The 57,671-nt window shown below is 55.8% G+C and carries 51 protein-coding genes and 1 tRNA gene (1 of these 52 running past the window's edge); 32 read left to right on the forward strand and 20 right to left on the reverse strand.

The annotated features are described in order from the left end of the window. Positions 1-232: 232 nt before the first annotated feature. The gene (locus ACR0MQ_RS15390; RefSeq protein ID WP_170775030.1) at positions 233-2,020 is read right to left on the reverse strand and encodes an adenylate/guanylate cyclase domain-containing protein; all 1,788 of its coding nucleotides are present in this window, start codon (positions 2,018-2,020) and stop codon (positions 233-235) included. Between the two features lie 514 nt (positions 2,021-2,534). Between ACR0MQ_RS15390 and ACR0MQ_RS15395 the strand changes: the two genes are divergently transcribed. From ACR0MQ_RS15395 to ACR0MQ_RS15415, 5 genes are all read left to right on the forward strand, one after another. Then, a complete protein-coding gene (locus ACR0MQ_RS15395) occupies positions 2,535-3,701 on the forward strand; it encodes a reductive dehalogenase (protein WP_480609188.1) in 1,167 nt (388 codons plus the stop codon). A gap of 273 nt (positions 3,702-3,974) precedes the next feature. Next, positions 3,975-5,897, forward strand: coding sequence for a DUF3604 domain-containing protein (locus ACR0MQ_RS15400; protein ID WP_480609190.1), 1,923 nt, complete (start codon positions 3,975-3,977; stop codon positions 5,895-5,897). Between the two features lie 159 nt (positions 5,898-6,056). Next, positions 6,057-6,887, forward strand: coding sequence for a peptidyl-prolyl cis-trans isomerase (locus tag ACR0MQ_RS15405; protein WP_480609192.1), 831 nt, complete (start codon positions 6,057-6,059; stop codon positions 6,885-6,887). Then, the gene (locus ACR0MQ_RS15410) at positions 6,884-7,873 is read left to right on the forward strand and encodes a HupE/UreJ family protein (RefSeq protein WP_480609194.1); all 990 of its coding nucleotides are present in this window, start codon (positions 6,884-6,886) and stop codon (positions 7,871-7,873) included. The genes ACR0MQ_RS15405 and ACR0MQ_RS15410 overlap by 4 nt, the downstream gene beginning before the upstream one ends. Before the next feature lie 390 nt (positions 7,874-8,263). Then, a complete protein-coding gene (locus ACR0MQ_RS15415) occupies positions 8,264-8,452 on the forward strand; it encodes a hypothetical protein (RefSeq protein WP_170780926.1) in 189 nt (62 codons plus the stop codon). 264 nt (positions 8,453-8,716) lie between these two features. On the opposite strand, the gene ACR0MQ_RS15420 is transcribed toward ACR0MQ_RS15415, so the two are convergent. Next, positions 8,717-9,781: a hypothetical protein gene (locus ACR0MQ_RS15420; RefSeq protein ID WP_480609196.1), complete on the reverse strand. Its 1,065-nt coding sequence runs from the start codon at positions 9,779-9,781 to the stop codon at positions 8,717-8,719. Between the two features lie 611 nt (positions 9,782-10,392). Between ACR0MQ_RS15420 and ACR0MQ_RS15425 the strand changes: the two genes are divergently transcribed. The 4 genes from ACR0MQ_RS15425 (at position 10,393) to rpe (ending at position 13,536) form a co-directional block, all read left to right on the forward strand. After that, positions 10,393-10,617: a hypothetical protein gene (locus ACR0MQ_RS15425; RefSeq protein ID WP_480609198.1), complete on the forward strand. Its 225-nt coding sequence runs from the start codon at positions 10,393-10,395 to the stop codon at positions 10,615-10,617. Between the two features lie 31 nt (positions 10,618-10,648). After that, the gene (locus tag ACR0MQ_RS15430; RefSeq protein WP_170477735.1) at positions 10,649-11,308 is read left to right on the forward strand and encodes a response regulator transcription factor; all 660 of its coding nucleotides are present in this window, start codon (positions 10,649-10,651) and stop codon (positions 11,306-11,308) included. Further along, a complete protein-coding gene (locus ACR0MQ_RS15435) occupies positions 11,308-12,666 on the forward strand; it encodes a sensor histidine kinase (protein ID WP_480609200.1) in 1,359 nt (452 codons plus the stop codon). Before ACR0MQ_RS15430 ends, ACR0MQ_RS15435 begins: the two co-directional genes overlap by 1 nt. A 180-nt stretch (positions 12,667-12,846) precedes the next feature. After that, positions 12,847-13,536 (forward strand): ribulose-phosphate 3-epimerase, encoded by a 690-nt coding sequence (rpe, locus tag ACR0MQ_RS15440; protein WP_480609202.1) that lies wholly within the window; start codon positions 12,847-12,849, stop codon positions 13,534-13,536. A 108-nt stretch (positions 13,537-13,644) separates the two neighbouring features. Here the strand turns inward: rpe and ACR0MQ_RS15445 are convergent, their stop codons facing one another. After that, positions 13,645-15,738 carry a 3-hydroxyacyl-CoA dehydrogenase NAD-binding domain-containing protein gene (locus tag ACR0MQ_RS15445; protein WP_480609204.1) on the reverse strand — a complete coding sequence of 698 codons (2,094 nt, stop codon included), beginning with the start codon at positions 15,736-15,738 and terminating at the stop codon, positions 13,645-13,647. 266 nt (positions 15,739-16,004) lie between these two features. Here ACR0MQ_RS15445 and ACR0MQ_RS15450 point away from each other — a divergent pair, with 266 nt between their 5' ends. The 8 genes from ACR0MQ_RS15450 (at position 16,005) to ACR0MQ_RS15485 (ending at position 22,616) form a co-directional block, all read left to right on the forward strand. Beyond that, a complete protein-coding gene (locus ACR0MQ_RS15450) occupies positions 16,005-16,823 on the forward strand; it encodes a cyclase family protein (RefSeq protein ID WP_480609206.1) in 819 nt (272 codons plus the stop codon). Between the two features lie 197 nt (positions 16,824-17,020). After that, on the forward strand, positions 17,021-18,223 hold the full coding sequence (pcaF, locus tag ACR0MQ_RS15455) for a 3-oxoadipyl-CoA thiolase (protein WP_480609208.1): 1,203 nt from the start codon (positions 17,021-17,023) through the stop codon (positions 18,221-18,223). 15 nt (positions 18,224-18,238) lie between these two features. After that, positions 18,239-19,231 (forward strand): 1,2-phenylacetyl-CoA epoxidase subunit PaaA, encoded by a 993-nt coding sequence (gene paaA / locus ACR0MQ_RS15460; protein WP_170545809.1) that lies wholly within the window; start codon positions 18,239-18,241, stop codon positions 19,229-19,231. 18 nt (positions 19,232-19,249) lie between these two features. After that, on the forward strand, positions 19,250-19,534 hold the full coding sequence (paaB, locus tag ACR0MQ_RS15465) for a 1,2-phenylacetyl-CoA epoxidase subunit PaaB (RefSeq protein WP_010437865.1): 285 nt from the start codon (positions 19,250-19,252) through the stop codon (positions 19,532-19,534). After that, positions 19,534-20,292 carry a 1,2-phenylacetyl-CoA epoxidase subunit PaaC gene (gene paaC, locus ACR0MQ_RS15470; RefSeq protein ID WP_480609211.1) on the forward strand — a complete coding sequence of 253 codons (759 nt, stop codon included), beginning with the start codon at positions 19,534-19,536 and terminating at the stop codon, positions 20,290-20,292. The genes paaB and paaC overlap by 1 nt, the downstream gene beginning before the upstream one ends. A 6-nt stretch (positions 20,293-20,298) precedes the next feature. Next, a complete protein-coding gene (gene paaD / locus ACR0MQ_RS15475) occupies positions 20,299-20,757 on the forward strand; it encodes a 1,2-phenylacetyl-CoA epoxidase subunit PaaD (RefSeq protein WP_480609213.1) in 459 nt (152 codons plus the stop codon). A gap of 14 nt (positions 20,758-20,771) precedes the next feature. Then, positions 20,772-21,845 carry a 1,2-phenylacetyl-CoA epoxidase subunit PaaE gene (gene paaE / locus ACR0MQ_RS15480; protein WP_170775005.1) on the forward strand — a complete coding sequence of 358 codons (1,074 nt, stop codon included), beginning with the start codon at positions 20,772-20,774 and terminating at the stop codon, positions 21,843-21,845. A 12-nt stretch (positions 21,846-21,857) separates the two neighbouring features. Further along, positions 21,858-22,616 carry a Phenylacetic acid catabolic protein gene (locus tag ACR0MQ_RS15485; protein WP_480609215.1) on the forward strand — a complete coding sequence of 253 codons (759 nt, stop codon included), beginning with the start codon at positions 21,858-21,860 and terminating at the stop codon, positions 22,614-22,616. 3 nt (positions 22,617-22,619) lie between these two features. Here ACR0MQ_RS15485 and ACR0MQ_RS15490 read toward each other — a convergent pair whose 3' ends face one another. The 5 genes from ACR0MQ_RS15490 to paaG all read right to left on the reverse strand — a co-directional run bounded on the left by ACR0MQ_RS15490 (position 22,620) and on the right by paaG (position 26,059). Beyond that, positions 22,620-22,832 carry a hypothetical protein gene (locus tag ACR0MQ_RS15490; RefSeq protein ID WP_480609217.1) on the reverse strand — a complete coding sequence of 71 codons (213 nt, stop codon included), beginning with the start codon at positions 22,830-22,832 and terminating at the stop codon, positions 22,620-22,622. A 69-nt stretch (positions 22,833-22,901) separates the two neighbouring features. Next, positions 22,902-23,498 (reverse strand): TetR/AcrR family transcriptional regulator, encoded by a 597-nt coding sequence (locus ACR0MQ_RS15495; RefSeq protein WP_480609219.1) that lies wholly within the window; start codon positions 23,496-23,498, stop codon positions 22,902-22,904. Between the two features lie 22 nt (positions 23,499-23,520). Next, positions 23,521-24,828 (reverse strand): phenylacetate--CoA ligase PaaK, encoded by a 1,308-nt coding sequence (paaK, locus tag ACR0MQ_RS15500; RefSeq protein WP_480609221.1) that lies wholly within the window; start codon positions 24,826-24,828, stop codon positions 23,521-23,523. A 15-nt stretch (positions 24,829-24,843) separates the two neighbouring features. Further along, positions 24,844-25,272, reverse strand: coding sequence for a hydroxyphenylacetyl-CoA thioesterase PaaI (gene paaI / locus ACR0MQ_RS15505; protein WP_170477690.1), 429 nt, complete (start codon positions 25,270-25,272; stop codon positions 24,844-24,846). A gap of 1 nt (position 25,273) precedes the next feature. After that, positions 25,274-26,059 carry a 2-(1,2-epoxy-1,2-dihydrophenyl)acetyl-CoA isomerase PaaG gene (gene paaG / locus ACR0MQ_RS15510; RefSeq protein WP_480609223.1) on the reverse strand — a complete coding sequence of 262 codons (786 nt, stop codon included), beginning with the start codon at positions 26,057-26,059 and terminating at the stop codon, positions 25,274-25,276. 200 nt (positions 26,060-26,259) lie between these two features. Between paaG and ACR0MQ_RS15515 the strand changes: the two genes are divergently transcribed. The 8 genes from ACR0MQ_RS15515 to ACR0MQ_RS15550 all read left to right on the forward strand — a co-directional run bounded on the left by ACR0MQ_RS15515 (position 26,260) and on the right by ACR0MQ_RS15550 (position 34,785). Continuing rightward, complete coding sequence (locus ACR0MQ_RS15515) at positions 26,260-27,279, forward strand: TRAP transporter substrate-binding protein (RefSeq protein ID WP_170774996.1); 1,020 nt, start codon at positions 26,260-26,262, stop codon at positions 27,277-27,279. Positions 27,280-27,333: 54 nt separating this feature from the next. After that, positions 27,334-27,837, forward strand: a complete 504-nt coding sequence (locus tag ACR0MQ_RS15520; protein ID WP_010437886.1) for a TRAP transporter small permease — start codon at positions 27,334-27,336, stop codon at positions 27,835-27,837. Continuing rightward, entirely contained in the window at positions 27,837-29,189 is a 1,353-nt protein-coding gene (locus ACR0MQ_RS15525) for a TRAP transporter large permease (RefSeq protein ID WP_480609226.1), read from the forward strand. The genes ACR0MQ_RS15520 and ACR0MQ_RS15525 overlap by 1 nt, the downstream gene beginning before the upstream one ends. Positions 29,190-29,217: 28 nt before the next feature. Then, positions 29,218-31,242, forward strand: a complete 2,025-nt coding sequence (gene paaZ / locus ACR0MQ_RS15530; RefSeq protein ID WP_170774992.1) for a phenylacetic acid degradation bifunctional protein PaaZ — start codon at positions 29,218-29,220, stop codon at positions 31,240-31,242. 53 nt (positions 31,243-31,295) lie between these two features. Next, positions 31,296-32,099 (forward strand): PaaX family transcriptional regulator C-terminal domain-containing protein, encoded by an 804-nt coding sequence (locus ACR0MQ_RS15535; RefSeq protein WP_480609228.1) that lies wholly within the window; start codon positions 31,296-31,298, stop codon positions 32,097-32,099. Positions 32,100-32,182: 83 nt separating this feature from the next. Next, positions 32,183-33,655: a flavin-containing monooxygenase gene (locus ACR0MQ_RS15540; protein WP_480609230.1), complete on the forward strand. Its 1,473-nt coding sequence runs from the start codon at positions 32,183-32,185 to the stop codon at positions 33,653-33,655. Further along, positions 33,655-34,626: an alpha/beta fold hydrolase gene (locus tag ACR0MQ_RS15545; protein ID WP_170774987.1), complete on the forward strand. Its 972-nt coding sequence runs from the start codon at positions 33,655-33,657 to the stop codon at positions 34,624-34,626. Before ACR0MQ_RS15540 ends, ACR0MQ_RS15545 begins: the two co-directional genes overlap by 1 nt. Positions 34,627-34,708: 82 nt before the next feature. Beyond that, positions 34,709-34,785: transfer RNA gene (locus tag ACR0MQ_RS15550), tRNA-Met, on the forward strand. An 81-nt stretch (positions 34,786-34,866) separates the two neighbouring features. Here ACR0MQ_RS15550 and ACR0MQ_RS15555 read toward each other — a convergent pair. From ACR0MQ_RS15555 to ACR0MQ_RS15585, 7 genes are read right to left on the reverse strand one after another with little or no spacing between them, the layout of a single operon-like run. After that, a complete protein-coding gene (locus tag ACR0MQ_RS15555) occupies positions 34,867-35,343 on the reverse strand; it encodes a class I SAM-dependent methyltransferase (protein WP_170774985.1) in 477 nt (158 codons plus the stop codon). Beyond that, the gene (locus ACR0MQ_RS15560) at positions 35,340-36,113 is read right to left on the reverse strand and encodes a polysaccharide deacetylase family protein (protein ID WP_480609232.1); all 774 of its coding nucleotides are present in this window, start codon (positions 36,111-36,113) and stop codon (positions 35,340-35,342) included. Before ACR0MQ_RS15560 ends, ACR0MQ_RS15555 begins: the two co-directional genes overlap by 4 nt. After that, the gene (locus ACR0MQ_RS15565; RefSeq protein ID WP_170774981.1) at positions 36,110-37,252 is read right to left on the reverse strand and encodes a glycosyltransferase; all 1,143 of its coding nucleotides are present in this window, start codon (positions 37,250-37,252) and stop codon (positions 36,110-36,112) included. The genes ACR0MQ_RS15560 and ACR0MQ_RS15565 overlap by 4 nt, the downstream gene beginning before the upstream one ends. A 2-nt stretch (positions 37,253-37,254) precedes the next feature. After that, on the reverse strand, positions 37,255-37,833 hold the full coding sequence (locus ACR0MQ_RS15570) for a histidine phosphatase family protein (protein ID WP_170774979.1): 579 nt from the start codon (positions 37,831-37,833) through the stop codon (positions 37,255-37,257). Next, positions 37,830-38,906, reverse strand: a complete 1,077-nt coding sequence (locus tag ACR0MQ_RS15575; protein WP_170774977.1) for a glycosyltransferase family 4 protein — start codon at positions 38,904-38,906, stop codon at positions 37,830-37,832. The genes ACR0MQ_RS15570 and ACR0MQ_RS15575 overlap by 4 nt, the downstream gene beginning before the upstream one ends. After that, positions 38,906-40,153, reverse strand: a complete 1,248-nt coding sequence (locus ACR0MQ_RS15580; protein WP_170777076.1) for a glycosyltransferase family 4 protein — start codon at positions 40,151-40,153, stop codon at positions 38,906-38,908. The genes ACR0MQ_RS15575 and ACR0MQ_RS15580 overlap by 1 nt, the downstream gene beginning before the upstream one ends. After that, entirely contained in the window at positions 40,150-41,364 is a 1,215-nt protein-coding gene (locus tag ACR0MQ_RS15585) for a hypothetical protein (protein ID WP_170774975.1), read from the reverse strand. The genes ACR0MQ_RS15580 and ACR0MQ_RS15585 overlap by 4 nt, the downstream gene beginning before the upstream one ends. Positions 41,365-41,746: 382 nt before the next feature. On the opposite strand from ACR0MQ_RS15585, the gene ACR0MQ_RS15590 reads away from it, so the two are divergent. Continuing rightward, the gene (locus ACR0MQ_RS15590) at positions 41,747-44,134 is read left to right on the forward strand and encodes a mechanosensitive ion channel domain-containing protein (RefSeq protein ID WP_480609235.1); all 2,388 of its coding nucleotides are present in this window, start codon (positions 41,747-41,749) and stop codon (positions 44,132-44,134) included. A gap of 85 nt (positions 44,135-44,219) precedes the next feature. On the opposite strand, the gene ACR0MQ_RS15595 is transcribed toward ACR0MQ_RS15590, so the two are convergent. From ACR0MQ_RS15595 to ACR0MQ_RS15615, 5 genes are read right to left on the reverse strand one after another with little or no spacing between them, the layout of a single operon-like run. Further along, entirely contained in the window at positions 44,220-45,575 is a 1,356-nt protein-coding gene (locus tag ACR0MQ_RS15595; RefSeq protein ID WP_480609237.1) for a CoA transferase, read from the reverse strand. Then, the gene (locus ACR0MQ_RS15600; protein ID WP_170774972.1) at positions 45,572-46,726 is read right to left on the reverse strand and encodes an ABC transporter permease; all 1,155 of its coding nucleotides are present in this window, start codon (positions 46,724-46,726) and stop codon (positions 45,572-45,574) included. The genes ACR0MQ_RS15595 and ACR0MQ_RS15600 overlap by 4 nt, the downstream gene beginning before the upstream one ends. Continuing rightward, the gene (locus tag ACR0MQ_RS15605; protein WP_010437945.1) at positions 46,723-47,751 is read right to left on the reverse strand and encodes an ABC transporter permease; all 1,029 of its coding nucleotides are present in this window, start codon (positions 47,749-47,751) and stop codon (positions 46,723-46,725) included. The genes ACR0MQ_RS15600 and ACR0MQ_RS15605 overlap by 4 nt, the downstream gene beginning before the upstream one ends. 14 nt (positions 47,752-47,765) lie before the next feature. After that, positions 47,766-49,679 carry an ABC transporter substrate-binding protein gene (locus ACR0MQ_RS15610; protein ID WP_480609240.1) on the reverse strand — a complete coding sequence of 638 codons (1,914 nt, stop codon included), beginning with the start codon at positions 49,677-49,679 and terminating at the stop codon, positions 47,766-47,768. Then, entirely contained in the window at positions 49,672-51,444 is a 1,773-nt protein-coding gene (locus ACR0MQ_RS15615; protein ID WP_480609242.1) for an ABC transporter ATP-binding protein, read from the reverse strand. The genes ACR0MQ_RS15610 and ACR0MQ_RS15615 overlap by 8 nt, the downstream gene beginning before the upstream one ends. 229 nt (positions 51,445-51,673) lie before the next feature. On the opposite strand from ACR0MQ_RS15615, the gene ACR0MQ_RS15620 reads away from it, so the two are divergent. The 6 genes from ACR0MQ_RS15620 to ACR0MQ_RS15645 form a co-directional block, all read left to right on the forward strand. Beyond that, positions 51,674-52,171 (forward strand): class I SAM-dependent methyltransferase, encoded by a 498-nt coding sequence (locus ACR0MQ_RS15620; RefSeq protein WP_029621662.1) that lies wholly within the window; start codon positions 51,674-51,676, stop codon positions 52,169-52,171. A 91-nt stretch (positions 52,172-52,262) separates the two neighbouring features. Further along, the gene (locus tag ACR0MQ_RS15625; RefSeq protein WP_480609244.1) at positions 52,263-52,892 is read left to right on the forward strand and encodes a glutathione S-transferase family protein; all 630 of its coding nucleotides are present in this window, start codon (positions 52,263-52,265) and stop codon (positions 52,890-52,892) included. Between the two features lie 98 nt (positions 52,893-52,990). Next, a complete protein-coding gene (locus ACR0MQ_RS15630) occupies positions 52,991-55,393 on the forward strand; it encodes a GcvT family protein (RefSeq protein ID WP_480609246.1) in 2,403 nt (800 codons plus the stop codon). 2 nt (positions 55,394-55,395) lie between these two features. Further along, positions 55,396-56,940 carry a trimethylamine methyltransferase family protein gene (locus ACR0MQ_RS15635; RefSeq protein ID WP_480609248.1) on the forward strand — a complete coding sequence of 515 codons (1,545 nt, stop codon included), beginning with the start codon at positions 55,396-55,398 and terminating at the stop codon, positions 56,938-56,940. Next, positions 56,941-57,624 (forward strand): TetR/AcrR family transcriptional regulator, encoded by a 684-nt coding sequence (locus ACR0MQ_RS15640; RefSeq protein WP_170545690.1) that lies wholly within the window; start codon positions 56,941-56,943, stop codon positions 57,622-57,624. Further along, on the forward strand, positions 57,611-57,671 hold the 5' end (the start) of the coding sequence (locus ACR0MQ_RS15645) for an NAD(P)/FAD-dependent oxidoreductase (RefSeq protein WP_480609250.1). Its footprint extends 1,244 nt past the window's final position; only the first 61 of its 1,305 coding nucleotides appear in the window; the start codon lies at positions 57,611-57,613; the stop codon falls past the right edge of the window. The genes ACR0MQ_RS15640 and ACR0MQ_RS15645 overlap by 14 nt, the downstream gene beginning before the upstream one ends.

The raw sequence follows: 57,671 nt of genomic DNA on the forward strand, positions 1-57,671 counted from the left end.
CATGCCCATGCCCATGCCGTTACCCATGCCCATGCCCATGCCGTTACCCATGCCCATGCCCATGCCGTTACCCATGCCCATGCCCATGCCGTTACCCATGCCCATGCCCATGCCGCGACCCATGCCCATGCCCATGCCACTACCCATGCCGTTGGCTGTGTCCTTTCTAGAAGTCATTGGAAATCCCCCTATCGAATAATATGGACTTGAGATTTCGTCGGCTCAAAGTCCTCTAACGCGGCAAACCCGCAATAAATAACCCACTTTTTAGGGCCAATTTGTCTTCTCTACGTACAAATGGATACCACGAAACAAACCGATCCACCGAGAAATCTTTGTCGAGCCTTAGAAGCTCGGCTCCAACGGCCCGTGCCTTTTCCTCTTGACCGTTCATTGCAAGACTGGCCGCCAGAATTCTCAAGGTCGCAATAAAGCGAGAGTTGACCTGACGCGCCTTCTGCAACCAGGAAATCGCTTCAGCATAATTTCCCGAGGAAAACTCGGCGATTCCAACCCCGGTCCACCAAGTAAAGTTCAAGGTGTCAAACGGGCTTAGTTTAAATGCATTCTGAAACCGGGGTATCGCCTCGTCTCTTCGGCCTAAATACGACAATGTTACTCCACTGGTTGCCCAGCCGAGTGCATTATTTTGATCGAGGGACAGGGCCAGATCAAACATCGACATCGCTTGATGCGGATCACCCTCAATGAGGCTTGTCAGATGCCCAGCGACCACTTGGCAGAAAGGATCATCAGGATCCAATGCGATGGAATGTCGGGCATGCTCGACAGCCAGCAGTTTGTCGCGCTCAGGATTGTCGGAGCGTTCCTCGCCAACGAGGTAATTCAATCGCCAAGCGGAGTAAGCATAGGCTCTGGCATAGGTAGGATCCAGTTCCATAGCCCTTTGCAGCGCTATTCCGGATTGATGATACCCCTCATCTGTGAACCGATACAGTTCTGATGCCGCCTTGAGAACGCAATCATACGCATCAAGGCTATGGGTGGAGCGATTTCGAACGCGTTCAATTCCGTGCGCGTTCAGGCGGGGCTCGAATGAGCCGACAACTGCGGCAACTATTGTGTCTTGAAAATCGAACAGATCTTCGGCGGTCCCGTCGAACGACTCGGACCAGATTGATCGGTTCAAGGCAACATCAACCAATTCCGCTGTAATCCGAAGCCGATTACCCTGTCGGCGCACGCTTCCATCCATTACGTAGTTGACACCCAACTGCGACGCGATTTCCTGAAGATCAATCGAGCGTTTGGCAAAACGTAATGTCGACGCGCGAGCGATTACGTGAAATGCATGACTACGGGATAGACCGCTGATTATATCTTCGGTGATCCCTGATCCAAAATACTCTTCCATTTCATGGCCAGAAGACGCGCGAAATGGCAAGACGGCCACTGTAGGTCGCGATGTCCATTCAATAAAAGGTTGGTGCAGACTCGCGCTTTCTGAGGAAGAGGATTCCAATGGCACGACCTGAAACAAGTGGATAATTCGATTGATGTTTTTTAGCCGCGGCGTCCCAATATCTCTGAAGCGGACGTTGATCTTACTTCCTGCCAGCTCTCGAACCAGCCCTGTCGCAACGATTTGACCCGGCGCTGCAGCGTCATGAATACGCGAGGCAATGTTGACGCCGTCACCCAATATGTTTCCGTGGCTCACCAAAACATCTTCGACATTTACTGCAATCCTTAGTTGCAGACTTTCACGTGTGCCCCTTTGCGCCTCTGGATGTGGTTTCTTCTGAGCGTCGACAGCCCATTTCAAGGCAGCCACCACGCTGCTGAATTCAACGAGGATCGCGTCTCCGATAGTTTCGACCAATCGGCCATCATATTGCTTAAGCAGTGGCAACAGCAACTCTTCTCTGAGCGATTTCCACTGGTTGCTTGTCCAAACATCGTCTTCTGCCATTAGGCGGGAAAAACCGGCAACATCTGCGAACGCGACAACTGCAAGCCTGCGCGTTTCAGAAATTGGAGGTTCGTTTTCACCCGCCATTGAAAGTCTTTCTGAAGAATCCTGTTCGTTGTTTATGAATGCTAACTTGAAGGCAGAGTAACGATAGGATTGTCTTCAGTCTATTGCCCCATCTAATGAATGGCGTCTTCTAACGGCTCTGACATAATCGATATGCTTCTTTTGCCGAACGTTTCGGCTTCTTTGACTTCCTGTTTGGTCATAGGGCGGATCATCTTGGAATAGAATCTAATTCTAAAAAATCGTGCTGAGGCGGCGCGAGTACCTTCGACTAGCAGACCGATGCTTGAAGAAGTGGTCGGGGGCTTTTTGATTTGAGGCTTCAAGCCAGACATTGCAACCGTATTCGACAACGGCAGTTGCACCCTCCCGCAACCAAATTCCGAACAACCCGTTCGATCTACAAACAGTCCACCAAACTGCTTGCTTCACGATCAATCCTCCTCAGCACCATAATCGGAAACTCAGACGGGCAAATGTAAGCGTTGCCTCTGCCCCCTTTGACAACTGACCTATCTCGCGGCATCGTCTCGCAATGGGCTATCCCTCCAACCACCCCCAACGACCCGACGACGCCGCCGCAGGTATTGATGTCACGAATGACTTTGAACGCTTCAACCAGCGTAATGATATATTTACCCGCGCTTTCTGGGATGAGCGTATCCGCTGCAAACAAACCGACGCCTTCTTTGCCTCGTACCGCATGGAAGCCATTCCGCGTCGTGGGGATGGTTTCACCCAACGCGACTTTGCGCTTAGAAACGCGGCTTGGTTGATTTCAGACTTGATCTCCGAAAGAGGAGGCGAGACCGGCAGGCGCGAGGGCTTCCAAGCCCCCATCAACAATGACACACCTGTGGCCCCGACACAGCACCCGATAGACGACCCTGTCGCGATGGCAAGGGAGGTCAAACGAATTGCGAAATTCTTTGGGGCCGATCTCTGTGGCATCACCGATATGGATGACCGTTGGCTTTACGCGGCCCGAGTTGACACTCGCGACTTCTCTGATGCGCCCAACGACCTGCCGGAAGGCATGACATCCGTCATCGTGATGGGCCATCAGATGGATGAAGACCTTGTGGCTACCTATCCGTCTGCTCTCGCGGGGGCTGCCACTGGACGCGAATACTCCCATGAGGCCAGTATCGTGATGCAGCTTGCAGCCTACATCCGTAATCTGGGCTATGAGGCCACAGCCTCTATGAATGACACCGGTCTCGTGATCCCTTATGCGATCAAGGCGGGCTTGGGAGAATATGCCCGCAACCAGATGGTGATAACACCTGAATATGGTCCGCGATTGCGGTTCTCCAAGATATTCACCAATCTTCCACTGGCACATGATCCCCCCAGGCCTTTGGGTGTACGTGCTTTCTGTAGCATTTGCACCAAATGCGCAGATGCCTGCCCGGTCAAAGCGCTCCCTTACGGAGCGCCGGAGACAACGGAGGATCCCTCGGCCATAAAGGGTGTGCGCAAGTGGACTTCCGACGCGGCTAGGTGCTTTGGGTTCTGGGCCAAACTGTCTTCCGACTGCGCAATTTGCATGCGCGTCTGTCCGTTCAACCGCGATTTTACGCTATGGCGTCATCGTTTCTGGTTGGCACTGGCGCTTTCACCCTTGCGTAGATTTGCCCTTTGGCTTGACCGTAACCGCGGCAAACGCGCCAAGCCGACCGATTGGTGGGAAAACCCCTGAGTTCAACATGAAATTTGGCCGATCACTGAAGCAATCGTTTAGCGGTCCGCTCCGGTGCTCCCCCGGACTGTTGGACACGTATTCAAGCGCGAAAGACAGCATTTTTGATCCGGGAACAAGGAGCCGACCGCCTCGAATACAATTAGCTCAAAGACTTAGCGGCAAAATTTTTTCCACGAGCCCCTCAGATATGATATCATAAAAATCGAATATATTGGAGTCACAAAAGACTCTGGGAACTCGCTGAGTATTTTTTGCTTTTTGGGAGGCACTATGTATCGAATTTCTGCTTGTTTTCTATCTCTTATTCTTGCGCCGACCGTTGTGCTTTCTGACGCGGTTCCAAGCGAACAGGCAGTCGAAGGGCTGTTTTCCAATCAACCATATTCGCCGTACGCACAGCGTTCTTTCCCCGAACGCCCGCTTTGGGGTGATACACATCTACATACCGGGCTGTCATTAGATGCGGGAGCATTTGGAAATACCCTGCTACCCGATGAAGCTTGGCGTTTTGCAAAGGGAGAGCAGGTCATTTCCTCCACAGGGCAGCCCGTAAGGCTGGCCAGACCATTGGATTGGATGGTTCTGACAGATCATACGGACCTCATGGGCTTTGCTCCGGATTTGCAGGCTGGGAAACCCGGTGTTCTGGCTGATCCAAAAGGGCTGGAATGGTACGAAGGCTACAAAGCAGGTGGCGAAGAGGCCGGGAAAACAGCCTTCGACATAATTACCAATTTCTCGCAAATGACACTGCCAGAAGTTCTGTTGGAGTCTTACAGCCCCGGTGCCGACGCTTTTTCCTTTACCTGGGAACATATTGTCCTTGCGGCCGAGCGGCACAACGACCCGGGTAATTTTACTGCATTCATCGGGTTCGAATGGACTTCGGTGCCTAAGGGTTTCAACCTGCACCGGAACGTTATGCTGCGCGATGGGCCGATCCGTGCCTTGCAGATGGTGCCACCGGTCACACAACCACCCTACGGCGATACCGATCCAAAAGCGCTATATGCTTGGCTTGAAGAATATCAGGAGAAAACCGGAGGACGCGCAGTTGCGTTTGCACATAACGGCAACCTTTCAAACGGGTGGATGTTCCCAACCGAAGATACCTATCACGGTGGCAAGGTCGACGCGGATTACGTAGCCGCCCGCGCAAAATGGGAGCCTCATTATGAAGTCACCCAAATCAAAGGTGACGGCGAAGCGCATCCGTTCCTGAGCCCAGACGACGAATTTGCGGATTACGAGAACTGGGACGTCGGCAATCTCGACATAACCGAGCTGAAGACCGATGACATGCTAGCAGGGGAGTACGCCCGAGAAGCTCTGAAACGAGGATTGCTGCTGGAAGAAAAGTTTGGCGTGAATCCCTATAAATTTGGCATGGGAGGCGCGACGGACAGCCATACGTCTTTGGCCACTGCCGAAGAAGACAACTTCTTTGGCAAGTCGGTCAGCGTTGAACCCTCGGCCTCGCGGATCAAGCACCCTTTCATTGCGAATGATCTCGGTGAAATACCCGGCGACCTTTTGGTGGCATCCGGATACACGGCAGTTTGGGCCACCGACAATACGCGTGCTGCGATTTTCGACGCGTTTAAACGACGTGAGACATACGCGACAACAGGTCCTCGGATCGGCCTGAGGTTTTTTGGTGGTTGGGATTTCAGTGAAGCTGATGTTGAGACCCGTTTTCTTGCTAATGTTGGTTATACCAAAGGCGTTCCAATGGGTTCGGACCTGCGCCCACGCGAGGGAGATGGTGCACCTTCATTCCTGATCGCTGCGCTGCGCGACCCGGTGGGAGCTAACTTGGATCGTGTGCAGGTGATCAAAGGCTGGCTTGATTCTGAAGGCGCCCTGCAGGAAAAGGTCTACGACGTTGCGTGGTCGGATGATCGTGTTGCCGATGATAGCGGAAAGGTTCCCGCTGTGGGGAATACTGTAGATGTTGAAGCCGCCAGTTGGGCCAACACAATCGGTGCCTCCGAGCTTGTGACCGTTTGGTCCGACCCTGAATTCGACCCAAATGCACGGGCATTTTATTATGTACGCGCATTGGAAATTCCGACTCCGCGTTGGATACTGTATGACAAGCTAAGATATGGCATCGACTTGCCCGAGGATGCGGTGCTGACGCATCAGGAACGCGCGTATTCATCACCGATTTGGTACACGCCGGCAGAGTGATCAGCATTAATCACATTAGTATAAGTCGAGGTGGCGATTGTTGCCTCGGCAGAAGCCTATAATTCTGCAGCGCGACAAGAGCCTACTTTATTGCAAAAATTAACTCGCTGATGTCAGCATTGGTACTTAGAACCTGATGCATTTCACGCAGGAGCCTGTATGCGCCTATTGAAAGAACCTTTGTTTCATTTCTTCCTGATTGGGGCGGCTATATTCATTTGGTTCCATATAGTCGCGCCGGAAAATGAGACCACCGAAAATCTCGTGACAATATCAATCGACAAAGATGATGTCGCGCTTCTGGTTACTCAATTTGAGGCCAGGTGGAAACGCCAACCAAACGAAGCTGAACTGCAAGCTTTGATCGATGCATCAATTCGTGAAGAAGTTTTGGTCAGAGAAGCAAGAAAGCTTGGGCTGGATCGCGGAGATAGCGTGATCAGATCGCGGCTAAGCCAAAAGATGGATTTTCTTACTGAAGCGATTGCTGCATCAGTTACCCCTGAAGACGAAGATTTGGAGGCCTATCTTCAGAAGAACCGTGAAAGATACGCGACGTCCAAAAAGGTAGCCTTCAATCAGATCTTTCTTGGCGAAGCGCCAGGTGACGCAGCGATCGCAAACGCGTTGAGCGCGGTGCGTGAGGAACAAGAGCTTCCTGAATTTGGGCGTTCAACATTACTGCCTGCCTCAATGCCTTTGACCGCTACTCGGGTTGTCGACTCGGTGTTTGGCGCCGGGTTTTCGAACGGCCTAACTGAACTCGAACCAGGTCAATGGGGAGGGCCGATCCAATCAGGTTACGGTGTTCATCTTGTTCAAGTGGTCGCTATCGAGCCTGCTAAAACACCGCCGTTATCAGAGATACGGAATGCGGTTCTACAGGATTGGCGTCGCACCATGAGTGCAGATCTGGCGCAAGCGCAATATGAGGCGCTTGCTGATGCCTATGAGATTGTGGTGCCGGATATCTCGGGACCAACCAAATGAGACATTTGGTCAGTATGTTAATTGCGTTGTTGTTCGTGTGGCCCGAAGGCGACGCCAACGCGCATGCGCTTGATCCGGGATATTTGGAAATCCGTCAAATCGCATCAAACACATGGAGCGTTCATTGGCGAAAGCCCGATGTGAATGGTCAGCCAATGGCGATTGATGCAGTGCTGCCAAATGGTTGCGCTCCGTCACGTGGTCCGGAAGCAACACGTGACAGTCGGGCCTGGGTTTCATCATGGGTCATGGAGTGTCGTGAAGATATTGCGGGGAAATCCATTGCGATTGAAGGCTTGGAGGCACAAAGAAACGATGTTTTGGTGCGCTTGCACCCCTTAGAGGCCGCACCGACGACCCTTCGTCTCACCTCAGATACAGCAATCCAAACCATACCTCCTGAACAGACGACATGGTCAGTTTTCATATCCTATTTTCAATTGGGATTTGAACACATACTGGAGGGCTGGGATCACCTTTTGTTCGTGTTCGCGCTGTTTATTCTGGTCCGAGATGTCTGGAGACTTGTAGGAGCCGTAACAGCTTTTACACTAGCTCATTCAATAACTCTGGCGCTGGCGACCTTTGGTATTTTGAATGTTCCTGGGCCACCGGTCGAGGCAGTAATAGCGCTTTCAATCGTGTTTCTGGCGATGGAGATTGTCAAAGGTGGCGAAGGTCGCTTCCGACTTTCCAAGCAAAAACCGTGGATTGTTTGCTTTGGGTTTGGCCTTTTGCACGGCCTTGGTTTTGCAGGTGCCCTGGCAGAAATTGGACTACCACCAAACGATATTCCGGCAGCGTTGCTGGCATTTAATCTCGGTGTTGAGGCCGGTCAGTTGAGTTTCATCGCTGCGCTGGCCGTCTTCACTGCGATTTGGCGCTTGGTTGCCTCGCCGACTGGTCGAGGACCGGTCGTACTCACCGCCTATGGCATCGGATCGGTTTCAATGTACTGGCTTATCGAGCGCTTAAGCGGTTTCTAGTGTCCACGACCCCAATCAAGAGGTCCCCCTAGAAGTGCGGGCCAATAAGTAACACTGTAGGCTTTAACAAAGGACCACTCTCAGGGCGCTGAACACAACTAGACGATTCCGGAGGCCGACAATTCGAGAGAGCTGAGGCAAACGAGGGTCAAACAAGCAATTTAGCATAGCCTAATAAGACCATTGACAGATCGCAGTGAAGCAAAGGCATGCCCTGATCTGCGCAACAAACCCCGGCAAATGGCCGTACTATCCCATTGTTTTCGTTTTGGGGACAACATTAACTGAACATGAACAATGTATTTTCGCGACGTTCAACCGAGATGAGGCATAGTGCTCTATAGAGTTGAACGAGCGAGTTATTGTTCAATTGCAAATGAGGGGAAACGCATGATCAAGTCTGCCTTTAAGACCGAAGAGTCCGACACTGTTACTGTGATGCAAACCTCTGGCGGTATCGCTGCGGACAAGTTGCCAACCAAACGCCCTACAATCAGCGGTCGCTTCCCTCCTATCGAAAATGCACTAACAGAAATTGTAAAAAACAAGCGACTTTCTGAGGCGCTAACCAACGTCTGAAGGTAGTTCAGTCGACCCTTGTTCAATTCCTGATACTCGTCCTAAACAACGGAATTGACAACAGAATCCCGCCTAACTTAGGCGGGATTCTTTCGTTTGGTGCTAATGAAATCGTGGCTTGTAGCTCACAAAGCATAGTTCAATGCCAGTAAACCAAGGGGCGGCCATTCCGCTTCTGATGAAGTAAATGACCGCCCCGGCTTATGGTGCTTCCGTGAGTTGTCTGCACCGTTAGGAAGTTATACCTGAGATTTGAGGTTTCGATTACAGACCCAGAAGCGACTTGACCTCTTCTTCCACGGCATCGGTAACAGGTTTGTTGGCCGCCGCTTCCAAGGCTTCGCGCTCGGCTAATTCTTGTTCTTCAACAAGTTCAACCAGTTCCCGAACCTCTTCTGTCGCTTCTTCATATTCTAATGCTGCCTGACGTTCCTCATTGAGGTCCCGCGCCTCTTCAATTGAACCTTCCAAATTCATCTGCGCTTGATTGAGCTGCTCTTCGATCACAGGGTCCGTTCCACCGGCATCCTCCAAAGCCTGTTCAAGTTCGTCAACAAGCTCTTGATTGGTTTGAACATCATCCAATGCGACTTCTAAATCTTCTTCGATCTCCGCGACAGTGCGCTCTGGTGGCTCCAGCCCGGTAAGCTCTTCCAACTGTTCTGCAAGATCCTCCCGCAAGGGTTCTCCGGCCAGCACCGTGTCACGATATGTCGCTATTCTTCCGACACGTGAATTAGGTGAAGCATTGGCCAAGGCTGTCGCACTTGCGTTCGCAGCATTAAGCGCACCCAGTTCAGAAGGGTGGGCACCAAGAAGCGCCGCCACCCTGTTACCCGTGGGCCGAACTGCGGGGCGAACAGGTTCGTCGACAATCAAATTTTCTGTAGTCTGCTTGTTGGTCTTGGATAATTGCTTTCCACCGCTGGTGGTCGTGCGCGTCCTGGAATTTGCAGCGCCTTTTGCTTTGCCGCCTCCATTAAAAAGATCTTTTAGTGAAAATCGACCGCGGTTCTCTGAAGTGGAACGCGAAGACTTGCTTTTTGAACCGCCGAAAATGGATTTCCCGGATTTTCCAACTTTGCGGTTTCCGTCAGACCCTTTCTTATTGTTACTGGCCGAATCGCGATCGCCTTTGTCGGCACCACCATTGTTCCCGCTGTTCCCGTTTCCACCGGAATTGCCGCCGCCTTTACCCCCGCCGTTGCCTTTTCCTTCTTTGGCAATTGCAACATCTGGCATTGCGACTGTAACAATAACGGCGGTCGATCCCAGCAAAGCAATAGCCACCGCAGAAGCTTTAATAGGGCTGAGGATAGAGGTTTTCATATCGGTCTCCTTGATGGAACAGCAGTGGTGCTTTCTACTATGATCTGGCGTGCTGTATTCGAATGCTGCAATCCACGTACGAATCGTCTGATCTCTCAATCATTTAACTTGAGTGCGCTTGAACGCAGGGCTAACTTCTTGTTCATCACCGGTTCACGTCGATTCACGTATCTTTTGACCTGCAAGTGTGAGGAAGTAGATGCGTGCAGCGGTTATATTGACGGTAGTAAGTTTGCTTGTTGCTTTACCTGTTAGGGAAGCAACGGCCGACGTCCGTGAGCTTAAACAGAGCGAACTGCGCAAAGCGACCCTATCGGGTAATACGATTCGGCTTGCACGGGTCATCAAAGGCGTCGCAAAAACTTACGGAGGCACCCCTGTTGATGCCCGCGCGTTTCAAGCGGGTGAGATCTATTATCGTATTCTTGTAAAAAAGCCGGATGGAAAAATCTTTAGTGTGATTGTGAATGCCCAGACGGGCACCGTTGTGTCCAACCGGTCTGGGGTCGGCAATCAGATTTCGAAAGCAGCGCGTTCCAATTCGACCAAAGCCAATAGCAATCGTGGTAACCGCAACGGGCCCGGATCAGCTGCAAACCGTGATAATGGGAATGCTGGTGGCAATGGAAATGATACCGGAGGCGGCGGTGGAAATGCCGGTGGAAACAGCGGCGTTAACAGCGGTGGAAATTCTGGCGGGAACGGCGGAGGTAATGCTGGCGGAAACGGCGGAGGTAATGCTGGCGGAAACGGCGGAGGTAATGCTGGCGGGAACGGCGGGGGTAATGGCGGCGGCAATTCCGGTGGGAACGGGAATGGCAGAAATTAGGGCTTAAACCAACGCGAATGTGCCTGTAGTTTTAAGATATGAGAATACTTCTGGCTGAAGACGAACCCCAACTCTGCGAACAGATTAAAAAACTTCTGGGGGTCGAGGGTCGCGTGGTGGATGTGGCCCATAATGGAACGGACGCTCTTCATATGGGCGCGACCGAACCATATGACATGATCATACTCGACATTGGGTTGCCTGAACGGGATGGAATTTCCGTTTTGCGCGAATGGCGCAGCTCAGGTGTTAAGACACCGGTATTGATACTGACGGCCCGTGACGGTTGGAGCGAGCGTGTCGATGGTCTTGATGCGGGCGCAGATGACTACATGACCAAACCGTTTCACATGCCGGAACTGGCCGCGCGTGTACGGGCAATTCTGCGCAGGCAGAGTGGTCAGCTGAATCCGGTTATCGAAATGGGCGACGTCTCGCTGGATACCAGGAACGGGCGGGTCAGTGTTGCGGGGATTCCGGTCGATCTAACCGCGCAGGAGATCGCGGTTCTCACCTACCTTGCGCACAACTTGGGGCGCATGGTTTCCAGAACTGAATTATCGGAACATATATACGAATACGACGGTGACCGAGATTCAAACACTATCGCAGTATTCATTACCCGGCTACGCAAGAAATTGGGGCCTGATCTCATCACTACGGTCAGAGGACGCGGCTATATGATCGATACCGCCTGATGCTATCGCTGCGCCATCGCGCCCTACTTAGTGGGCTGGCGTCTGCCACAGTGTCGGTAGGTGTCGGAACGTTGGTCGTTTTCTCCTACATCAATACGAGGGTGCTCCAGCAGTTTGATGAAACGTTACGTGACCGTCACACTCAGTTAGTTGTCGGACTAAGTGTCACCACCGACACTCCGGATGTCCTGAGAGAGCTGATATTCGACCCCGCATATGGTACGCCTTATTCAGGCAGATATTGGCAGGTGACGAATAACAAAGGCGACATCTATACATCGGCCTCATTGTTCGACGAAACGATCGCAGAGCCCACGCGTACTGGCAACGAAGCAACCATTTGGAACACGCTGGGACCAGACGATGAAGCTGTTCGCAGCATTTATCAGAAAATCACCTTTGAAGACGGAACGGAATGGGGCGTGAGCGTTGCGGAAAGCAGGCTTGAACTGTTAAGCGAACGCCGGGCTGCACAATCAAACCTGCTTCCAGTCTTTGGGCTGGTTGGGCTGATTGGTGTTGCGGGCTCTCTTTTGTTGATGTCTGCGGTCATTGGTCCGCTGAGGAAATTGCGTGCTGACGTTGCCCATCGCTGGGATAACGGAGACGACCTGAAGCCGGATGATTATCCTGAAGAAGTATCGCCGCTTGTGGAAGACCTCAATCAGCTGTTGCACCGAAATCGCGAGATCGTTTCGAGTTCTCGACGTCAGGCCGCAGATCTGGCCCATGCACTTAAGACGCCAACATCGATTCTCCGAAACGAGTTGTTGAACTTGTCGGAATCCGGATCCGATACCGGGCCCGCGGAAGAGGCGCTGGCACGTATAGATTCCCAACTTGGTCGAGCACTTGCACGCATGCGTGCGTCAAATACCGCCGAATTGACCCATTCGCGAACGGATATCTCGAATTCGGTCGAAAGGCTGTCTAAATTTTTTTCAATTATGGCAGAGCGCGAAGGCAAATCTCTAACTTCACGCTACCAAGCCGGTCTTTGGGTCAGCACCGACACTCAGGACATTGAAGAGGTGTTGGGTAACCTTCTCGACAATGCCCTTAAGTGGTGCCGAACGACAATTCATATTTCGGCACATCGTAATGGGCGCAACATAAAAATCTGTATTGAGGATGATGGACCCGGCATTCCAGAAGAGGCGCAATCAGCCGTGCTACGATCTGGCGAGCGCCTGGATACCTCTGTCAGCGGGACTGGTTTGGGATTGGCTATTACTGTCGATCTGCTGAAGGCTTATGGTGGTACGCTTAAACTTGGCGTTTCGGAACGCCTCGGCGGTCTTGGTTGCGAAATACTGATACCTGAACGGAAGGACGACCGACATTTGAGTCGCATATAGCTTTCACTTTCAGGTATGAAATCCCACTCGCGCTCTCGATAAATAAGATACTTGTACCGAGGCTTGGATGAGCGGCGGCAGGTTAGGGGAGACTGGTAAGATTTTCGTATCTCGGGTCTACCGCTCCTTGCCCATCACAGATATATCCCCTCGCAACTGCATATCCACATGAGGCCCGCCATGAACTTTGACCGTTCCATCAAGATCGCACCGTCGATCCTGTCGGCAGATTTCGCAAACTTCGGACAAGAGATTCAGGCCATTGAAACGCAAGGCGCCGATTGGGTTCATGTGGATGTTATGGATGGGCATTTTGTGCCCAACCTCACATTTGGCCCCCCGGCGGTCAAAGCGTTCCGACCACATGTGAAGACGGTTATGGATGTGCATCTGATGATCTCACCGGTCGATCCATACATTCAGGCTTATGCCGATGCTGGGGCTGATGTGCTCACAGCTCATGTTGAGGCCGGGCCGCACTCGCATCGCACGTTACAGGCCATTCGCGCCGCCGGGATGAAAGCAGGTATTGCCTTGAACCCGGGAACACCAGCTGAGGCGGTAGAGCATCTGCTGGATCTGACCGATCTGGTTTGTGTTATGTCCGTTAACCCCGGTTTTGGCGGGCAAAAGTTTATTGATATGACCGCCAAGGTGCGTCGTTTGCGTCAGCTGATTGGTGACCGCCCGGTGCATATCGAAATAGATGGTGGTGTCGATCCCAGCACCGCGCCTCTGGTTGCAGCCGCCGGTGCAGATGTGCTGGTCGCTGGCTCGGCTGTTTTCAAGGGCGGGTCAGTTTCAAATCCGTCTGTTTACGGCGACAATATTCGTGCAGTTCGCGCAGCTGCTGAAGGTGTACTGAACTAATCCCAAACGCACCTGTCAGGTATTGGCGTTTCTTTGGAAACGCCTTCTCTTGCTTCGCCCGGCAACATTGGCAGTTTCATTGTCGGGCGGGCAAGGAGGCCCTAGATCTCAACTTGCTTTGTTGAGATCATCAAAACAACGACCTTCGGTTGCCAGTTGTTCAAGCAAAGGCGCGGGCTGCCAATAATATGGATCTTCTCCTGACCACCGGCGAATGTCATCCAACACGTTTGACAGTCCCTGCAAGTCGGCCCATTTCAATGGTCCGCCCCAGTATCGTGGAAATCCATAGCCATAAAGCAGCGTGATATCCACATCCAGTGGTCTGCGGGCGATCCCCTCACCAACTACCTTTGCCGCCTCATTCACCATCGCAATCATATAACGACGCACGATCTCTTCGTCGGTGAACTCTCGTGGAGAGATACCTTTGGCGGCGCGCTCGGCTTCGATCAAAGGCATGACTTCAGGGTTGGGTTTTCGGCTTCGATTCCCCTGCTCGTAGACATAATAACCTTTGCCGGTCTTCTGACCAAAATGCCCTGCTTCGCATAGTTTATCGGCATAGAAGCTGTCGCGCACACGCGGATCCAGGCCCGCAGCCCGTTTGCGTTTGCGCGCTGCCCACCCGATGTCTAGCCCGGCAAGGTCGGACACCGCAAATGGCCCCATTGCAAATCCAAATCCGGTCAACGCGGCATCTATCTGAAAAGGGCTTGCCCCATCCAGAACCATGTGATCTGCACAGGTTCGATAGGCGTTGAGAATACGGTTGCCGATGAAACCATCGCATACGCCGGCCCTGACGGACACTTTCCCTAACCGTTTTCCTAAAGCAAATCCTGTCGCAATAACTTCGGGCGCAGTGTGATCCGCAACAACGATCTCAAGCAGTTTCATCACATGTGCAGGTGAGAAAAAGTGCAGACCGATCACGTCACTGGGCCTGCCTGTGGATGCTGCAATTTCGTTCAGGTCGAGATATGAGGTATTTGTTGCCAGCACGGCACCGGATTTACAGGTCGCATCCAGTCTTGCAAAAACCTGTTTCTTGACCTCCATATCCTCAAAAACGGCTTCGATCACCAAATCAACGCCACTCAGCGCATCATAGCCCGTCGACAGGGATAGCCTGTTCTCCAGAATTTCCACTTGCGCGTCCGGGCTCAACTTCCCCCGTTTCACCGCACCTGTCAGATTTTCTGCGATCCGGTCTTTTGCAGCCTTGGCTGCGTCCACCGACATTTCAAGCAATACAACCGAAAGCCCCGCCAGCAGAGCGGATGTGGCGATGCCTGCGCCCATCGTACCTCCTCCGACAACACCTATCAGATGAAGCTCGCGGGGGTTGACCCCTTGCAGTTCCGGGAGTTTGGAGACAGCGCGCTCAGCAAAGAAGGCATGGATCAGTCCTTTACGCTGATCTGACGCCATCAGCTCGGTGAACAGTTCCCGTTCGCGAGCCTGTCCTGCTGCAAAATCATGGGCTTCACAGCTGGCTTGCACAGCACGCACGGCAATCGCAGGCGACAGCTGCCCCCGTCCTTTCTTCAATACGGCATCATAGGTCGCGTCAAAGTCGATCGGCGTTGGTTTAGCCATTTCGCAGACAGGTCGGCGCGGTGCGCCCGTATCAAGTAGATCTCGTACGAAGGCCAACCCAATCTCGCGCGGATCTCCGTCCTGAACCTTGTCCAGCACGCCCATCTGTAACGCTTCAGAGGCCTGCACATGGCGGCCCGTCGTTATCATTTCCAATGCGGCCTCGACGCCAGCGACCCGTGGCAATCGTTGGGTTCCACCCGCGCCGGGGATGATGCCAAGGTTGACCTCGGGCAGCCCGATTTTTGTCAAAGGGGTCGCAATACGGTAGTGACAGGACAGGGCAACCTCAAGCCCGCCGCCAAGGGCTGTTCCGTGTAAAGATGAAACCACCAGAAGCGGTGATGCTTCAATGCGATCGCAGAGCGCGGGTAACCAAGGATCCTGTGGCGGCTTGCCGAATTCGCGAATATCAGCGCCGGCAAAATAGGTTCGCCCCCTACCGTAAATCAAAACGGCCCGTACGCCATCAGCTTCAGCACGCTCAATCCCTGCTAGGAGGCCTTGGCGTACTTCTGCACCCAGAGCATTTACCGGCGGGTTATTCGCCGACAAAACCGCGATGTCGCCCACTTTTTCATAACCAATAACCTGGGACATTTGTTCCTGCCTCCTGAAAAGATATGCGTTGTGGTCCATTCAACCCGATTTGCCACGCAGTCAGAGACTGAACCGTACTGAGACAGTATTCAACCCTATAATCGACCAACCGTTCGGTTTTTGAGCTACGGTCGCAGCGTTACGAACATGTGAAACGCACATCATCAGCGTCGGGCTAAACTGAACTCAAGGGGGCTGAATTGGACTCAGTCAAGCATGTCGGGCAGTATTCCGCTATCGGTGTCATTTAATAAGGGAGCTACAAGATGTGTGATGTATGCGTAATGAATGCGGTAAAAGATCGGATGCTATCTCGGCGTTCTTTCTTTAAAGCCGGGGCCGCAATGGTGGCTGGAACCGCACTAAGCTCGGCTGCGACGACACCTGCAATGGCGATGGGCCATGGCGAAGTCGTAGACATGACACATATATATGATGCTGATTTTCCGACCTATTTTGGCGAACCCGGAATTGAGGCAACTCAAGCTTTCAACTTCAAGGACCACGGTTTCAATCTATTCAATCTCGCTGTAAACGAACACACAGGCACGCATATCGATGCGCCGCTACATTTCTCGGCCGATGGTCAGTCGGTTGATGAAATTCCTGTATCCAATCTGGTATGCCCACTTTGCGTAATTGATATCGCTGCGAGGGCAGCAGAGGATGCGGATGCTCAGGTTACGCCTGACGATCTTGAGGCCTGGATCTCTGCAAACGGTCCGATCCCAGACGGCGCTTGCGTCGCGATGCATTCGGGGTGGGGAGCTAAATCCGCAACGCCAGACTTCCGCAACGCAGACGAAGAGGGCAAAATGCACTTTCCGGGTTTCCATGTCGAAGCCGCACAGATGCTGATGGATGGCACAGGCGCGGTTGCCTTGGCGGTGGATTCCCTATCCCTCGATCACGGACCATCAGCCGATTTTGCGACTCACTACGCGTGGCTGCCTACGAACAGGTATGGCATTGAAAATCTTGCAAACCTGGACAAAGTGCCAGCCAGTGGAGCGACATTGATTGTGGGTGCGCCAGCTCATCGCGGGGGGTCTGGCGGTCCGGCCCGCATATTTGCGATGGTCTGAATTTCGTCGTCATTCATGCCAAGTATTAAAGCCCGCAAATCTGCGGGCTTTTTTGATTTAGCTGCCTTAATATGTTACCATTATCTTAAAAAAATTAAAATCATGTTACATTTTTCTTGCTGCGAATCGCGGCGTTGCTTATTAACCGACCTATCGGTCACTTAATCACGCGACATAATTCTCGGAGCCCTCGCCCAATGGACGCCTTTATCTGCGACGCGCAGCGCACACCAATCGGACGGTATGGCGGCAGCCTCAGCCAGGTTCGCACGGATGATTTGGCAGCGATCCCAATTGCTGCGCTGATAGCGCGAAACCTTCAGGTTGATTGGACAGGCATAGACGACGTGATCTACGGCGACGCCAATCAGGCTGGGGAAAGCAACCGCAACGTGGCGCGGATGGCGGCGTTGCTGGCGGGGCTGCCGGTGGATGTGCCTGGAACGACCATCAACCGACTTTGTGCTTCTGGTATGGATGCGGTAGGTATGGCGGCCCGCGCGATCCGCGCCGGGGACTATGACATGGCCATCGCCGGGGGTGTCGAAAGCATGTCGCGCGCACCATTTGTGATGCCCAAAGCGACGTCCGCCTTCTCGCGCGCTAATTCAGTCTACGACACAACGATCGGCTGGCGTTTTGTGAATCCCAAGATGAAGCAGGAATTCGGTATCGACTCGATGCCCGAAACAGCAGATAACGTAGCGGAAGCTTACGGTATCAACCGCTCCGATCAGGATGCGTTTGCCGAACGCAGCCAGGCCCGCTGGGCCGCGGCGCACCAGACCGGGGTGTTTCAGGAGGAGATCACCCCGGTCACAATCCCGCAACGTAAGGGCGATCCTGTGATGGTCGATACGGATGAACATCCGCGTCCTGGAACCACAGCCGAGAAACTGTCGGGCCTGAAGGGCATTAACGGGTCTGAAAAGACTGTCACGGCTGGTAACGCTTCGGGCGTAAACGACGGCGCGGCGGCGATCTTGATGGCGAATGAATCCGCAGCGGCAAAGAACGATCTGACCCCAATCGCCCGCGTTGTCGGAATGTCCGTTGCCGGGGTCGAACCGCGCGTGATGGGCATCGGTCCTGTTCCAGCCAGCCGCAAGGTACTGGCCCGCGCGGGTCTCAGCATCGATCAGATGGATGTGATAGAATTGAATGAGGCATTTGCCTCGCAAGGCCTTGCCACGCTTCGCGAACTGGGGGTGCCCGATGATGCGCCCCATGTAAATCCGAACGGAGGCGCCATTGCGATCGGGCATCCGCTTGGGATGAGTGGCGCAAGGTTGGTTATGACCGCTGCTTATCAACTGCGCCGCACGGGCGGGCGCTATGCGCTCTGCACCATGTGCGTCGGGGTAGGGCAGGGCGCAGCACTTATTCTCGAACGCGTGTAAGGGAGGAGACCTCACATGTATGCTCAGATGATCAAGACAGCCGGAACAGGCGTAAAATCCCGCGAGGAGATGACCGAGCAGGAGCGCGCCTTTCAGGACAAGATTGACGCCGATATCAAAATCGAGCCCAAAGACTGGATGCCCGATGACTATCGCGCGACTCTTATCCGTCAGATTGGCCAGCACGCGCATTCCGAGATTGTCGGCCAGTTACCCGAAGGCAACTGGATCACGCGCGCTCCAACACTGGAGCGTAAGGCGATCCTATTGGCCAAGGTGCAGGATGAGGCCGGGCATGGGCTGTATCTCTATTGTGCGGCCGAAACGCTGGGCGTCAGCCGGGACGAGATCACCGAGATGCTGTTGGATGGCCGCATGAAGTATTCGTCGATTTTCAACTACCCGACATTGAACTGGGCCGATATCGGCGCGGTCGGATGGCTGGTCGATGGTGCCGCGATCATGAACCAGGTTCCGCTGCAGCGGACGTCCTTTGGCCCCTATTCGCGCGCTATGATCCGCATCTGCAAGGAAGAGAGTTTTCACCAGCGTCAGGGCTATGATGCGATCCGCAAGATGGCAGAAGGCACGCCAGAACAGCGCAAGATGGCGCAGGATGCATTGAACCGGCTCTGGTATCCGTCGCTGATGATGTTTGGACCTTCCGACAAGGAAAGCGTGCATTCAGCGCAATCTATGGCTTGGAAGATCAAGATCAATACCAATGACGAGCTGCGCCAGAAATTCGTGGATCAGACCGTGCCGCAGGCCGAGTATCTCGGCCTGAGCATTCCCGACCCCGACCTGAAGTGGAACGAAGAGCGGGGCCACTACGACTACACCGACCCGGACTGGTCCGAATTCTTCGATGTGATCAAAGGCAACGGCCCCTGCAATGTCGATCGTTTGGCCGCGCGTAACAAGGCGTGGGACGATGGAAAATGGGTGCGCGACGGGTTGTTGGCCCATGCCCGCAAGAAACGAACACGAAATCTGGCCGCAGAGTAAACCCAAGGAGGATACCAAATGAACAATGAATGGCCCCTGTGGGAAATCTTCATCCGTGGTCAGCATGGGATGAGCCACCGTCACGTCGGCTCGCTGCATGCGCCTGACGCGGAGATGGCAATCAAGAATGCGCGCGACGTCTATACCCGCCGCAACGAAGGCGTGTCGATCTGGGTGGTCGAGGCCAACAACATTTCGGCCTCTTCGCCTAGCGACAAAGGCCCGCTTTACGAGCCCAGTGAGAGCAAAGTGTACCGTCACCCGACCTTTTTCGACATTCCCGATGAAGTGGGGGCAATGTGATGACCCGGGACGAAGCATTCCTGCAGTTTCTGCTGCGGATGGGGGATAATACCCTGATCCTCGGCCATCGCGTTAGCGAATGGTGCGGCCACGCGCCGGTGCTGGAGGAGGATATCGCTCTGGCCAACACTGCGTTGGACCTGATCGGTCAGACCCAGATGTGGTTGGGCCTCGCCGGTGAGATCGACGGCGGCAAAAGCGCCGATGACCTGGCCTTTTTGCGCGACGCATGGGACTTTCGTAATGTGCTGCTGGTCGAGGTCCCGAATGGCGATTTCGGGCGCACGCTGATGCGTCAGTTCCTGTTCGATGCGTGGCATTCGATCATGTTGGGTCGTCTGATGAAATCGTCCGACGAAAGGGTCGCGGCGATCGCTGCCAAGGCCAGCAAAGAAGTCACCTATCACCTCGAACGCTCGGGTGACACGGTTGTCGGGCTTGGCGACGGAACCGAAGAAAGCAACGCGCGGATGCAGAACGCTCTGGATTATCTCTGGCCTTACGTGGGCGAGATGTTTGCCAGCGATGATGTTGATGCTGAGATGGTTGCGGCGGGAATCGCCCCGGGCCCTGCTGATCTGCGCGCAGAATATGACGCTCTGATCGGGCGGGTTCTGAGCGAGGCAACGCTGACCATTCCCGAAAGCCGCTTTGCCCATAAAGGTGGGCGTGACGGGCGGATGCATACCGAACATCTGGGCCATTTACTGACACAGATGCAGTGGATTCAACGCGCCTATCCCGGCGCCTCTTGGTAAGGTCGCATGAGGGCTTCGACTGATCAGGTATGGGAGTGGCTGGACGCTGTTCCCGACCCCGAGATCCCAGTGATCTCGGTCGTCGACCTGGGCATTGTGCGTGATGTGCAGTGGGACGATGACACGCTGTTGGTCACAGTCACCCCGACTTATTCGGGCTGCCCGGCGACCTCGGTGATCAGCATGGATATCGAAACCGTGTTGCGTGATCACGGGATTGACGATTTGCGGATCGAAACAAGTATTGCGCCCGCGTGGACCACCGATTGGCTCAGTGACAAAGGCCGCGCCCGGCTGGAGGAATACGGAATCGCACCGCCCCAGCCCGCAGGCGGCCCCGAACGTTGCCCACATTGCGGCAGCAAAGCGGTCGAGAAGGTCAGCCAATTCGGCTCGACCCCGTGTAAGGCCCATTGGCGCTGCACCGACTGTTTGGAACCTTTTGACTATTTCAAGTGCATCTGAGGGAGGATCACCGGATGGCACGCTTTCACGATCTGGAAGTCACCGACATTCACAAAACCATCCGCGACGCGGTGGTGGTGACGTTGAAACCGGTGAACGGCTCGGCTGAGGAATTCGATTTCACCCAAGGCCAATACCTGACCTTCCGTCGCGATTTCGACGGGGAAGAGTTGCGCCGATCATACTCTATCTGCGCTGGTAAGGATGAAGGCATTCTGCAGGTCGGCATCAAGCGCGTCGATGGCGGCGCGTTCTCAACCTGGGCCAACACTGACCTGAAGGTGGGCGACACGGTTCAGGCGATGCCGCCGATGGGTAGCTTCCACACGGCAATCGATCCAACCGCCGAAAAGCAGTATCTGGGCTTTGCCGGTGGGTCGGGTATCACCCCGGTCTTGTCGATCCTGAAAACCACGCTCGCCCGCGAGCCGCATTCACGCTTCACGCTGGTTTATGCCAACAAGGGTGTGAACACGATCATGTTCCGGGAAGAGCTTGAGGATCTCAAGAACCTCTATATGGGGCGCTTGAATGTGATCCACATTCTGGAATCGGATGCGCAGGAGATCGAGTTGTTTACCGGTTTGGTCACGCAAGAGAAATGCGCCGACCTGTTCGAACACTGGATCGACATCAAGAATGTCGACGCAGCCTTTATTTGCGGCCCCGAGCCCATGATGCTGGGCATCGCTTCTGCCCTGCGTGCACATGGGCTGGATGATGGACAAATCAAATTCGAGCTTTTCGCCAGCGCCCAACCCGGTCGGGCCAAGCGCAAGGTAAGTGGTGCGGACACGGCGTCTCAGGCCAACCAGACCAAGGCCTCGATCACAATGGACGGGGCAACGCAGTCAATCACCATGCCCAAGGATCAATCGATTCTTGATGCCGCGTTAGAGAATGCGATGGACGCGCCTTACGCCTGCAAAGCTGGGGTGTGCTCGACCTGTCGTTGCCGTGTGCTCGAGGGCGATGTTGAGATGGTCGCCAATCACGCATTGGAAGATTACGAGGTCGAAAAAGGATACGTCCTGAGCTGTCAGGCTTATCCGCTGACCGACACCGTGGTCGTGGACTACGATCAGTAGACGGAGGGAATGATGGCTGAAGACATGACAATCGAGAGCTATCTGGCCGCCGGTGGCGTCCTGAGCAATCCAACCAATGTTCCTCCGCGCTACCGCGCAGAACTCATGAAGCTGATGGCGACCTTCGTGGATAGTGAGCTGGCAGGTGCTGCGGGTTTTGCCGACATCATCAATCAGGGCCCTGGCATCAAGGAACGCATAGCGGCGGCAAAGATTGTGTTGGAAAAGACCGACAATGCGGATCGTGTGCTGAAAATCATGGGCGAGTTCGGGGCCAACACTGATCGCTATGCAAACCATCACCCTTGGACCAAGCGTCTGGATCGCGATGCGGATATTGGGGCGACCCGGTCCGAGCATGATATGCGTCTTGCGGTCTTTAACTATCCGATCGAAGGGTGGGGCGATGCTGTGGTGATGAACCTGCTGATGAGCCAGGCGGTTGCGGTTCAACTCGCTCAATTCTCTCAGATATCTTATCAACCTTTGGCCGAAGCCTTCCGGGATATCGCTCCGATCGAGGCGCGCCATGGAGAACTGGCCCTTGAAGGCGCGCTAAAGCTGATCGAACAGGGGAAGGCTGCCGAGATGCAGGCGTCAATTGACTATTGGTGGCCCCGCGTGGCGGCCAGTTTTGGGGCCGGGGGTGCGGAGAAAATCGAGACGCTGCGCAAGCTGGGGCTACGGCAACTGACCGGAGCCGAGATGAGAGATCAGTGGGTGGCGAAGGCGACTGAGCAGGTCGCGAATCTGGGGCTGAAAGCGCCCTGACTTTCAGGGCTGACGCTTGCGGCTAAGCAATCCGTATTTCACGGCCAACCCACGCAGAGATCGCCGTTTGCCTCGGTCTTTCTTCGCTGATTGTGTCTGAGCGCCAGCCTTCCGGTTGAATTCGAACACATCAATCACGCGTTCGGCGCAGCCACAGGCTTCGCCCAAACCCACTTTGGCGAAATAGAATTTATCGAAACGATCAGGGCTTTGCATGGGCGACCTCTGCCCTCATTCAGACCCATTTGAGTGGCTGACCCAAATCAACTCTGTGCCAGCCGAGCGTCAGAGACCGTCAACGCCCGACAGGGTCAGATTGCTTACCAGCGCAGCGTAGTCACTACGCGCCTCGGCATCTGCGCCTGCATTCCACATATAGAACCAGTTCAACATCCCGAAGACGGACATCGTGGTCGCCCGAAGCTTGGCGGCGTCGTTCGTGAAAGTTTGGGGCGCAACGCTGGCGATGATGTCGCTGACAAACTCCACCAGATCCCGCTGATAGCCACGCAGCAGTTTCTGCTGCTCCTCGGGCAAAGCGGACATGCCGCTGGTTTGCACGCGATGTTCATCATCCACACCCTGATAGGCCAGCAGGATTTCCTGCAGCACCCGCCTTAGGCGGTCCGCAGGGGCCAGCCCCTCAAGATCAAGGCCGCAAATTTGGTCGCGTAACTGTCGTAGATAGCTGTCGAGTATGTCAAACAGGATCGCGTCCTTGCTGTCATAGTAGTGATAGATATTGGCCTTGGATATTCCACACTCGCGCGCCAGCTGAGACATTGACGCCCGGTCAAACCCTTCTTGCGCGAAGACGCGGGCGGCGGATTTCAGAATACGAGCCCGCTTGTCGTCATGGTCTTTTGCTATCGTGCGCGCCAAATCCTGACCCTCCGATTCTGTCTTAACTGTCGCGATTGTCGACTACGCGCCGGGCTTTGCCCTGCGAGCGTTCGACCTCGCCCGGCTCGCCTATATCGATCTCGGTCGAGATTCCAACCACCTCTTTGATCCGCCGCGACAGCATCCGGGCTGCAGCGGTTTTGCTCAGCTCATCTGCCGCGTCTGGGGTCGCCTCGACATGTACGCGCATCGCGTCCATTCGTCCGGCTTTGTAAAGTTCGATCTGGTAATAGGGTGCTAGACCGCCGGTTGCCAAAACCTGCTCTTCGATCTGGCTGGGGAAGACGTTTACGCCGCGCAGGATGATCATATCGTCCGAGCGACCGGTGATCTTTTCCATCCGCCGCATCGACCGCGCTGTACCGGGCAACAGCCGCGTCAGGTCGCGGGTGCGATAGCGGATCATCGGAAGGCCCTCTTTGGTCAACGTGGTGAAGACCAGTTCACCGATCTCACCGTCGGGCATGACCTCACCGGTTTGGGGGTCGATGATTTCTGGATAGAAGTGATCTTCCCAGATCACCGGTCCGTCTTTGGTTTCGACGCACTCATTGGCGACGCCAGGTCCCATGATCTCGGACAAGCCGTAGATATCGACGGCATGCATGTCGAAGGCCTGTTCAACCTCAGCACGCATGGAATCCGTCCAGGGTTCAGCGCCAAAGACGCCCACAGCCAGAGAACATTCGCGCGGATCTAGGCCAACCTTATGATACTGTTCAAGAATATTTAGCATATAGGATGGCGTAACCATGATCCCGTCTGGTTTGAAATCGGTGATCAGATCGACCTGTTTGGCGGTTTGCCCGCCGCTCATCGGGACGACCGTGGCCCCCAGACGCTCGATCCCGTAATGTGCGCCCAAACCACCGGTGAATAGGCCATAGCCATACGCGTTGTGTACCATGTCACCCCGGCGCAACCCGCTGGCACGTAGTGACCTGGCCACCAGATCGGCCCAATTATCGATATCGCCTTGCGTATAGCCCACCACGGTTGGCTTGCCCGTGGTTCCTGACGAGGCGTGAACACGGATGATCTGCTCACGCGGTACGGCAAACAGACCGAAAGGATAGTTTTCCCTCAGATCGTTTTTGTAGGTAAACGGAAAACGCGCGAGATCACTGAGGGATTGCAGATCGTCAGGATGCACCCCAGCCTCATCGAACCGCTGTCGGTACATGGGAACATTGTCATAGGCATGACGCAGCGACCATTTAAGCCGATCCAGTTGCAGCGCGCGAATTTCATCAATCGAGGCGATCTCGATCGGATCAAGATCCGCCTTATTCGGAGTAAGATCCTTCATGCCATCCCCCTCATCTCAGGTCTCGTCAAACACTGGGCCTTTGACCGCGCGGGAAAATCCCCGAAACTCTGCGATCTTTTGGCCGGTCTGGTTGGTTACTGTTACGTCATAGATGCCGCTGCGCCCGGTCAGGCTAAGTTCCGTTGCACAGGCCGTCAGCAGGTCACCGGATCGCGCGGGCGCGACGTAGCTGATCACATTGTGCTGCGCGACTGTTGATTGGTTGCGGCTGTTGCAGGCAAAGGCAAAGGCACTGTCGGCCAGCATGAAGGTCACGCCGCCATGGCAAATACCGTGCCCGTTGCAGTGATGGTCCTGAACGGCGAGCGTCAGGATCGCGGTCCCTTCGTCAACTTCGCCCAATTCCATGCCCGCCCATTTCGAGGCATTGTCTCGCCCCCACATTGCGGCCGCGGCTTTTTGGGCGCGCTCCTTTGGCGTCATCTTATTCTCCCCGAAAGACCGGCGCGCGTTTTTCCAGAAACGCTGTGACACCTTCAGAATAGTCCGCGCTTTCACCGCAGGTTTTCATCGCGTCTGCTTCAACCTCCAGATGGTCGGTCAGGGAATTCGTGGCAGCCGCCTGAATCGTCTGTTTCGTCAAGCCAAGTCCCAGCGTTGGACCATTGGCCAACTGTTCCGTCATCGCTCGCGCCTCAGTCATCAGGTCAGCGTCGGGAAGCGCTTTCCAGATCAGCCCCCAATCTGCCGCCTGCCGCGCCGGCAACGGTTGCCCGATTAAGGCCAGACCCTTGGCCCGCGCCTCACCCAGCAGGTGCGGCAAATGCCAACTGCCGCCCGTATCGGGGATCAAGCCGACCTTGGAAAACGACTGGATAAACTTGGCAGAATCAGCGGCCAGAACCACATCGCAGGCCAACGCAATATTGGCACCCGCGCCTGCCGCAACACCATTGACGGCGCAGACGACGGGGAAATTCAGCGACCGGATTAGGCGCACCAGAGGTGCATAAAACGTGCGCACCGTGTTGCCCAGGTCTGGCGGGCCCTCCATCTTTGCAGGGTTTCGATCCCCCAAATCCTGCCCGGCACAGAACCCGCGTCCCGCCCCAGTCAGCAACACAGCGCGGGTTCCACCATCGCGCGCGGCCTCAAGCGCGGCGCGCAAGGCATAGTGCATCTCATCCGTGAAACTGTTCAGGCGATCTGGGCGATTGAGTGTGATTTCAACCCATTGCCCCATATTCTGCGAAATAATCGTATCAGACATGCCCGGTTCGCTTTTCATAAGTTACAACAAACTTCTTGCATAAACCGAACGGTTGGTCAATAAATTCTATAGCCGTTTGTGACTCGGCGATCAGAAATGCCCTCTGGCCTACGCGCTGAACTGCTTTTCTCGTCGTTGATAGTTACAAAACGTACCATTAACACATTCACGACTTGCGCTTTTGAGGAGGAGACCCGGTCATGAAATTCACCAAGCTCACCACGCTGCTGGCTTCGGCAACATTGGCGGTGTCAGGCACCATTGCTTTTGCAGCCGACTACACCCTGACAATTTCCAGCTGGGCTCCACCCACCCACGGCATCAACGCGAAGATGTGGCCCAAATTCGTCGAGATGGTCGAAGAGGCCACTGACGGGCAGGTTACTGCAGAGCTCAAGCTGGGCATCGCTCCGCCACCGGCACAGATGGACCTGATCATGGACGGCGCCGCCGATGCCTCGATTATTTTCCACGGGTATCAGCCCGGGCGTTTTGTCACCACCAAGCTGATCGAACTGCCAGGCTATGAAGGCTCGGCCGAGGACGCTTCGGTTGCTTACTGGCGCACCTACGATCAGCATCTGAAAGCTGCTGACGAGCATCGTGGTGTAAAAGTCATCGCCCTGCACACACACGGTCCTGCGCAGCTGCATTCCAGCGCGCCGGTCACCACTCTGGATGAGGTTTCGGGCCTGAAAGTCCGCATCCCAGGCGGCGTTGGCGGAGACGTCGGTGCGGCGCTGGGCGCGACCGGCATTCAGGTGCCCGCCCCAAAAGTCTATGAAACACTGGCGTCCAAGGCCGCTGACGGCGTCGTTATGCCTTTGGAATCGCGCAAGGGTTTCAAGCTGACCGAAGTTGCACAGAACGTCTATGAGATGCCCGGTGGCCTTTATCGTGGCTCGTTTGCCTTCATCATGAACGAAGACACCTTCGCAGATCTGCCGCCCGAGCTGCAGACGGCGTTGGAAGAAAACGTATTCGGTGAACCGCTGAGCCGTGAGATCGGCAAGATCTGGGATGAGATTGATGCCACAGGTCGCGAGGCAACCGAGGCGGCAGAAGGTAATGCCATCAACGCTGCCACGGACGCGGATATGGAGAAGTTCTCGGCCATCGCCGAAGACATCCGCGGCAAGGTCATCGCCGAGGTTGACGCAACAGGTGTCGACGCTCAGGCCGCCTATGACATGATCAAATCGGAAATGTCCACGAACTGATCCAACTTCAGGGCGGCCTTTGCGCCGCCCTGACTTACCCTGCGCGAGTTTCCCATGACCCCGATAATCCAGCTTGTGCGACGCGCCAGCGCCCTTCCCGTGATCGTGGCGTGCATCGCCCTGTTCATCCTGATGGCAATGACATTTTGCGACGTGATCCTGCGTTCAGTCTTCAATGCGCCCATTGAGGCCGCAACCGAACTGACGCGGATATTGATGGCCATTCTGGTGTTTTCAGTCCTCCCGATTGTCTCAACCACCAACGGCCATATCGCGGTCGATCTGACGGACGGGTTCTTCCACCGTCTGCACCTGTCACGTGCGCGGGACGTGGTGATCTATGTGGTCAGCGGCATCATGCTGTTCTGGCCGGTCCAACGCGTCTGGGTCCTGGCCGAGCGGGCGCGGGATTATGGGGACGTGACTGAGTATCTTTCAATCCCCACCTACCTGATCGGCTGGTTCATTACCCTGTCCGTTGCCATAACCGCACTGGTGATGATCGCCACTGGGCTGCTAAAGGCCTTCGCCCCAAATACTCTGTCGGAGCCTATGTAATGACCGCAGCGCTGATCGGATTTGCGATTGTATTGATCCTGGTGCTGGTGCGCCTGCCCATCGTCTTTGCCATGGGACTGGTCGGCACATTGGGCTTCGCCTACGAACGTGGCGGCTCGATCTTTGATGAACGCGGGTTGAAGGCTGCCATGTCTATGGTGGGCCGCCAGATTACTGACACTGCTCAGGATTATGGTCTGTCGGTGGTGCCGCTGTTCATCCTGATGGGCCTGTTCGTGAACAAAGGCGGTATGGCGCGCGAGCTTTATGCGGTGTCCAACGCTTTCTTGGGCCACATGCGCGGCGGAATCGCTATGGCCACGGTCGCAGCCTGCGGCGGGTTCTCGGCCATTTGCGGCTCGTCTCTGGCCACCGCCGCGACCATGTCAAAGGTCGCGATGCCGCAGATGCGCCGCTATGGCTACTCCGATGAACTCTCGACCGCGTCGATTGCCGCCGGTGGTACGTTGGGCATTCTGATCCCCCCATCGGTCATTCTGGTCATTTACGGACTACTGACCGAAACCTCGATCGGGAAACTGTTCATGGCGGGAATCATTCCCGGCATTCTCGGTATCCTCTTCTACCTTTTCGCGGTGCGCTGGACCGTTTGGCGCAACCCTGAGGCTGGGCCAGCCGGGGAACGCGCCACCTGGTCGGAGCGTATCCGTGCGCTGGGTTCTGTCTGGGCCGTGCTGCTGCTGTTCTTTCTGGTGATCGGCGGGCTCTACGGCGCCTTCGACTTCGAGCCGCTTAACCTGACTTTCTCACCGACCGAGGCCGCAGGCATGGGCGCCGCCGGGGCCTTCCTGATCGCCCTGTTTCGCGGTGGCTTGACTGTCGGCTCAACCTTCGAGGTGCTGAAAGAGACCTGCTTTACGGCGTCTGCATTGTTCGCAGTTCTGATCGGCGCGCAGATATTCTCGAATTTCATCAATCTAGCCGGCTTGCCCGAAGCCCTGATTGCAATGGTCACGGCCTATGATGTGGCACCGTTTGTCGTGATTCTTATGATCCTCGGCATCTACATCATTCTGGGCTGCGTCTTCGAATCCCTCTCGATGCTGTTGCTGACGGTCCCAATCTTCTTCCCGCTGGTCACGTCGCTGGGATATGACCCGATCTGGTTCGGCATCGTTGTGGTGGTTGTCACCGAAATCTCGCTGATCACCCCGCCCGTGGGCCTGAACGTCTTCATCCTGAAAGGCGTGGTGGGCGACGTCTCGACCGGCACCATCTTCCGCGGCGTTACACCATTCTGGGTTGCCGATATCTTCCGCCTTGCGCTGATCGTGCTGGTGCCCATCGTGGTTCTGTACCTGCCGCAGCAAATGGGCGCGCTGGGGCACTGAGCCCCGCCTCATCAAACAGGAGAACATCATGTCCCTGCATCAGATTTCCAGCTTTGCCGCTGGCACTTGGGTCGCGCCCGGAGAAGGCGCACGCACCATCGCATCCGCCATCACCGGCGCACCGTTTGCCAGTGCTGGCAACGCAGCGCTCGACGTGCAGGCGATGCGTGATTATGCACGTAACACCGGTGGCCCAGCCCTACGTAAATTGACGTTCCACGACCGTGCCCGGATGCTCAAAGCGCTGGCGCAAGAGCTGTCAGCGCATAAACAGGCGCTCTACGATCTGAGCTTTGAAACGGGTGCCACGCAGAAGGACCACCTGATCGATATCGACGGTGGCATCGGCACGATGTTCGTCTTTGCCTCTAAGGGTAGGCGCGAGATGCCCGACGCGCAGGTCTACCTGGATGGAGATATCGAGCAACTGTCGCGCAACGGCACGTTTCTGGGGCAACATATCTGCACCCCTCTGCAGGGTGTGGCGGTCCACATCAACGCGTTCAATTTCCCGGTATGGGGCATGTTGGAGAAACTCGCTCCAACACTTTTGGCGGGCGTTCCTGCTATCGTGAAACCAGCCACCAATAGTTGTTATGTCACCGAACTGGCCGTGCGGATAATTCTGGACAGTGGCATCCTGCCCGCCGGTGCGCTGCAATTAGTGTCAGGCGGGTTGGGAGATATGCTCGATCACTTAAGCTGTCAGGATGTGGTCAGCTTCACCGGTTCGGCGAACACCGCGTTGAAGCTACGGCAGACACCTGCGATCTTGCAGAACTCGGTCCGGTTCGTTGCTGAGCAGGATAGTTTGAATGCTTCAATCCTCGGCCCGGATGCAGAGCCCGGCACGCCGGAATTCGATCTGTTCGTTAAGGAAGTCTCTCTTGAAATGACCACCAAGGCGGGCCAGAAATGCACCGCCATCCGTCGTATCATCGCGCCCGATAGTCAGCTCGACGCCGTGATTTCCGCGCTCTCGGAACGGTTGGCGAAGATCACCATCGGCGATCCGCGGGCCGAGACCACGCGCATGGGCGCGCTTGTGTCGAACGGGCAGAAGGCTGACGTGCTGGAAAAGGCCGCTTTGATTGGGCAAGAGGCTGAACGGGTTTATGGAAACCCCGACGCGTTCGACCTGAACGGCCCCGAAACTGGTGCCTTCGTTCCCCCGATGCTGTTTCACTGCGCTGATCCTGACAAAGCGCTGCGCGTGCACGATACCGAGGCGTTCGGCCCGGTCTCAACCCTGATGGGTTACCGCGATCTGGATCATGCGGTGGCACTGGCCAATCGCGGGCAGGGGTCTCTGGTCACCTCACTGATCACCCATGACACTGAGGTGGCGCGGGATGTGGTGATGGGGGCTGCGGCCTATAACGGGCGGATTTACATTAACGACCGCGACTCGATGGCAGAATCGACCGGCCACGGTTCTCCGCTGCCGCATATGGTGCATGGTGGGCCGGGTCGAGCGGGCGGCGGTGAGGAAATGGGCGGCGTGCGCGGTGTGAAACACTATATGCAACGCACCGCCATTCAGGGCTCGCCGCGCATGCTCAGTGGTATCAGCACCAAATGGGTGCCTGGGGCGCCTGAAATCCAAGGTCCGGCACATCCGTTCACCCGTAAATTCGGTGAGTTGCAGGTCGGAGAGACGCTGCACACAGCCTCGCGCGTAATCACGCTGGAGGATATCGAACACTTCGCCAATTTCACCGGCGATACGTTCTACGCTCATATGGACGAGGACGCGGCGGCACGAAATCCGTTCTTCCCCGGTCGCGTAGCGCATGGCTATCTGTTGCTCAGCTTCGCGGCTGGCTTGTTTGTTGAACCGAACGAGGGGCCGGTGTTGGCCAATACCGGGCTGGACGGGTTGCGGTTCATGAAGCCGGTCGTCGCCGGGGACAGCATCAAAGTGCGTTTGACGGTCAAGCAGAAAACCCCACGCAATGACGATTATGGCGAGGTTCGCTGGCACGTGTCCCTGACCAATCAGGATGACGAGCCGGTCGCAGAATACGAACTTTTGACAATGAATGCCCGCTAACTCGTTAGCGTAACCTGTTTTTCTTATTCGGCCTAATGGGTTAAACTGGTCCCATGACCAATCAAAGCTCGTGGTTCGAAACGGCCGTAGCCGATCTAGTGGATCCGCAAGACCAGCGGGTCTGGTCGATTATTGTCTCTTTGTTCGGAGATATGGCACAGGAACCGGGCGCGCAGATTTCAGGCGGTGCACTGACCCAGATTATTGAACCGATGGGCATAAAACCCGAAGCGATCCGGGTGGCGCTCCACCGATTGCGCAAGGACGGTTGGATCGAGAGTGACCGGATCGGTCGCGTCTCGCGCCATGTCCTCTCGGAATTTGGCAGAACCCAATCAGCGGCCGTCACACCGCGCATCTACGCGCGTGACTCGGCGACTGTTGAACATTGGCATCTGCTGATTGCCGAGGACGGGACGGGTACGCAGGTGCTTGACGATGTAATGCTCAGCGATGACTACATTCCAATCGGACGCAACATAGCAATGAGGGCAGGTGCGGCTCCGCTTCAGGCGGAAGGATTACTCGCGCTGGATATCTCGCCGCAAACGGCCCCGAAGTGGATTCAGGATCGGTTATGCCCACCCGAGCTGCGCGCTTCGTGCCGGGCATTGCTAACTTCAGTCCAGAACGCAGCAAAAACTCAGCCCGAGGAATGGACACCAACTCCATTGCAGAGCGCCACATTACGGACTCTGCTGGTGCATCGATGGCGGCGTGTGGTGCTGCGCCAACCGGACCTGCCCGCAGCCTTTTACCCACCGGATTGGGTCGGCGCCGCCTGTCGAAAGAGCATTATTCGCATGCTTGATCTGCTTCCACGGCCCTCAGCTGCCATTCTAAGCGGGAGTGGTTGACCAAACTGCACTCTGTTCAAAACGCGTTTGCGACCTTTATCATCTGATCAGCCGAGTGGAGCGCCAACGGAGGAGGTCGAAGGATGACGAAGCAAACAGATATGCTTATCATCGGCGCAGGTTTTTCCGGGTTAATTTTGGCAATTGAGGCGCGAAAGCGCGGCATCGCAGATATTGTCATATTGGAGAAAGCAGCCGACATCGGCGGTACATGGCGAGAAAATACTTATCCTGGCGTCGCCTGCGATATCCCCTCGCATCTCTACTCGATGGCGACACATCTAAACCCGGATTGGAGCCGCGCCTATGCAGGTGGCGCCGAAATCCAGTCCTATTTGCAGAAAATCGCGCGGGATGAGGGGCTGTACCAACTCTGTCACTTTCATCGGAAACTCAAATCTGCGCGGTGGGATGGTACGCGATGGCATGTCGAGACAGAGGACGGCAACCATTGGTCAGCGCGGTTTCTGGTCTCGGCTATCGGCGCGCTGCACGTGCCGCGCATCCCGCATATCCCCGGCGCTGACAGCTTTGCTGGCCCTAGCTTCCATTCCGCAGAATGGGATCACGATGTTTCGCTTTCTGGTAAAAGAGTCGCTGTCATCGGCACTGGAGCTTCAGCCGTTCAGTTCGTCCCCGAGATCGCTAAAACTGCGGCGCAGGTCACCATCTTCCAACGCAGCGCGCCCTATGTTCTGCCTCGCCCGGACGGCCCGATTGCGCCATGGGTGCGCCGCTTGTATCGGTACTTCCCAGTGCTGCCTCGCATCCGGCGCCAACTGATCTATATGCAGTTTGAGTTTCGTCATCGCGTGTTTCGGGGTGAACCGCGGGCTGTCGAATTTGCAATGAAAATGTGGCGCCAGGCCTTGGAAGGTGCGATCACCGATCCAGACCTGAAAGCCACGCTGACGCCTGACTACACAATCGGATGTAAACGCATCCTCAGCTCAAATGACTGGTATCCGGCATTGGCACGAAACAACGTGGATGTGGTGCCGCATGCCGTCTCCAGGGTCGAAGGTGGTCACATCATCGCAGGTGACGGCCGCGAGTTCATCGCTGATGTTCTGGTCTGGAGAACCGGATTCCATGTCACTGATGTGGTCGATAATCTCGACATAACTGGAACCAATGATCTGACACTGAAACAGGCCTGGTCAGGGGGTATGCAGGCCAACCTTGGCACCGCAATTGCCGGGTTTCCTAATTTCTTCATGTTACTCGGCCCGCATACCGGGCTGGGGCACAACTCTGTCGTGCTTATGATCGAAGCACAGGTGGCTCATATCGGTCGTGTTCTAACAGAAATGCAGGAGGGTGGTCTTCGCACCATCACCCCGAAAACCGACAAACAGGTGGCGTTTACAAAAGAGATGCAGGACCGTCACCTCGAAAGCGTCTGGCAATCTGGTGGCTGCACCTCATGGTATCAGGACGCTGAGGGGCGCAATACAACGCTGTGGCCGGGCACTGTGTCCGAGTTCAGAAAACGCATGGCGCGATCCGGGCTCGAACAATATCATCCTGTGAGAGAAACGATCGGAGACCCATGATGTCGATCCTGCTGACGATTGTCCTGCTGCTGGTGGCTTTCCTGCTGTGCATGAACTTCTGGACGCGCCGCCTGACCCGTCAAGGGATCGAGATGGTGCCACAATTGGGACAAATCGTGCCCGTTCAGGGAGGCAGCATCCACTATGTCGAAAAGGGCGACCCCGTTAATCCGACCATCGTCCTGATCCACGGCCTCTCGGGCCAGTTGCAGCATTTTACATACGCATTGATGGATGATCTGGCAGAGGACTATCACGTTCTCGCGGTCGACCGACCGGGTTGCGGTTACTCAACCCGTGATACCGCTGCGCTGGCCGCCCTGCCTGAACAGGCCCGGATGATCCACGCGTTTCTGGAAACCAAGAACGTCGACCAGACCATACTGGTTGGCCATTCGCTTGGCGGCGCGGTATCGCTGGCAATGGCATTGGACTATCCCGACACTATCTCGGCGCTGGCACTTCTGGCCCCTCTCACGCAGCAGATGCCCGAACCGCCTGCCGTCTTCAAACCACTGGAAATCCGCTCCGATTGGTTGCGCAGCCTAATCGGAAACACCATCGCCGTGCCGATGGCCCGTAAAACAGCACCGCTGGTTCTGAAAGATGTCTTCGCCCCTGAACCCGCGCCAACCGATTTTCTGAACCGCGCCGGGGGCGCTCTCGGCCTGCGACCTTCGGCCTTCATCACTGCGTCGCAAGACGTCATCGGCGTAGAAAGCAGCATGGGTGAATTAACCCAACGATACAGTGATCTGAAAACGCCCGGAGGCATCCTGTTCGGCACCGAAGATCCGATCCTGTCGGCTGAGACACACGGTGCATCAATGACGAAATTCGGCCTCACCTTCGAAAAACTGGAACATCGAGGTCACATGATCCTGATCACTGAACCTGATATCTGCGCACGTTTCATCCGCCAAATCGCCGGCATGACCCACGCCGACATGAAAAAACAAAACCCTCACTGAAAGCGCACACAAAGAATCCCATCAGACCCTCAATTCCCTCTTGACCCTCTCCGGTCCGTCGCTTACATCGCCTCTCACTCGTGGCGGAGTAGCTCAGTTGGTTAGAGCAGCGGAATCATAATCCGCGTGTCGGGGGTTCAAGTCCCTCCTCCGCTACCAGCATCCCCAAAGTAAGGTACACTTGCTCATTTTGGTGACCAAATTGCTTGTTGATCGCTTAGAGCAGCATATGAAGTTGCATCAGGCGCGATAAAACAGATAGCGATCAGGTGCGATGGTTTCAGGGCCCTGTATCGGGGTGAAACCTACCAGGGGTTGTCCTGATATCAGCAAGCCGCCGGGGCACATCACCTGTTTGACCAAAGGGCTCAGGCGGGCTGCTTCGGCAACGTCGTCTGACTTGATCCCGCGACCAAAATCATAGTGCGCTAGTGCGATAGTATGGCCAGCTTCCGCCAATTTCAGTAACATCGGTTCCGCTTCGCCTTGCAGAAAATCTTCTGCAGGAGGCTTGCTGTCAGGATGGCATTGCAATACGCGATCCATTACCCAAATTCGGCGTAAGGGCAGGATCTCGCGTAAATGGTCATAGGTACGTCCATTGCCCAGCCCCAAGTCTAGAACATCTCCGTCCATGGCGTCGATCTGTGCTGCGGCCCAATTCAACCCGTCACGTTGCGCGGTCAGGCGTCGTAGCATGGAATCCAGTCGACTCATTCGGGTTCTCCCAGCGTTTTGTTGCATGGCGCAATCCAAGGAATACCAGGCCCATCAAGCAGCCTTTGCAACAGGTCTTTCGTAAACGTCCAGATGTCCTGATCATGGACCAGATGATGCGTCAACACCCCAAATGCTTCAGCATTGTCTGCCCGTCCTGCGCGTCGATCTTGTAGCAGTGTGACCACTTGCGAAATCAGCTCTTCCGGGTCAGCCAAGCCGCGAGTTCCGCGCCAGTCGATAGGATCGAGATGCGTATTTACCTGCTCGAGACCAGGAGCGGCGAGTGGTGTTTTCCGAGGTGTTGAGGTCGATATTATCCGAAAACCCAGCCCTCGGAGATGAGCTGTAACTTCAGGATCAATCCGGTTCCAAGGTGGCACAAACATCGGGCGTAACTGATCACCGAACAGATTCTGTAGCCGAGTCAGTCCGGCCATTGCGTCAGAAACAATGGCTTCGATTGGTCGGTGCAAACGGAACTCAGCTTTCTTTTCACCTATGGGTGCGTGGTTCTGATGCGCCCAGCCATGCACAACCGGGATTAAGGCGGTCTGATCACGCACATAGTCCGCCAATGACACCTCAGCTGGGCGCGGGATCACCGCCAGATGGACCGGCAGGCCCAGCTCAACGGATATCAATGTGAGTTTTTCGAGCTGTGGCGTCACCGTGATCGCGTCGTCATCGCGCCACCACAAGGGTAGCGTCAAATCCGCTTCTTCCCAGCGCTGCAACTCAGTCATTAAGGGTTGCCAATCAAGGCTCATCGGCGGGCCTCATACAAGTCTGTCGCAATTTCCACCGATCGACGGGCGCCATCAAAACCTTCAGTCATTGGAAGACGAACAAGACCCGACATGACACGATCCAGTGCGTTCAGCAGTGAGGATCCGGATAGTTCAGAACTGTTCAGTACCTCAACCCCTTCCAATTGCGAAAGCGCACGCGCACGCAATCCCTGCTCAACCTCTTTGCCGTCGTCGAATGGGATCAACACAGCAGGGGCACCGCATTGCAGCAGGTCCATGGCAGTATTGTAGCCGCACATACTAACCGAGGCCGCAACAAGCGGAAGCATTTGGCGAAAATCGGGGCGAACGGGTTCCAGAATAACCGTTGCCCCCTCGGCCAACTGCGAAAGCTCGGCGATGCGCGCTTTGGCATCCTGTCCTCCGACCAACAGGCGCCAGCGCCTGTTGGGCATCTTTCGGGCGGCCTCAATGGCCGCCTGAAAGATCGGTTGGCCAACTGATCCGCCACCGGCACTTACGATGATCTCGTCCCGACCTGTACCCTCCGGATGGCTTGGCGGTGCGCTCGGTGCGACGAAACCCGTGTAGTGCAGCTGTGCTGCCAGTTGCGATGAAACAGGCCAACTGACGTCGAGGGGTGTGATCCGAGGGTCGGCATGGACCAGAACACCGTCATAAAACTCTGCAACAACTTCGTCCGTTCGGATAGCTTTTGCAGGCTTTGATGGCGGCGCAAGAATATCGCGGATCGAACTCAGTATAACAGGGGGGCGAGAGATCCCCCGCGCGGCTTTTATTGCCGCTTGGAATTCTGCTGCGAGCGAACGGCGTCCAAACGGATATAGCTCGGTGATCAGAATCTGCGGCCCGAAGCTGCGTACTGCCTGAACCAGTCCGGTTGCGCGTGCTTCTAAATAGGCGGCGTCTGCAACGGTACCATTCTGATCAAGCAATCGGATAAAATCGGTGCCATCCGACCTCAGCGGCGGCAGTCCCAGCAGAGACATACCGTCCGTGTCCAGCTGCGGTGCGGGCATACCTCCGGAGACGACAAGAACCTCATGGTTCTGATCAACGAATGCGCGCCCTAATGTCAGTGCCCGGCTCAGATGCCCGGTGCCCAACAGGTGGGTAACGACGATCATCACCTTCATTTTCAGACCTCACGCCCAAGCAGACGGACGGGTTCGGGCTGGGCCCGCATCGGGTTCAACTCGATGACAAATAACCTGTTGCGTTTGATTTTGAACGGGGCGGGGCCTGCAAAGTTCCAGCCCCAGGCCTTGGCCAAAATCACCCGCATGATGCCGATATGGCAGACGGCAAGATTGTCGCCCGTCAGGCCATCCATCCAAGGTGCGATTCTTGCCCAAAGTTCTGCCGGGCTTTCACCGTTAGGTGGTCGGTAATCCCAACCCCACTCTTCAATATGACGATAGCCGCTATCGGGAATCGCGATCAGGTCCACGCCGCGTTGCCCTTCCCAATCTCCCCAGTTCATCTCGGTCAAGGCTTTGGATGTTTTGGGGGCTTTGCCAGATACAAGTTCAGCGGTTTCAGCCGCGCGACTTAGCGGGCTGGACCAGATCGATGCAGTGTCCCACGGCGATGGCAGACAATATCCCGCAAGCTCGGCACGGGCATCAATATCCAGGGGAATGTCGCTGCGACCCTGAATGCGACCAGCGCGGTTCCATTCGGTATGTCCGTGGCGCAATAGGGCGAGACGGGTCATTTTTCTTTCTCCAACAAGGGGCGCACGGCAGTCCAGAACCGATCCGTCGCCGACGGGATCAGATGGCGTTGCGCGATGTAGGCGCGGGCGCGATCACCCTCGGTTCGCCGAAGGTCGGGATCATCCAAGAGCAACTGTATACGAGCGGCCAGCCCTTTGGTGCCCGAACTTACATTGGGATGATCAGAGGGCATCAGTACATCACGCACGCCGGGGCGATCTTGTGCCACGACCGGGACACCGCTGGCCTGAGCCTCAAGATAGACCATGCCATAGGCTTCGTTGACGCCGGGCCAGACAAACATCGATCCTTGACGGTAGTGCTCTTGCAATGTGTCTCGATCAAGCTGACCCAGAAACCTGACGCGGGACCCGAACTGCGCCATCAGCGCTTCGACTTCGGGGCGGGCGGGGCCATCGCCTGCTATGTCCAGTGCCCAATCGCCGTTGAGATGTTTCAGCGTCTCGGCCAGAATCGTGTACGAGGCCAACTTATCCCCAGGACGCATCATACCCACCGTCAGCATCGGGCCGTCGCGGGTAGATGCGGAAGGCAATTCAGCAACAGGTAGAAACGGGGGCAATTCTACCAATATTTGTGTGCCGAATTTCTCGCGCTCCAGCGTGATCAGATCGTTGGCTGTGTGATAAAATATTATCTGCGCGGCATCACAGGCGTCGTGCGCCGACTGGGCAAACCCGGCCCATGGACCCGAGAGCCGACTGGTGGCACGAGTGCTTTCCAGCTGTACATATGGGATACCCCGCGCGCGACATACTACGGGGCCCAACAGGTCCGGCGCTTTGTAGTAGTTGTGATATGTCACCCAAAGGTCTGTGTCCGATGGCAGTTCCGTGATCAGCCGCGTAGCTTCGACCATCGCTTTGTCTCGCAACTGATTCTGAAGTGGGCACTCACCCTTCTTGTCGTAAATCCGCAGGTCTGATGCGAGCTCAACAACGTTGTCTTGGGCGCGGATTGCGGCGATCAGGTTGCGCGCCATTTCGCGGTCGCCCGAAGGCTTGGGGCTGTTGGGGGATTTCATCGGCGCGTAAAAAGCCACCCGAGCCATCACCGACCATCCGTGCACAATGCGTTTAACCGCTCGGACAGGCGACGTATGCCCGGATCCATACGAAAGTCGGCGATCAAACGGTCATACGCTGCCTCTGCCATTTGCGCGGTTTTGGCCGGGTTCCGGGCGATCTTGGAAATGGCGGAGGCCAAGGAGGCCGGGTCGTCCTGCGATAGAATCCCATGGACGCCAGTTTCGATGAACTCTGGGATCGCCGATATCGGCGTCGACAAAATCGGAAGGCGCTGAGACGCCGCCTCCATCAATACGTTGGGCAAGCCATCCCGGTCACCATCTTCAGCAATCCGGCTGGGCAGCACAAACAGGTCAGAGCGGCGCATCTCCGTAATGACCTCAGGTTGGTCGCATGCACCCATCCAGGTGATCCGACCTGACAGCCCTGCAGCATCGGCCTGTGCACTCAGTTTTTTGGCCAGTGTTCCCCCGCCGATATGGGTCCAGTGCCAGTCCAAAGTGTCAGGGAGCAGAGCAAACGCGTCGATAAGGCGATCAAAGCCCTTTTTCTCGACCAACCGCCCGACTGAAAGCATATGAAAGGGTGCGTCGGCCGCCCGCTGGCCACGCTCAGGAGGGGTCGGAAAACGGGACAGGTCCAGACCGTGGTAAATCAACTCAATGCGCGCAGGATCATCAGCCAATTCGCGCAGATGCGCTGCGCCGATTGCGGTGCAGGTTGCCCCAAAAGTGGCTCCGTGACTTTTTAGGTGCAGTTTTTCCTTCTTTTCCCAGTCTGGCGAGGTCCAAATATCTTTGGCGTGCGCTGAAAAACTCCACGGCAGGCCGCGCATGATCGCGGCGTAACGGGCGACCGACGATGGCGTGTGCATGAAATGCGCGTACAGCGCTTGCGTTTCCTCAGGTAACTCGGCAGCTAGCACGCAGGCCTGTCCGAACCGGCGAATGCGGTTATGGGTTTGGTCTCGGCGCAGGTCTTGCCGCCAGACCCGATATGCCTCTGGGTATCCGGGCAAACCCGAAGCGACGGCGCGTGCAGCGGCAAGCCGTTCAGGTTCGTCATAAAGGTATTCTGGCAGATAGCGTACTTGCCCATTGAAACGATCATGCAGCGGGTGCCGCTTGGCGTCGGTCGGATGGCGCAAAGACCAGATATCGAAGTTGTGGCCAGCCTCCTGCAAGGCAACGAGTTCTTGGGCAATGAACGTCTCGGACAGGCGCGGCCAGCCTTTGACTAGCACCGCAAGCCTGGGGTGTGTTTTGATCATCCTGTCGCGCGCTCTTGTTCTGCGGCTAGTAGTGCGGTTATGCGATGGGTGACGTAGTTCAGACCATCTAACAAACCGGCGCTTATGGCTTGCGACGGCAATGGCTGAAGGGGAAGATTACGGATCGCGTGGATCATCGCGTCCGCCGTCAGACCGTCACGATTTTCATCGAGCATTCGCACCAGTCCCAGATCTTCCGCGCGAGAAGCGCGTATCCATTGTTCCAGACGGGGTGTTGTGCGCGGGACGATGACCGCGCGTTTGTCGAAGGACAGTACTTCGCAGAAGGTATTGTAGCCGCCCATGCAGACCACACCGGCTGCTCCGGCGAACAGCGTTTCGATCTGAGATTCAAAGCCTACAGCTGTGACCCGGCCATCAAGTGCGGCGACGCGGGTTTCAAAATCCTCGCGCAATTCACCTGACAGGAATGGCCCATAGACCAGCACGGCACGAGGAGAAAGGTCCGGGTCTTTCTCATAGGCGGACAGCACGAGGTTGACCATCGCTTTACCATCGCCGCCACCGCCGGGCGTAATCAAGATATAAGGTTGCTCGGGCGGCTCACCGACAGGCCCCAGATCACGTCTTAGATATCCGGTCCAGTGCATGCGTTGTTGCGCTGCCGGACTGAGGGGTAGACCTTGGGTCGGGTCATAGATCGAGCGCAAGCCATATACCCAGATCTCATCGTAGAAACGCTCGGTTGCCGAGATCGCTTCTTTGCGTTCCCATTCGGCGGCCAGTACATCGGGTTCGTCCAGAACATCGCGCAGACCCAGAACCAGCTTGGTCGAACCCGAGCTCTCAAGATATTCCAGCGTTGGCAACAATTCACCGCGAAACCCGGTCGGTTCTTTGTCGACTATCAGAACATCCGGATCAAATTGCGCGACAGCCGTTTGGATAAGGCTTGCACGCAGCTCAGTTACATCATCAATCCCCATGCCAATGGTTTGTGAGGCGTAAGAACCGTCCGAGCGTTTGGTGACGCCAGGCAGGCGAACATGGTCGACCCGTCGTGGAAAAGTAAAACGACCCGCTACCGGAGAGCCGGTCAAGATCAAAGCCGAAGCGCGTTGATCGGCCTGTGTAATCGCTGCCGCCAAAGCTCGAGACCGGCGCAAATGGCCCAGACCGAACGTGTCGTGACTGTATAGCAGGATACGAGGCGCGCGGCCGTGATGTTCGTTTTTGTTACCTCGGCTCATGCCTTCGCCTGTTTCGGTTCCGATGCAACTCCGCGCGTTTGCACCTGAGTATCCTATTTCATTCGCGCCTGCGCGCAAAAGGTGGGAATTTTTCCCTGCAAATGCGCCAAACATTGCGAATTGGCAACAGCATATTCGTTACCTTGTCGTCAATGTGACGCGGCCCCTTTGTTGGCGATTGCCCGCAATGAACAAGATTGCGTGCGATCCTAGGGCTCAGGCCGTCATATTCAATTTTTGGTTGCTTGAAAATACCTTATCCAGACGTTTGCGCCGAGGCCACTGGCCTCACGCAAAGATGCCTTTGCGTGCGCGGATGATTTGAACAGCAGACCAAGCTTCTGTAGTCTTGCCGGCAACTGTGATTTGGGTGCGAGACACTATGAAAACGAATGTTCTGGCCGGGCTGTTTCTGGTGCTTTGGGCCGCAATGCTTGTATGCGTACCCGGAGCAGAGGCGCAAACCTCGCTGATCCCGGGATATCCAATTGGATCGTCCGAAGAAACCAGCACATCAAGTTCGGCAGAAGAGGGCGATCTGGCAGCTGCGATCCGCGCGGCTTCTGAAGCTGGTGCAAGTGTCATCGTAATCGACAGCGCGGGACAGGTGGTTTCGTCAGCCAATAATGGCGGGGCAACATCTGATCCAGAGGTCGCTGACCCGATGGCGGAAGGGTCTCAACTGATGAAGGCTCAGGAGCGGTTCTCGAAATTTCGGGAATCTGTGCGCTCGCGTTTAGAAGCGCTTCCGTATTCGGTTTTTGAGGTGCAGTACGTTCTGAGACAAACCAGCCCGGATGGCCGTATTCAGACCTATTTCGAGGTCTTGGCCTGGAACATTGTTTTTCTTCTGCTGGGACGCTGGTTATCGACCGAGATTTACGGAAAGCGTATCGCCAAGCGTTGGGTTGTTGCCCGCATCAAGGAAAACCCCGTTGGCTATCGCGAGAAAATGCCTTTCTTGGTTTACCGCTTCGTAATGGGCATCGGTGGGACGATCTTTGCGATGCTGATGGCGCTGATCGTGGGGTATCTGTTCTTTGGCGAAGCCGAGGATATATCCATTCAGTTCACTGTCACCGCGATTTTTACTGCGTTCTTCCTGTCGCGCACGGTTGCGGACTTGTGGCGGATGATCTTGTCACCGTTTCTCAGCCAGTACCGTTTGCCCCCGTTTTCCGATCGGGACGCCAAGCGGCTATACCGGTGGGCGTCGGCAATCGCGACGTTTGATATCTCGGTCGTGCTTTTCTCGACTTGGGTTGCGGATTTTGGGCTGAACTACAATGTTTATGCCTTGGTTTATGGCAGCCTGACTCTGGCCGGTGCGCTGGGCAATCTCTTGATGATATTGTTCAATGCCCGCGCGATTTCTCATGCGATCCGTGGCGGGCGTTTGCCCGAACAAGTTTCGTGGATATTACGATTTATCTCGTTCGCCTGGGCGCCGGTATTGATGCTCTACATTGTGTTCAGCTGGTTCAAGCTAGCAGTTGATCTGGTTTTGGAGATCGAGGATTCCGTCCCGATCGTAGCCAGCAGCTATGCAATATTCATGTCAGTGGTCGTTGCATATGGTGCGATGAACTATCTGCTGGAACGCTACTTTGATCGCAATCGTCAGATCGCGGAACTGAACACCGAAGCAGATGAGGCCGAGGTAGGTGAGGCTGCAGCGCTTGTCACACCCGAGGCTGAAAAGCGCAAACACGCCATATTGACCTACGAAGATCTTGCCCGAAGGGTGGCCGGTATTCTGGCCTTTGTGGTGGGTCTATATGCGCTGGTCGTGATCTGGACTCCGCAAGCCAACTGGAGCGATGATCTGCCCATAGAGCGAGCGCTTGATGTGATGGTGATCTTGTTCATCGGATACATTCTGTTTCATTTTTTCCGGGTCTGGATCGACAGCAAGATTGCAGAAGAGGTTGACGATGGTGCCGCCGATGCCGAGCTTGGCGACGAAGGGGGCGAAGGTGGACAGAGCCGGCTTGCGACATTGCTTCCCCTGTTTCGCGGTGCCATCCTGGCTGTGGTCGTTGTCACCATCGCGCTGATTGTTTTGATGGAACTCGGGATCAATGTCAGCCCGCTGTTTGCGGGTGCAGGTGTTGTAGGATTGGCCGTAGGATTCGGGTCGCAAACGCTGGTGCGCGATATCTTTTCGGGTGCGTTTTTTCTGATGGATGATGCATTCCGTAAGGGTGAATATATCGATATCGGCGATGTGAAGGGAACGGTTGAAAAGATCTCGGTTCGGTCCTTCCAGTTGAGACACCATCTGGGCGCGCTCAACACGATTCCCTTTGGTGAGATCAAGGTGCTGACCAATTACTCGCGCGATTGGGTGATCATGAAGCTGCCGTTGCGTGTGACGTATGACACGGATGTCGAAAAGGTACGGAAGCTGATCAAAAAATTGGGTCAGGAATTGCTGAGTGATCCGGTGATCGGAGAAAACTTTATCCAGCCTCTGAAATCTCAGGGTGTGATCGAGATGCAGGATTCGGCGATGATTATCCGGGTCAAGTTCATGACCAAACCAGGCGATCAGTGGCTGGTGCGCAAGAAAGTATATCAAGATATCCGTGAACTGTTTGCCCGCGAAGGTATCCGGTTCGCGCATCGCGAGGTCACCGTAAGATTGGCAGACGGCAAAGAGGCCGAAGACTTAACGCCAAAACAGCGCGAAGCGGTTACAGGCGCTGTTCAGGCTGCGATTGACGAGGATTATCTGGATGATATCGGGCCCGGCGGCGACGATCGCTAAGGCGGCTCCCGCCTCTTTGAGCGGCGTCTCGAATGAGACGCCATACAAAACGTTGGGCGGGGCCGCGCTCCGCGCGGCGGTTGGTCTACGTGGCGAGTGAGGGCCAGACAGGTTCTGATGATCCAAGCTTTGAGGCGGGTAGGGACCATCGCATCTTGGAAGTGCCTACAGTCAGTGCTGGATTCAAACGGTGACCTGCTCCCCATCCGGAATGTTCTTGCACATCCGAATAATCTGCAAGTAACGCACCGGTGATATCTACATCAGTATCGCTTTTGGCGAGAGTCGCGAGCAGTTCTGCGGTGCGTGCAAGTGAAAGTCGGGCATCCATGACCGCTTGACCGGATGCAGCCTCGGCCAGAGCCGAAAGAATAGCAGCAGCCATCAAGTATCCAGTCGCGTGATCGAGTGCCTGCACAGGTAGCGGGGTTGGCTCGTCGACCCCGGCCCATTCCATTCCTGCGTGCGCGATCCCGGCGCTCATCTGAACCAGACTGTCAAATCCCCGGCGTGAGGCCCAAGGACCTTGCCAGCCATAGGCGTCCAATGTGACCTCGACCCTGTTGGGGGCAAGCTGATCACGCGTGGATTTAGCCAAACCAAGCGCGTCTAGGGCACCGGGGCGATACCCATGAACAAATACGTCAGCTTGTTTGAGAAGTTCCTGAAGTTGTCCAATTCCCGCGGGCGATTTCAGATTCAGATAGGCGCAATGCTTGCCCAGTGAGATGTCAGGAATGACGCCGGGCTCATCCCAGCCAGGAGGGTCGATCCTAAGGACTTCGGCCCCAAAACCCGCAAGTGTTCTTGTAGAAACCGGCCCTGCCAGTATTCGTGTGAGGTCGAGCACGCGTAGCCCTGCAAGGGGGCGCTCGACGGTCGCCTGTGGCCGGTCGCGTAGCTTGATATTCCGTGGGCCTTGCCAGCCGATCAATGGTTCACGTGCGAGTACACGTCCCTGCGGATGGTCATGCCATTCTGCACGACTGCGCATCGCGGCACCAACCCCACCCTCTGCGACAATTGCGGCTTCGAGTTCCGAAATGGTTCTGTCTCGGATCGCGCGTTCAACCGATGACCGATCAGGGTTGACCTCGAGTACCTTCAAAGCAGCAGTGCGGTGATGCGGCAGATTGGTGTGCAGTCTGATCCAGCCATCTGAGGCCTGATAGTCTCCTGCGATCGCGTCCCAAAGGTTGGGCATGTCCCATCCGTCGGGTTTGAATGAGAAGCCATACCATAGAGAAGCCAACCGATGGTCCACGGAAACATCCGGCGGTTCTGGCGACAGGTTGAGCGCAGTAACAAGGCGTGACATTTCCTGACCAACAGCAGCAAAACTGGCCGTTGCCAGTTCCGAGACTGCAAAAGCGCTGGGCCGCGCACCCTCCCCGTTGACCCGATATGTGTCAGTTGAAGGGAGGGCGGATAGCAGGCTCATTGCTGGTAGGGGTCCAGACTGTCGCGCAGTCCGTCGCCAAGAAAGTTGAAGGCCAACACGACTACGATGATTGGTAGCATCGGAATCGCCGTCCACGGGTAGATCTCGATCGAAGCAAGGTTCTGCGCGTCATTTAGCATCACCCCCCAGCTGACCGCCGGAGCGCGCAGGCCAAGACCAAGGAAGCTGAGCGCGGTTTCTCCAAGGATCATCGCTGGTATTGACAGTGTGGCTGAGGCAATCAGGTGCGACATGAAGTTCGGAAGCAGGTGCTTGCGGATCACGCGACCCGAGCTTGCGCCCATCATCTCGGCGGCGCGAACATATTCCTCTTCCCGTAACGAAAGGAATTTGGCGCGTACGGATCGGGCAAGGCCGGGCCAGTCGAGTATGCCGAGAATGATCGAGATGATGAAGAAGACAGCAACAGGACTCCAATTCGAAGGCACGGCTGCAGACAAAGCCAGCCAAAGCGGGAGTTCCGGAAGGGAACGCAAAATTTCGATCACACGGTTTATGACCCAGTCGATGCGCCCACCAAAATACCCGGCCATAGATCCGAATAGGATGCCGAGGAAGAAAGACACTGAGATGCCGATCAGGCCTACGGTCAGCGACAATTGTGCACCGTAAAGAATTCGACTGAAGACGTCACGTCCCAAGCGGTCGGAGCCCCATAGGAACAGCGTGGCGCCTTCAGGTGCACAAAACAGGTGGGTGTCGGATTTTATCAGGCCCGCCAGTTTGTACTCGGAGCCCTCACAGAAGAACCGGATCGGGCGCGGGTCTTCTGTGTCGGGTACGAACTTCCATTGGAAGGTTTCAAGGTCCGCTTCTGCAACAATGGGATAGACATAAGGACCTATGAATTTGCCCTCGTGGAACCAGTTGACAGACTGGGGTGGGGCATAGAGGTGCTCACCGTTTCTGTCGTTCGGTCCATAGGGGGCGATGAATCCCGCGAAGGGTAGCATCAGATAGCACAACAGCAGGAATATACCTGAAATCAGACCCAGCTTGTGTGTTCTGAACTTGCGCCAGACCAAGACCCAATTTGGGGCATCGAGATCTGCGCGTTCAAGCTGCTGGAGCGAGGCTTGCGGATCAAACGGGGCTTCGTCGACATAGCGACCATCGGGGCGTTCACTCATGCTTCTCGCCCCTCATACCGAATGCGCGGGTCAAGCATGACCAGCAGGATGTCCGAGATCATGGTACCGATCAGCGTCAGCAAGGCCACGAACATCAGAATGAAAGCAGACAGGAACTGATCCTGTGTTTTAAGCGCGGTCAGCAATGTTGGCCCGATGGTTTGCAGACCCAGAACAACCGAGACCAGAACCGAACCTGAAACCATCGAAGGCAGTAGGTTGCCAATATCGGCAACAAAGGGGTTGAAGGCCACCCGCAGCGGGTATTTTGTCAACATCCGCGACGGGGCCATCCCCTTGGCGATAGCGGTTTCAACATAAGGCTTGCCCAACTCATCTAGCATGTTGGCACGCAGGCGCTGCATCATTGCCGAAGCGCCCGAGGTGCCGATGACGAAGGTCGGAACGATCAGGTGAACAAGAATGGATTTCAGCTTGTCCCAGCTCATCGGTTGACCCTCAAAGGAAGGGTCCATCAGGCCGCCAATTGGCAGGTTAAAGTAGCGATGGCCGTAGTAGAAAAGTATCAGCGCCAGCAGGAAGTTTGGCGTCGCAAGGCCCAGATACCCAACAAAAGCAGAAGTATAATCGATCCATGTTCTTGATTTGGCCGCCGCAAGAACGCCCAGCGGCAGGGCCACAGCATAGACGAATAGAATGGCAGCCAGATTAACCACGACAGTCAACCAGAGCGTATCGCCCACGATCTCGCGCACGGGGCGGTCAAATTCGAATGACCAGCCATAATTGCCCTGCAAGAGGCCCTCGAACCCGTGCGGGCCGGGCCAGAAACCTATCCAGATCAGATATTGTTCCGGCAACGAACGATCCAGAGAATACTCTTTGCGCAGAAACTCGGCCTTGGCCACGCCCGCAGACTGGCCCGAGGCCTGCAACTCAGCGATCTGATTGCTGAGGTAGTCGCCTGGGGGAAGGTTGATGATTACGAAGATCAGTACCGACACCACCAACAGCGTCAGCAGCATCGTGAAAAAGCGATACACCGCATAGCGCAGCATGACCATTTAGCTGCTCCTGATCAGTCGGCGAAGAAAAACTCGTCGGGACGATGAATGCCGAAATGCGCACCGGGCTCCCAGGCCCACATGGCCTGTTCGGGCACGTTCTTCAGCCGGTTTGACACAACGATTGGTTGCGGTGCGCCGTTAAGAATACCAATGGCATACAGCTGATCCGCGTGAATTTTCAGCATCTCAGTCCAGACTGCCGCGCGCTCTTCATCGGTTGTGGCGATTTCCCAGTCATGCGCGAGTTTCATGAGAAGTTCGGCTTCGGGCATGTCTGGTGGCTCGCCTGATCCTCCAGCTGTCTGGTAATGCTGCCCCCACTTGGGCCAGGCCAGAAAGACCTGATCGGTAGGCGCCAGATAGGCAGGCGAGGTGTGCAATTGCGGGATGCCGTCATCCCAGCCAAACCAGACTGAGGCCATCGTGTTGCCCGAGAAGACCCGATTACGCAGAATGTCCCGATCCAGGGGGCGCATCACAAGTTTGACACCGATCTCGCGCCAGGTATCTGTAACGATTTGGAGGGCATTTTCTACTTCCTGCCTCTCGCCTGCAGTTTCGATAACCAACTCCATAGGACGTCCGTCAGGCAGTAGGCGAATGCCGTCTTTATCCCGCTCGGTCAATCCAGCCTCATCCAACAGCGCATTCGCCATATCGACGTCGTAGTCTGCCCAAGCCTTTGCATTTGCTTCGTCATAGAATGGCGACGCAGGCAAAACTGACATCGCGCCGGGATGGGCCAGCTTAAAATAGAGCGCTTGATTGATTGTTTTGCGGTCTATCGCGAGGGAAAGGGCCCGGCGGACGCGCACATCACGCAATACGTTGCGCCAGGCTTCGTCTTCGAAGTTCAGGTTTGGATAGATGGCGATTTGGGATGCGACCCCGGTCTTCCACAAGAGCGTTTTGTAGTCTCCTTGCGCTTCGCCTTTTTTCAGGATCGACGCGTCGCGGAATGCCAGCCCGCGCCCTTGCAGGTCACTTTCACCCGCGTTGGTCTTGGCCGCGACAAGACCTGGGGCAACAATCTCCATCTCGACCACATCGATATAAGGGAGCTGCACCCCCTTTGAATCAACCCTGTGATAGTAGGGGTTGCGGATGAAGCTGTGCCGGATTTTCTTGCCCGAGCTTGCATTGAGCCAGGGCTGCAATGTGGGCAATTCGTGATTGTCATATTTGTACAGGTTATCCAGCTTGTTATGCAGCGCCGCCCAGCTTTTGACCCGCGCGTCTTCGACCTGAAAAGCCAGTTCTTCAGGATCGGCAAACTTCTCGTGGTATTTTTTGAGAAATTCTGATGGGCGGTAGATAAACGGTGGGCGTGCCTGTGCAAGAGATTGCAGAAAGTCAGGGTTCGGATTTGCCCACTCGAACACGACGGTCGTTTCATCAGGGAAAGTTACCGTAGGCGCCTTACCTTCAACCAGCAAAAAGTCAGGTGGGCCTGAAGGGCTGAGCGACTCGTTATTGGCGACGTCTTCCCACCAATATCGGAAATCCTCAGACGTAAACGGAGTGCCGTCCGACCATTTGTGGCCAGGGCGTAAATTCAAGGTAAACTTGCGATTGTCTTCGTTTTCGAAAGAGGCCAGCAGATCAGGCACGATGTTGTATTCATGGTCAAAGCCGACAAGCCGCGCATAGCCATAGACCACCATCTGGCGAATGTCCTTGGACCGGGTAACCATGGTTCGCAACGTTCCGCCGGGCGTTCCGAAATCGCGCCCCTTTGCGGCCAGATCAACGATTAGCGGGTCTTGCGGAATGCGGTCGGCGACAGGTGGCAGCTTTCCACCTTCAACTTCGGCTTCCCAGTAGGGGATTTCCTGAAGATTGGCCGGGATTTCTGCCGTGGCGGGCAGACCTGCTGCAACGACCAGCGCGGTCGCCAGAAACAAACGATGAGTGGTCTTAAACATGGCAACGTACCTTATGGCCGGGCTCCAACTCTACCAGCGAGGGTATCACGGTGTCGGAAAATCGAAAGGCGTCATCCCAACTGTCGGGCGAACCCGCGCCCAAAGCAACCAGTTTCAGGTCTATCGGACGATTGATATCCGGTTCGGGCTGGGCGGCGATCAATGCCTTTGTGTAAGGATGACGTGGATTATAGAAGAGAGTTTCAGGTGGGGCTTGTTCAACCACCAGCCCCCGACGCATTACGGCAACTTCATCAGCGATGCGCGCGACAACGGCGAGATCATGCGAGATGAACAGGTAAGACAGGTTCAGACTGTCTTGCAGGTTTTCGAGCAGGGTCAAAATTTGTTCCTGCACAGATACATCTAAGGCCGAAGTAGGCTCGTCACAAACGATCAAAGCCGGGTCCAACATCATCGCGCGGGCGATAGACAGACGTTGCCGCTGCCCGCCTGAAAACGCGTGCGGATAACGTTTGAGCATGTCTGCGTTCAGTCCGACCCTCTGTAACATTTCGGCTGCTTTATCGCGCTGTTCTGCTACTGTTCCGAGGCGGTGAATTTCCAACGGTTCGGTCATCGCATCCTGAATGCGCATTCGGGGACTAAGTGAGCTATACGGATCCTGAAACACCATCTGCGCCTTGCGCTGGAAGGCAGTACGCTCGGCGCGCGTCATGTTGTGAACTGTGAGCGGATCGGCTTCCTTGTTTGTCCGGAACAGCACTTCTCCGCCGGGGTCCGGCAATTCGGCGCCCAGAGCGATACGCGCTGCGGTGGTTTTGCCCGATCCGCTTTCGCCAACGATCGCAAGTGTTTTGCCGCGCGCCAGCTTCATATCGACGCCGCGGCAGGCGTGGATCAGCTTGTCGGCTCTCCAGCCTTTGCTGGACCGCATCGTGTAGGTCTTCGAAACCCCGGTCATCTGCAATATCAGGTCTTCATCGGGCATCGGTATGCCCACCGCATCCTGGTCAGGTATTTCTGGTGCTGCATCGAACAGTTGCCGGGTGTAGGGATGCGCCGGGTCGTTCAAGATCAGGGCGGCTGGACCGGCCTCCATCACACGACCTTTGTGCATGACAACAACCTGCTCGGCCATGTTGGCGACGACACCCAAATCATGCGTGACCAGAATTAGCGCCATACCGGTTTCACGCTGCAGTTCTTTGATTAGCCCAAGAACCTGCGCCTGAGTTGTTACATCCAGCGCAGTGGTTGGTTCGTCCGCGATGAGCAATTCAGGTTTGGAAACCATCGCCATCGCGATCATGGCCCGCTGTCGCATGCCACCGGACAATTCAAACGGATAGCTGTCATAGGCGCGGGCCGGGTCGGGAAAGCCCACCCGTTCAAATTGCGTCAGTACTTCTTTGCGTGCCTCAGATTCAGATGCGCCGCGGTGCAGCCAAAGAACTTCGCTGACCTGGTTTCCAATTTTGTGAAGCGGAGAGAGTGAGCGCATCGGCTCCTGAAAGATCATTGACACCCGATTGCCTCGAATGTCACGCATTTGACGTTCACTGAGTTGAGTTAACTCCGCCGTGCCTCTGGAATCGTTCAGGGTAATCGTACCGCTACGGATTTGAGCAGTACGGGGCAGGATGCGCAGAGCAGCGCGACACGAAATCGTCTTGCCCGATCCAGATTCACCAACCAATGCAAGTGTCTGTCCAGGCTCGACATCAAAGCTGACATCTTGAACCACGGAAGGACCCTTGCCGAAGCCGATGCTGAGATTCCGAACGGACAACAACGCACTCATGCGGGTTTTCCACCCGTCTGGCCGCTAGGTAACATCGGCTTTGTTAACTCCCTGTCTTTTTTTCGTAGTTTCGCGCGGTTCGGGCGGGGTAGTCAAACACCTTCTGCACCTGAAACGTCGCGGAATCGTGAATTCTTGGCGGTGCGCCTACACATTCCCTTGAGAATTTGTCACTACCTGATCGAAAGGCACACGTAAGGTGCGGTGTCTGCAAATAGGGGTAATCGTTGTGCCGGAAGCTCAAAGTCGTCTAGATTTGTTTATTGATCGCATGGTCTCGCAGCGTGCTTGTTTGGATTATGCAATCGCGCAGACCACTGGGCATGAAGGCCCGGTATTTGAGCTTGGGCTGGGAAATGGGCGCACTTATCATCACATGGTTCAGCATATAAAGGACCGCCCAGTTTATGTTTTTGAACGTGCGGTCGCCTCGCACCCCGATTCAACACCGCCCGATGATCGCGTAATTTTGGGTGACGTGCGTGAAACGCTGCCCGCATCGGTCGCGCAGTTTGGCGCGTCGGCCAGTCTGATCCACGCCGATCTAGGGGGACATAACCGGCAAAAGAACGATACATTTGCCCGTCTCGTCTCACCTTTGATCGAGCCGCTGTTGGCGCGTGGTGGGTTGATGGTCTCGAGTGATCGCATGTATTTCGAGGATTTGACCGAGCTGCCGCTGCCGAGTGGTGCGGTTGAGGGTCGCTGCTTCATCTATCAACGCTGATCTGCCGTAGGGTCACTTTGTGATCGGACTCGCGCTGTTGCACTGGGGCGGTCTAACGTTTGGGGTGTGAAGCCTCAGAGGGGATCGTCAAATGCTGTTCTATGATTGCTCGACCGCGCCTAGCCCACGCCGAGCCCGGATGTTCATTGCAGAAAAAGGGTTGGAGATTGAGACGCGCGAAATCTCGATCGCAAATGGCGAGCAACTGAGTGATGCTTTTCGGGCGGTGAACCCCGGCGCGACGATCCCGGTGCTGATCACGGATGAAGGTACCGTGCTCACCGAAAATCTCGGCATTGCGGCCTATCTGGAAGCGCGTTTTCCTGAGCCTGCGTTGATGGGCCGAACAGCGGATGAAAAGGGCGAAGTTTTGATGTGGAACGCCATTGCCGAGCAGCAATGCGGTGCGCCGATTGCCGAGACGTTGCGCAATACCCATCCCTCTTTCAAAGACCGTGCCATCACAGGAACCGCGAACCATGCGCAGATTCCCGAACTGGCGCAGCGCGGAACTGCACGGGTGGTCGCGTTTTTTGATTTATTAGAAGCTCGTCTGTGCGAAAACGAATTCGTATCAGGCGGCTCATTCACGCTCGCTGACATCACCACATTTGTATTTGTCGATTTTGCACGTGTCATCAGGATGCGCATTCCTGACGACAACACAGCCACACAAGCTTGGTTTGATTCCATTCGCGCGCGACCAAGTGCCCGGATTTAACGCGCGTTTTTATAGAACGCACAGAACTGTACAGAAATGTCTAGACAGAAGTGAACAGTGCGTCTAGCGTCCCTTGCGAGTCACCTTGGGAGGTTGGGATGAAATCGCAGTATCGCGTAGTGGTAATTGGCGGCGGCGTTGTGGGCGCTTCGGTTCTGTATCACCTTGCCAAGTTCGGCTGGTCGGATGTGGTGATGTTGGAGCGTCGGCGCCTAGCCTCGGGCTCGTCCTGGCATGCGGCGGGGGGCATCCATGCGCTGAACGCCGATCCCAACATGGCGTCGCTTCAGGCCTATACAATCGATTTGCTCAGCGAGATCGAAAAGGAATCGGGTCAGAACATCGGCCTGCATATGACCGGCGGCCTGACGCTGGCCGGAACGCCTGAACGGTGGGAGTGGTTGCAGGCCAACTACCGCATCTTTCAATCTATCGGCATTGATGATTGCGAATTGTTATCCCCGGAAGAGGCACAGAAACGCTGCCCGATCATGTCAACCGACGGCGTGCTTGGCGCAATGTGGGCGGACCGCGAAGGCTATATCGATACCACTGGAACAGTTCAGGCCTATGCCACAGCAGCCAAAAAGCGCGGAGCTGAGTATTACGAGGAAACCAAGGTCGAACGCCTGACGCAGACTGCGGATGGCTGGGAAGTTGTGACCGACAAGGGCACCATCACGTGTGAGCATGTGGTCAATGCCGCAGGTCTCTGGGCCAAGCAGGTGGGCCGTATGGCAGGGGTGGAACTGCCGGTGTCGCCGCTCAAACATCACTATCTTATAACTGATACCGTGCCCGAGGTGGCTGAGGCAGATTTCGAGATGCCGATGACCGTGGACCTCGAAGGTTTCACCTATATGCGGCAGGACCAGAAGGGTGTTCTGGTTGGTATCTACGAAGTCGATCATGAACACTGGGCCATGGACGGTGCGCCTTGGAATTACGGCGAAGAGCTGTTTCAGGAACAGCTTGACCGGATTGAGAATGAGCTGACTTTGGGCTTTGAACGGTACCCGTCGATCCAGAATGTTGGCATCAAAACATGGGTGAATGGCGCGTTTACCTTCTCGCCTGATGGCAACCCTCTGGTCGGTCCGGTCCCGGGCAAGCGCGGTTATTGGTCAGCCTGTGCGGTGATGGCCGGGTTCCTACAGGGTGGTGGCGTCGGCAAGACGCTAGCCGAGTGGATGATCCATGGCGAGCCCGAAGCCGACGCTTGGCCGATGGACGTGGCACGTTATGGCGATTTCGCTCAGAACAAACGCTACATCCGCGAAACAACTGGTCAGTTCTATTCCCGTCGTTTCGTGATGACCTACCCGAACGAGCAGCTGCCCGCAGGCCGCCCGCTGAAAATGGCTCCGGCCCATGACGCGATGACCGAGGCAGGTTGTAAATGGGGTGTTAGCTGGGACCTTGAAGTGCCGCTTTACTTCGCGCCGAAAGGGTTCGAGGAGACGCCGACGCTCAAGCGGTCCAACGCGCATGACATCGTGGCTGAGGAGTGCAAGGCCATCCGCGAAGGTGTGGGCCTGCTTGATATCTCGGGTTTCTCGCGGTTTGAGGTCTCAGGTCCGAATGCCGAGGCGTGGCTCGACAAAGTCATGGCCTCAAAACTCCCCGCGCCGGGTCGGGCTAAACTGGCTCCAATGCTGGGCGAGAACGGACTGCTCAAGGGTGATCTGACTGTGCTCAACTGGGGCGATGGCACCTGGTGGATCATGGGCAGCTACTATCTGCGTGCCTGGCATATGCGTTGGTTCGATGATCACATGATGGATGGCGTCACGGTCCGCGATTTGGGTGAAGAATACTGTGGATTTGCCGTGGTTGGGCCGAGGTCAGAGACAGTGGTCGAGAAACTGGCAGAACAGGACATCTCGGGCCTGAAATTCATGGGTTGTGGTGACTTCGATATCGGACTGGTCCGCGCCCGCGTTGCCCGGATGTCAGTGACGGGCGAGAAGGGGTACGAGATCAACTGCCGCTATGGCGACCATATCAAGCTACGCCGTATGCTGTTGGAGGCCGGGGCCGATGAGGAAATCCGCGAATGCGGTTTCAACGCGATGCTGTCGACGCGGCTTGAGAAGAGCTTTGGTATCTGGTCTGCAGAATTCACCCAACTCTATACGCCCGGCATGACCGGGATGGATCGCTGGATCGACTGGGACAAGGAATTTGTCGGCAAAGATGCGGCGCTGGCCGAGCGCGATGGCAACGGACCAGCGCAGGTACAGGTGACGCTTGAGGTCGACGCGTTGGACGCGGATGCCAGCGGGTATGAACCCATTTGGGCAGGCGGCGAACGTGTGGGTTTTGTGACGTCGGGAGGCTTTGGGCACTACACTGGCAAGTCCCTGGCCATGGCTCTGGTAGATCGCGACAAGGCTAATCCAGGGACAGAGCTGTCGGTGCATGTGGTTGGCGTTGAACGCCCAGCCCGCGTGGTTGAGCCGTCGCCGTACGACCCGCAGGGCAAAGCGATGCGGGGTTGATCATGGAAGCAGAGGCCGGAAGACGCCGTCGCCGAGGGCGTGGGGCCGAGGCGGTCCCGCAACCCAGTCGTGACGCGAACTATCGTCAGCTGCGCAATCCGTTTCCGCAGATGGAAGTATTTCCGGCGGATCAGATTGCTGACATGCACGAGACGGCCTTGCGCACGCTGGAAGAATTGGGTGTGAAGGTCCTGCTGCCCGAGGCGCGCCGGATTTATGCACAGGGTGGTGCGCGTGTGAATGAAGATAATGAGATGGTCTTCATCGGGCGCGACATGGTCGAGGCTGCGGTGGCGTCGGCCCCGAAATCCATTGCCTGCCGCGCCGGGGCGCGGCGCAGGGATTTCACGCTGGAGCTAGGTTCTTTGGTGTTCCAGCCCGGGGCCGGTGCTCCGAATGCGACTGACCTGGAGCGCGGGCGCAGGCCTGCAAACGGGCAAGACTATCTGGAGTTCCTCAAGCTCACGCATCATTTCGATGTCTTCCAGATGATCTCGCCTCAGGTCGAACCGCAGGACGTACCCACCAACGTCAGGCACTATTTCACCACCCAAGCGCAAATGGAATTGACGGACAAGTTCCCCTTCTTCTTCTCGCGCGGAACGCCTCAGGTGATCGACTGTTTTGAGATGCTGTCCATCGCGCGCGGGTTTAGCGATGATGAGTTCCGTGGCAATCCGCATTGTTACACGATCATCAACACCAATAGCCCGCGGACGCTGGATATTCCGATGGCGCAGGGGCTGATCGATTTTGCGCGCCACGGGCAGATGTCGATTATCACTCCATTTACCCTGATGGGTGCAATGGCGCCAATCACCGTTGCCGGAGCCATCACCCTGTCGCATGCCGAGGCGCTCGCTGCTTTGACACTGACGCAGTTGACAAACCCCGGCGCGCCAGTGTGCTATGGGACCTTCACCAGCAACGTTGATATGAAATCCGGTGCGCCTGCGTTTGGAACGCCTTCGCATTTTCAGGCGTCGTTGGCCGCGGGGCAACTCGCACGATACTTAGGCCTGCCTTGGCGATCGGCGGCAGGGTCGGCTTCGAACCTCAATGACGTACAGGCAGCCAACGAGAACCAGTTCGGTCTTTGGGGCTGCCTAATGGCCGGAGCGACAGTGATCATTCACTCAGCCGGTTGGCTTGAAGGTGGCCTGACGGTGTCCTTCGAAAAGATGATCTGTGATGCAGAAGTCCTGAACATGGTGGCCGAACTTTGCGCCGGAGCGCAGGCAGATAGTTCAGAGATAGGTTTCGATTCCGCGCTGAGCGAAGTTGAACCCAGCGGGCATTTCTTCGCGACCAGCCAGACGATGGAACGCTACAACACTGCATTTTACGAGCCACATATTCATGACTACGCCAATTTCGGGACTTGGACCGAGCGTGGTTCGGTCGACGCAAATCACCGGGCAACAGGCGTTTGGAAAGAAATTCTAGCGAATTTCGAAGCCCCAGCCCAGGATGTGAGCCGTCTTGGCGCGTTGCATGAATTCATCGCACGTCGCACGGAAGCAGGCGGTGCACCGCCGGAGAGTTGAATGAGCACAAAACCAATCCTCCACCGGGACGATCCGGAAGCTGAACCCTTGACCGGTAATATCAAGGTCACACGTGATGACTGGTTGAACGTCGCCATGGACGTCTTGATCTCGGATGGGGTCGAGCAGGTGAAGGTCATGAACCTGGCGGAACGTATGGCGGTCTCGCGCTCCTCGTTCTACTGGTACTTCAAGTCTCGGCAGGAGTTGTTGGATGCGTTGCTGGCGCGATGGCAGGCAACCAACACGGCAGCATTGATCGCACAATCCGAACTGCCTGCAGAGACGATAACGGCGGCCGTTTGCAATGTTCAGCGTTGTGTCGTGAACTCAGAGCTTTTTGATACCGCGCTTGATTTTGCCGTTCGAGATTGGGCGCGACGATCGGGAAAGGTGCGACGCATGTTGGATCAATCCGACGCGAGACGTCTGGCAGCACTGTGCACGATGTTCATCCGTTTCAACTATGATGAGACCGAAGCCGAGACTCGTGCACGCGTACTGTACTATATGCAGATCGGATATGATCTGGCGCAGTTGAACGAGCCGATGGCGACCAGGCTATCGATGGTGCCACACTATCTTTACGTCTTCACTGGGGTTGAGCCGCGACCCGAAGAAGTATCCGAATTCAGCGACTATGCGAAACGCCTTTGGGAGAGGACAGGACATGAGCCAACCTGATGCAATCATTATCGGAACCGGCGTAATTGGGGCCGCCATCGCCTTCG

This window comes from Ruegeria sp. AN6 (genome assembly GCF_056540425.1).

Coding starts and splice junctions, on each gene's coding strand:
- ACR0MQ_RS15635 (WP_480609248.1), top strand. CDS start 55,396: ATGGAAGCAGAGGCCGGAAGACGCCGTCGCCGAGGGCGTGGGGCCGAG.
- ACR0MQ_RS15630 (WP_480609246.1), top strand. CDS start 52,991: ATGAAATCGCAGTATCGCGTAGTGGTAATTGGCGGCGGCGTTGTGGGC.
- ACR0MQ_RS15625 (WP_480609244.1), top strand. CDS start 52,263: ATGCTGTTCTATGATTGCTCGACCGCGCCTAGCCCACGCCGAGCCCGG.
- paaA (WP_170545809.1), top strand. CDS start 18,239: ATGTATGCTCAGATGATCAAGACAGCCGGAACAGGCGTAAAATCCCGC.
- ACR0MQ_RS15435 (WP_480609200.1), top strand. CDS start 11,308: ATGCTATCGCTGCGCCATCGCGCCCTACTTAGTGGGCTGGCGTCTGCC.
- ACR0MQ_RS15580 (WP_170777076.1), bottom strand. CDS start 40,153: ATGATCAAAACACACCCCAGGCTTGCGGTGCTAGTCAAAGGCTGGCCG.
- ACR0MQ_RS15405 (WP_480609192.1), top strand. CDS start 6,057: ATGCGCCTATTGAAAGAACCTTTGTTTCATTTCTTCCTGATTGGGGCG.
- ACR0MQ_RS15540 (WP_480609230.1), top strand. CDS start 32,183: ATGACGAAGCAAACAGATATGCTTATCATCGGCGCAGGTTTTTCCGGG.
- ACR0MQ_RS15450 (WP_480609206.1), top strand. CDS start 16,005: ATGTGTGATGTATGCGTAATGAATGCGGTAAAAGATCGGATGCTATCT.
- paaZ (WP_170774992.1), top strand. CDS start 29,218: ATGTCCCTGCATCAGATTTCCAGCTTTGCCGCTGGCACTTGGGTCGCG.
- pcaF (WP_480609208.1), top strand. CDS start 17,021: ATGGACGCCTTTATCTGCGACGCGCAGCGCACACCAATCGGACGGTAT.
- ACR0MQ_RS15445 (WP_480609204.1), bottom strand. CDS start 15,738: ATGTCCCAGGTTATTGGTTATGAAAAAGTGGGCGACATCGCGGTTTTG.
- ACR0MQ_RS15535 (WP_480609228.1), top strand. CDS start 31,296: ATGACCAATCAAAGCTCGTGGTTCGAAACGGCCGTAGCCGATCTAGTG.
- ACR0MQ_RS15410 (WP_480609194.1), top strand. CDS start 6,884: ATGAGACATTTGGTCAGTATGTTAATTGCGTTGTTGTTCGTGTGGCCC.
- ACR0MQ_RS15575 (WP_170774977.1), bottom strand. CDS start 38,906: ATGGCTCGGGTGGCTTTTTACGCGCCGATGAAATCCCCCAACAGCCCC.
- ACR0MQ_RS15390 (WP_170775030.1), bottom strand. CDS start 2,020: ATGGCGGGTGAAAACGAACCTCCAATTTCTGAAACGCGCAGGCTTGCA.
- ACR0MQ_RS15565 (WP_170774981.1), bottom strand. CDS start 37,252: ATGAAGGTGATGATCGTCGTTACCCACCTGTTGGGCACCGGGCATCTG.
- ACR0MQ_RS15420 (WP_480609196.1), bottom strand. CDS start 9,781: ATGAAAACCTCTATCCTCAGCCCTATTAAAGCTTCTGCGGTGGCTATT.
- ACR0MQ_RS15560 (WP_480609232.1), bottom strand. CDS start 36,113: ATGAGCCTTGATTGGCAACCCTTAATGACTGAGTTGCAGCGCTGGGAA.
- paaE (WP_170775005.1), top strand. CDS start 20,772: ATGGCACGCTTTCACGATCTGGAAGTCACCGACATTCACAAAACCATC.
- ACR0MQ_RS15610 (WP_480609240.1), bottom strand. CDS start 49,679: ATGTTTAAGACCACTCATCGTTTGTTTCTGGCGACCGCGCTGGTCGTT.
- paaG (WP_480609223.1), bottom strand. CDS start 26,059: ATGTCTGATACGATTATTTCGCAGAATATGGGGCAATGGGTTGAAATC.
- rpe (WP_480609202.1), top strand. CDS start 12,847: ATGAACTTTGACCGTTCCATCAAGATCGCACCGTCGATCCTGTCGGCA.
- ACR0MQ_RS15595 (WP_480609237.1), bottom strand. CDS start 45,575: ATGAGCCTGCTATCCGCCCTCCCTTCAACTGACACATATCGGGTCAAC.
- ACR0MQ_RS15605 (WP_010437945.1), bottom strand. CDS start 47,751: ATGGTCATGCTGCGCTATGCGGTGTATCGCTTTTTCACGATGCTGCTG.
- ACR0MQ_RS15525 (WP_480609226.1), top strand. CDS start 27,837: ATGACCGCAGCGCTGATCGGATTTGCGATTGTATTGATCCTGGTGCTG.
- ACR0MQ_RS15640 (WP_170545690.1), top strand. CDS start 56,941: ATGAGCACAAAACCAATCCTCCACCGGGACGATCCGGAAGCTGAACCC.
- ACR0MQ_RS15555 (WP_170774985.1), bottom strand. CDS start 35,343: ATGAGTCGACTGGATTCCATGCTACGACGCCTGACCGCGCAACGTGAC.
- paaD (WP_480609213.1), top strand. CDS start 20,299: ATGAGGGCTTCGACTGATCAGGTATGGGAGTGGCTGGACGCTGTTCCC.
- ACR0MQ_RS15395 (WP_480609188.1), top strand. CDS start 2,535: ATGGGCTATCCCTCCAACCACCCCCAACGACCCGACGACGCCGCCGCA.
- ACR0MQ_RS15545 (WP_170774987.1), top strand. CDS start 33,655: ATGTCGATCCTGCTGACGATTGTCCTGCTGCTGGTGGCTTTCCTGCTG.
- ACR0MQ_RS15600 (WP_170774972.1), bottom strand. CDS start 46,726: ATGAGTGAACGCCCCGATGGTCGCTATGTCGACGAAGCCCCGTTTGAT.
- ACR0MQ_RS15415 (WP_170780926.1), top strand. CDS start 8,264: ATGATCAAGTCTGCCTTTAAGACCGAAGAGTCCGACACTGTTACTGTG.
- ACR0MQ_RS15615 (WP_480609242.1), bottom strand. CDS start 51,444: ATGAGTGCGTTGTTGTCCGTTCGGAATCTCAGCATCGGCTTCGGCAAG.
- ACR0MQ_RS15520 (WP_010437886.1), top strand. CDS start 27,334: ATGACCCCGATAATCCAGCTTGTGCGACGCGCCAGCGCCCTTCCCGTG.
- paaC (WP_480609211.1), top strand. CDS start 19,534: ATGACCCGGGACGAAGCATTCCTGCAGTTTCTGCTGCGGATGGGGGAT.
- ACR0MQ_RS15515 (WP_170774996.1), top strand. CDS start 26,260: ATGAAATTCACCAAGCTCACCACGCTGCTGGCTTCGGCAACATTGGCG.
- ACR0MQ_RS15570 (WP_170774979.1), bottom strand. CDS start 37,833: ATGACCCGTCTCGCCCTATTGCGCCACGGACATACCGAATGGAACCGC.
- paaI (WP_170477690.1), bottom strand. CDS start 25,272: ATGACGCCAAAGGAGCGCGCCCAAAAAGCCGCGGCCGCAATGTGGGGG.
- ACR0MQ_RS15590 (WP_480609235.1), top strand. CDS start 41,747: ATGAAAACGAATGTTCTGGCCGGGCTGTTTCTGGTGCTTTGGGCCGCA.
- ACR0MQ_RS15490 (WP_480609217.1), bottom strand. CDS start 22,832: ATGCAAAGCCCTGATCGTTTCGATAAATTCTATTTCGCCAAAGTGGGT.
- ACR0MQ_RS15425 (WP_480609198.1), top strand. CDS start 10,393: ATGCTGGTGGCAATGGAAATGATACCGGAGGCGGCGGTGGAAATGCCG.
- paaB (WP_010437865.1), top strand. CDS start 19,250: ATGAACAATGAATGGCCCCTGTGGGAAATCTTCATCCGTGGTCAGCAT.
- ACR0MQ_RS15585 (WP_170774975.1), bottom strand. CDS start 41,364: ATGAGCCGAGGTAACAAAAACGAACATCACGGCCGCGCGCCTCGTATC.
- paaK (WP_480609221.1), bottom strand. CDS start 24,828: ATGAAGGATCTTACTCCGAATAAGGCGGATCTTGATCCGATCGAGATC.
- ACR0MQ_RS15430 (WP_170477735.1), top strand. CDS start 10,649: ATGAGAATACTTCTGGCTGAAGACGAACCCCAACTCTGCGAACAGATT.
- ACR0MQ_RS15485 (WP_480609215.1), top strand. CDS start 21,858: ATGGCTGAAGACATGACAATCGAGAGCTATCTGGCCGCCGGTGGCGTC.
- ACR0MQ_RS15400 (WP_480609190.1), top strand. CDS start 3,975: ATGTATCGAATTTCTGCTTGTTTTCTATCTCTTATTCTTGCGCCGACC.